A 57,671-nucleotide genomic window follows, 5' to 3' on the forward strand; every position below is an offset into this window, starting at 1 on the left:
CGACGGTATCAACCCAGACGACGATGGCAACGTTGGCCCTATCGCTCAAATTGAAGAATTACAAAAAGACGGTATCCCACTAGCGTACGTAGGTGACGTAGTTGGTACTGGCTCATCGCGTAAATCAGCGACTAACTCGGTGTTGTGGTTTATGGGTGATGACATCCCTTACGTACCTAACAAGCGCGGTGGCGGTGTGTGTTTAGGCGGTAAAATTGCGCCAATCTTCTACAACACGATGGAAGATTCAGGTGCGTTGCCAATTGAACTAGACGTACAAGCGATGAACATGGGTGACGTTATTGATATCTTCCCTTACGAAGGTGTTGTTAAGCGCTCAGGTACAGACGAAGTTATCTCTACGTTTAAGTTGAGCTCGGTACTTCTTGACGAAGTTCGCGCAGGTGGTCGTATTCCACTGATTATCGGTCGCGGCTTAACTACTCGTGCTCGTGAAGCACTAGGTTTGGGCGATACAGATCTGTTTGCTAAGCCGGTTGATGTGAGTGACTCTGGCAAGGGCTTTACCCTAGCGCAAAAAATGGTTGGTAAAGCGTGTGGCGTTGAAGGTGTTCGCGCAGGTCAGTACTGCGAACCTAAAATGACCACGGTTGGTTCACAAGATACCACCGGTCCAATGACGCGTGACGAGCTGAAAGATTTAGCCTGTTTAGGTTTCTCAGCCGATCTTACCATGCAGTCATTCTGTCATACTTCGGCCTATCCAAAGCCTGTTGATGTGCAAACTCATCACACATTACCTGATTTCATCATGAACCGCGGCGGTGTGTCACTGCGTCCAGGTGACGGTGTTATCCACTCGTGGTTAAACCGTATGTTGTTACCAGATACCGTAGGTACTGGTGGTGACTCGCACACTCGTTTCCCGCTAGGTATTTCATTCCCAGCTGGTTCTGGTTTGGTTGCATTTGCTGCCGCAACCGGTGTCATGCCTCTTGATATGCCTGAGTCAGTTTTGGTGCGCTTTAAAGGGGAAATGCAACCGGGTATTACGTTACGTGACCTAGTACATGCGATTCCTTACTACGGCATCAAGAACGGTCTATTAACTGTTGAAAAAGCCGGTAAGATCAATGAATTCTCAGGTCGTATTCTTGAGATCGAAGGTCTTAAAGGGTTAACGGTTGAGCAAGCGTTTGAGTTGTCAGATGCATCGGCAGAGCGTTCTGCGGCAGGTTGTACCATCAAGTTAGAAGAAGACTCAGTGAAAGAATACTTAGAGTCTAACATTGTGATGCTTAAGTGGATGATCAGCGAAGGATACGGTGATGTTCGCACCATCGAACGTCGTATTACGGCAATGCAAGAGTGGTTAGATAACCCATCGCTAATGGAAGCTGACCAAGACGCTGAATACGCACACGTACTAGAAATTGATCTGGCTGAAATCAAAGAGCCAATCGTTTGTTGTCCGAACGACCCTGATGATGCCAAACTGTTGTCAGAAGTTGCTGGCGATCACGTTGACGAAGTATTCATCGGTTCATGTATGACGAACATCGGTCATTTCCGCGCTGCGGGTAAGCTTCTTGACGGTTTCGGTGGCGTTTTATCGACGCGTATGTGGGTTGCTCCACCAACCAAGATGGACCGCGATCAGCTAACCGACGAAGGTTACTACTCAATTTACGGTAAAGCGGGTGTGCGCATTGAAACTCCTGGCTGTTCATTGTGTATGGGTAACCAAGCGCGCGTCGCTGATAAAGCAACAGTGCTGTCAACGTCTACGCGTAACTTCCCTAACCGTTTAGGTACAGGTGCTAATGTGTACTTAACCTCAGCTGAACTTGCCGCTGTTGGTGCTATTGTTGGTCACTTGCCAACGGTTGAAGAGTACATGGAGTACGCGAAGAAGATTGACGCGACAGCCGCGGATACCTATCGCTACTTAAACTTCCACCAAATGGAAAATTACACTAAAAAAGCAAAAGAAGTTGTTATTGCGCAAAACGTTGCATAACAGCAGTCTTTAATAGTGTTTACTAGGGTCGCTTAGCGGCCCTTTTTATTGGCTTAATATAAGTTACTGACGTATTTTTATAGTATGGATTATCAATTTACCTTAGATTTTATCACCGCTTCGCCACGCGCCGAATTTAGCTTGGAACATCAAATAATAGGGCCTTGGTTGGAATCGGAAATTGGCAACGATAGCAACAAACTGGCTGATGTTTTTCAGTTCATCACCGAACACGAGATGGACACCGCAAAGCAGTTGCTTACTGGCAAGGAATTTTCACTGGCAATTGAAGATGGCGAGATCACCATCTTTGCTAATGCAACGGACAGTGATGCGACTCTACCAGAGCAGCTATTAGCCGATGTCGATGACTTTGATATGGCGCAGATCGCCAGTTGTGGTATAGAAGACTTTGTTGAGATGTTACACGCGTGGCAGGCGTTTATCTAAGATGGCGAGTATTATTAGGCACCAGCCTTTTATTGTATGTGTCTCGTTGCGATAGCACTAAATTGCAACGCTCACTCAGTCGATAAAACTGCTATTGACCAGTGACTACAGGTGTTATTTATAGTTATTTTCGTTATTCTAAGGTATTGTTATAAAAGATTTTTAACCAATAATCTAAGCTTGAGTCTGTGTCGTTTAATAGTCTAACAGCGCTGTGGTCGGTAATTCAATCTACAGCGATGTTAAGTAACGCGCCTAAAGGGCTCAACGGCAACTGTGAAACTGTATTCAGGGATATGTAAATGACGTCAACAACCGAACCAAATAAATCGAGCAAATCACATCTTAAGCGCAATGTGTTTTTGGTTGTTATTATACTCGCCATCGGTTTTTTCGGCTTTCGCTTGTTAAAATCGATGGCGCCGATGCCTCCGAAAAAACCAATGGACAACAAAGCGCCGTTAGTTCAAGCGGTCGATATTGTGGTCGATGATGTGACGTTTTCTGTAGCTAGCCAAGGAACAGTCAAAGCTCGCACTCAAACCGTGTTGGTTTCTGAGGTGTCGGGCCAAGTGACATTTGTCTCAGATAAGTTTCGCGTCGGTGGCTTTTTCAGCAAAGACGAGCTGATGCTCGAGATAGACCCATCTATTTATCAAGTGCAATTGTTGCAAGCGCAATCGCGACTTGAATCAATGCAAGCGGCGTATATTGAAGAGCAAGCGCGCTCCGAGCAAGCCAAACAAGAATGGAAACTGACGGGTAAGCCTGTTGAAAAAGCACCTATTTTAGCACTGCGCACGCCACAGTTAAAAAAAGCGCAAGCCGATGTAAAAGCCGCAGAAGCTGATTTGCAAGAGGCACAGCGCAAGCTCAATCGCACCAAAATTTATGCGCCATACGATGCACTGGTTGTAGAAAAATATATTGATATTGGCCAGTATGTGGCCACGTCTAGCCAGTTGGCACAAACGGTTGCCATTGACTACGCTGAAGTGCGATTGCCAATCAAACAATCGGATTTGCGTTATTTAAACCTACCGAAATTGAATGAATCAGGCGGTAGCGAACGCGCCGTCACTCTGCTTTACGGCGACGGTGATAATCAACAGCAGTGGTCATCAGTTATCGCTCGCTATGAAGGGGTGGTAAGTAATCAATCACGGGTTCACTACATTGTTGCCCAGATTGATGATCCGTATAACCTGATTAATAACCAACGCAATTTTGAAGCCCGCATTGGTATGTTTGTCAACGCGGTTATCGAAGGGAAAACGGCAGATAACATAGCGATAATACCACGCGAAGCGGTGCATGGGATGAACACCGTCTATGTCGTGAGCAAAGACAATACCTTGCAAATTAAGCAAGTTGATATTGTTCGCTCAACGGCGGAACACTTGTTAGTAAAGAATCAGTTTAACCAAGGCGATAGACTGGTTATGACTCGCCTTAGAACACCAGTTCAAGGTATGACTGTTCGGGTTGAAGGTGATGACAGCGCTGATTCAAACAGTGATATAGAGGATAATGTAAACTCACAGCGCAGCAGTGCAGCCGAAACTCCGTCGTCAATTGCCACAAGCAATGACACACGCCAAACGACGAAAGAGGCTAATTAATCATGCAATCTGTTGATAGACCAACCGGTATCATTGCTTGGTTTGCGCGAAATAGCGTCGCTGCCAATTTGTTAATGGTATTTATTATCGTTATGGGTGTGTACCAATACATGTCGATAACGAAAAAAATGTTCCCCGAATTTAGCCCAAATACCATTATGGTTACGGTAACCCACCTCGGCGCGTCACCTGAAGACGTGGAACAGTCGGTATTGTTGCAAATTGAAGAAAAACTGGAAAACGTGCAAGGTCTTAAACGCGTTACCTCAGAGGCGACCGAGGGGTTAGGGCGAGTTATCATTGAAGTGAATTCAGGTTATTCACTTGAAGATAAGCTCAATGAAGTACAGATGCAGGTCGATACCATCACCACTTTTCCGGCGCAAATAGAGCGACCACTGGTAATGAAACAAGAGTTTCAAAGCGAGGTACTTTGGGTATCTGTTAACGGTGATATGGATAGGCGCACGCGCCAAGAGCTCGCGCAAGATATCAAAAACGAGATCATGGCGTTACCCGACGTCAACATCGCCGAAGTGGTCGGTTTGCGCGACTATGAAATTGCGATTGAGATCACCGAATTAGAGTTGCTTGAATACGGGTTAACCTTTGACGATATTTCGCGTGCAATTCAACGCTCGTCGCTCAATTTACCGGGTGGTACGATTAAAGCGAAAGGTGGCTATATTCAGTTGCGCACAGAAGGGCAGGCGTATACAGGGCAAGAGTTTGCCAAATTGGTATTGCGCACCGACCCTGATGGTACCCATTTGCGCTTAGGTGATATTGCCACGATCAAAGACACATTTGTTGAAGACGAGGGTTTTGCCCTATTTGATGGGCGTCCAACCACCAGTATTCGCGTTAAATCGGTTAGCGACCAGAACGATTTAGAAATCTCGCGCCAAGTAAGGCAATACGTTGCTAAAAAACAACAAACACTGCCAGATGGGGTCAGTCTTGATATCTTTGCTGATACCTCGTTTTATTTAAGCGAGCGATTGAGCATGATGTTTGAAAACTTGCTGCTTGGTGCAGCGCTGGTGTTTTTGGTACTGACCTTGTTTTTGCGTATTCGCGTTGCCTTTTGGGTAATGGTCGGTATACCTATCTGTTTCCTTGGCGCTTTTATGATGATGCCATTATTGGGTGATTACTCGGTAACGGTTAATCTGTTGAGCTTATTTGCTTTTATCATGGTACTGGGCATTGTGGTCGACGATGCGATTGTTATTGGTGAAAGCGTGTACAGCGAAGTGCAAAAGCATGGCCACAGCGTTGATAATGTCATTCGAGGGGCGCATCGCGTTGCTATGCCGGCGACCTTTGGTGTACTCACAACCATCGCCGCATTTGCCCCTTTGGTATTTATTGAAACCAACTTTTCCAGCTTCTTCCAATCCATCGCAATCGTGGTGATGTTGTGTCTGTTGTTTTCAATTATTGAATCGAAATGGATTTTACCGGCCCATTTAGCGCACATGAAATATCGCGAAATTGATCCCGATAACGCACACATTATTCATCGTATTCAATTGCGCTTTAAAGCCTGGCTAGATGGTTTTATTAAGCATCGCTATCAAAGTGTTTTGCGCATAGCGTTGCAATACCGCTATGTAACGATGGCGTTGTTTTTTGCGGTATTGATGATTTCGATGGGATTGGTTGCTGGCAGCTTAGTGAAAACCGAAGTGTTTCCCAATGTGCCAAGTGACTTTATCCGAGGCCAATTAGTCATGGAAGATGGCAGTGCACCAGAGCAGCGCAACCAAGCACTCACGCGTATTGTCGATGCCGGTTATCAAGTGGCGAGTGACAATCCACACCAAGGCGAAGAGTTTATTGATCACATGATGGTCTTTACCAATGGCAATTTGTCTGGTGGTGTGTTGATGGAACTGAAGAAGTCAGAGTATCGACAACTGACCGCTTTTGATATTGAAAAATTATGGCGTGAGCAAATAGGTGAAATACCCGGCGTGAAGGAACTGCGTTTGTTTGCCGGCACCAATGTTGGTGGTGGTGCCGCGCTAGAGTTTCAGCTTAACGGTATGGATGAGAATGAACTTGAGCAGGCGGCATTGGAGCTGCAAGCGAAACTCACAGAGTACGGTGGGGTTTATGATATTCGCAACTCGTTTAGTCGCGGTAGTGAAGAAATTAAATTGGCGATAAAACCTCAAGCGGAAGTACTTGGTTTGACGTTAGCCGACTTAGGCAAACAGGTTCGTCAAGCTTTCTACGGCGATGAAGCCCAGCGCATTCAGCGCGGCCGCAATGAAGTCAAAGTGATGGTGCGTTACCCTCAATCTCAGCGTCGCTCGATTAGTGATTTAGAGAATATGTGGGTGCGTACACCTAGTGGTGAAGAAGTCCCATTCTATCAAGTTGCCGACGTTGAGATACAGCAAGGGTTTTCAAAAATTACCCGCATCAATAATAAGCGTACCATTACCATTGCGGCTGAAATTGATAGTGAAAAAGTGGAGTCTCGCAAAATCTTGGCCGAATTTAACGGTGGTATCATCCCTGATATTTTAGCTAAATACCCATCAGTGAAATACGGCATGGAAGGGGCGAGCAAAGAACAGCAAGATTTTCTTAAACAGTTACTGTTTGCGGCCATTACCGCACTGTTTTTAATTTATGGTTTAATCGCCATCCCAACAAAGTCATATTCGCAACCCTTGGTTATTATGTCAGTGATTCCGTTTGGTATTATCGGGGCAATTTGGGGCCATTTCATCGTTGGTAAAACCATTAATATGATGTCGATGTACGGTTTTATCGCCCTCTCGGGGGTCGTGGTTAACGACTCCTTGATATTAGTCGATTTTATCAATCGGGCCAAGCAGTCGGGCAAGCGTATGCTCGATGTCGTGGTTGAAGCGGGTATGCAACGCTTTCGGGCGATTTTGTTGACCTCGCTGACGACGTTTTTTGGTATTTTACCGATTTATTTTGAAACCAGTTTGCAGGCTCAGTTTATCATTCCCATGGCGATCTCGTTGGGCTTTGGTATTATGTTTGCGACGGTAATTACCTTGTTTTTAATCCCCAGTTTATATTTGATAAGAGACGATGTTGGCCGCTTGGTTAAAGGTCGACGTAAACTTGGCTCAGAGATAAAGCAAGGCTAGATTTGATGTAGAGTGTGGGTGATTACTTACTTAATTGCCTTGGTTTTCGAATTAAAACGAGGCCAATTAGTGCGCCAACGGGGGCACTAATTGGAGATTGCCTCTCGTGCTGTTTTATTGCACACTAGCTTAAAAGCCGTTAAGGCAACGTATTAGCTTGTGTAACTTGTAATGAGGATGTCGATGAAAATAATCATATTACACGGATTGTTTATGAACAAAGTGATCATGGCTCCTCTCGCTCGGCGTTTAGAGCAACGAGGCTACAGCGTTGACAATATTTCTTACCCAAGCACTCGCGCGGATAAAAACGCGTTGTTCGACGATATCGACGCGCGCGTCGGTGAGGGGCCGACAGTGCTTCTGGGCCATTCTCTCGGCGGTTTAGTCGCCACCGAATACCTATTTGAACGCAAAGTGTCAGTTAACCGTATTCCGTTGGTGATCACCTTGGGCACACCGCATCAAGGAGCACAAATCGCCGAGGATATGAAAAAGGTTAACATTCAACGGTTATTGGGCTCGTCGGTGCAATTTGGCCTACTGCCTAAACACTTTGAAAAAGCCTGGCCATTGCCGCAAAAGTTGGTGTCTATAGCCGGTAGTCTCAATATTGGTGCTCGGCCTTTGCTCGATCGGGTATGGCGCGATGAAATCGAGCAATCAGATGGAACGGTGAGCATCAATGAAACCCGTATTCCCGGTATGACTGAGCACATTATTGTTAAGCAAACACATACTGCTATGGTGTATTCAAAAGACGTGGTTAATCTAATTGACGATATGTGTCAGAAATACGTGACGCAGCAAGAGCCATTATAACGTTCAACCACAAGTAACGGTGAGTTAATCGCTGTCGATATCGGCAGTAGAATTCAATACAGCGTAATAACCTTACTTGCTAATTCTCTTATATTGCAGGCTTACACTATTGCAGGCTTACACTCGCCATATTCACCACTTGGCAACCAGTGTATGTACCGTTAGACAGCTTGTTATTTTCCGATAATCTTAACTCACATCTCAGCTGCCCCTTAGCTAAGCCCTTATTCCAAGTTTGGATTAATTAAGTGGTTAATTGATCACAACGTATATCACCTTCGCATTAACTATTAAATTTTAATCATGATCATCGCCACTTAAATTGAGAATCTCAGGCAAGTTAATCTGAGACATTTCAGTGACTTTTCGACCAAATAAAAATTTTCTCTGCCAATTAACTTGAGATTTATTCATGATACTGCCTTCCAATTTGAGATTTATGTAATTTAAATTCGCCGATACGGAAAATATCAAATAGTTAGTATTTTTTAGGCTCGCAAAGGAAAATAAAAATTAATTATCTTAATTTATATAGTAGCGACCTAGGAAAACTGCATTCGGAATATAATGCATCCACATAGCTAATTCACAAATAAATTAAGCTGCGGTATGCTTGGTAAACAATAATGAAATAGGGTCGTTATTTTAAGACGAGAAAACTTTAGTATTATGAGCTACGGAAAGGACGATTATTACCTGTGTGATGGAGTGTATGGTGCTCCTTGGACTTGGCCTGACGATGACGAGTTCTCATTAGATGATGAGGAATTATCATCTAAGGAAAATACTGAAGTAGAAATTAATTTGAGAACTCAGTGGATGGAGTCACTTGATTCACCACGCTATTCATTGGATGATTATTTGAATGCTCTTTTCAAAGCGACTATTCACAAAGGACTTTACTTAGCAAGTTCGCGTTATTGTCGAGTAGAAAAAATACCTTCAGATTATGCCTTCGCAATATGTAAAAATTGTTCCATATCGGAATTGATAATATCAGACTTAAGCGGATATCGCTTGTTCCAGTCTATGGGAGATATTAAACGGCTAGATTTGTTTATTGAAGAATTAGTTAGGAAAAGGGATAAAATATCAGTTTATTTTAAAGTTTCCGAAATTCAGCTGTTTATTCATAGAGAGATGCAAATAAAGCATGGGGAAAGGTCACATTTATCAATGGATAGAGAAATTATGAGGGTTTTGCTTTCCATTATGCGGTTGTATTTCTTAGTAAATGAAACTAGGGAAATGAGCTTCGGAGGTTTTATCGAGTTGATGAAAAATTATAATGAAAAAATAGGACAGGTAAAGTCATATTGTCCTGATTACGTTATCGACTCCGGTAGACAATACAATACTAACTGGAGCGCGAGACATCAGCATTCCCTGTTATATTATCTTCCAGAAGTTATGAGAATTTTTGTTAAAAATTTGATGAGGCAACAGTTTTCGAGCTCTAAATCTGATGTAATTAAGGCGTTGCAAGACTCCGTAACGAAATACCATTTAACTTAATGAAAAGACTTGTTTGTTCCCGCTTCGACTCTAACATTCCAAACGCGGCTAAAATAAAAAAGCACAAAGTCAATTTTACCAATCCCCGAGTGATAAAAGAGTCTAACTACTACTGTTTAGCAACTGATGGAAATGAAGTTTTTAACGGTAAGAGAATGTCTCTTGATTCGTTTTTTCAGTGGTTCTCTGACAAAAATGAAACTTTACTTGTATTAACCGATAAAGAGGCTTCGCTTCTCGTACGGTGGGCAAATATTTTTGAAGTGAAATTAGTATCTTTTGAGAGTTCATTTCCAATATTTACAGATATTAGATTCAATCCCAATTTGGAAAAGAGTTTTGTTTTATTAGAAAAACATTTGTCATATATAAAACGGATTGGCTTAAATTCGAACAGAATAAATTCAGAACTGATAATGAAATCAGGGAAAACCATAAAGCGAAAGTTCGGTAATAAAACTAATTATGATGTGATGTTTGCACATGCTTATCTTCCACCATATCAAGAAGTTTTTAGATTTTGTGAATTTAGAAAAGATAGGATGATAATCGCGCTAGATTTTAATTCTATGTTTGCTAGTTGCATGGAGGGCCAATATTTAGACCCAGAAGAAGTGTATTATGAGCAAGTACATTCAAGTAGTGCTGAAAAATCATACCCCCCTGGGCTATATCATGTTGTGCTTAAAAGACCTCGCTCTGCATTCTTTGCCGAATATCACCCGTTTAAATATACGCAATTAGGGCTGTCTCTTCATTTTGATACAGAACAAAGTTGTGAAATTGAGACTCAACTTTTTCATTTCGAGCTAGAGGTTTTTAAAGAATATTTTGAAGAGGTTTATATCTTTTCAGTTTTGAGATCATCAAGACTAAAAGGACACCCGCTATATACAAAATCTCGACGACTTTATAGTCTTCGTATGAAGGCAAAAAGAAAGAATAAACTAGAATTGGAAAAGCTTTATAAACTTCAGTTGGCAATGTTACATAGCGTAACTAACAAAAAGTCGTATAAGAAAGTTGTGTGCGAATCTTATTCTGAATTACTGAATCTATTAAATGTTGAGTATTCACTGACGCTGCACAAAGAACAACCTCTCCTTATGAACTCATCTCCGTTATTGAAAAAGATCGGATTAAAAAATAACAATGATAAATTAGTAGGCTCATTCATTGACTTAAATAGTTCAGAGACCATATTTAGTTTCTCCAGTCAGGTGATAGCTAAATCTAGATTAAAGGTTTTTCAAACTTTAGTAGAACTTAAAAAGTTTAACGATCTGGATATATGTTATATCAACACAGACTCAATTCACATCTCTATACCTAGGGATTCATATCACTGCTTTATGGAACGTTATGCTGAAATGTTAGGGGATGATATTGGTAAGTTGAAAGTGCAGGCTATGGCGGGTCAGGCTATTTGGTTTGATATAGGGCATTATTTTCTTCTAGAAAATGCCAATATCGTAAAGTGGGCTAATTCGGGCTTAAATCATAAAGGGAATAAAAACCCTCATTTAGGGTTTAGAGAGAGATATCGAAAGCTGAAAGTTAATAATCGCTCAACGATATTGAAAGAAAAAGTAACTTTTTTATCGAGTCTATCGTATAAAAAAAACCTCCCGAAGAATATAGATATGAATCTGGATAAAATTGATTATCAAAGATTCAAAATAAGTGAGATTGCGAGCTTTGATCAAGCGTCTCTGCGTATAATGAAGGAGAGGCAAAAATCCTTTGCCGTAAAGAAGCAATATTTTGACTTTTTACGAGCTCATTACGTGTAGTCTGCTCTTTAGGTGCTAATTATTTTGCATTATAATGTTTTAAGCAGATGGGGGCAGGATGTTATTTATTCATCCTGTATTGCTGTAAGAGTGTTTCACTCGCCGCTATCGCGGATAAGTCCCTTAGAATGTTTTCATTCTTGCTCATTGAGCTACCCCCATCGGCTCACTTACTAACCTTTCTCTGCATCGTGATTAACTACGTTGTGATTCCTTTTCAAATAGTATCACTTAAATATTTAAGTCCAGTTGATAAATATTTGCACTTGCTTTAACTCGTTTATTACTTGGCGATGTGTGAACCACACTTTTTATGCTAGGGTTAATTATCGATAAGGGCTTATGTTTTAAGCCTAAACGCAAATCATTTGAAAGTTTTTTTAAATCTTTTGGATTGCAATAAACTGAAGATATGAGGTCTGATCCTGCCTGAAAGCCGATAATAAGTGTTTTGTCTTTGATGGCTAAAATGATATCGCTCAAGTCAATATTTCCACGATAAAGGACTTCAGTCATACCTGAGAGGCATTTCATTTTATTTGTCTTGTTGTATCCAGTTAGTAACTTAATTACAGGTGATACATCTACAGGCGTATTATGATGAAGGTTGGTTCCTCTCTTTGTTTTTACTAGCCCATGATCTAATAGCAATTGCATTTTATGTCTAGGGAGGGCTAATAACTCACAAGCTACTTCGTTATGTACATACAATGGAAGTATCTCGTTACTGAAGTTTATTCGAGCAATTTTATCGTGTTGCTGAATAACGCAGCTTGCAGGCCAAATGTTTTTTAGATTTTTAAATAAGATATTTAATGATGTTCCAGCAAAGTTTAGGGGATACAAATCAGAAAATTTATTGATAGATTTATAAACCAATTCCCTAGCAAAATTAAGATTGTTTAGAAGCTCATATCCATCTTTTACTCTTTCTTGGTAGTTAGGTATTGAAGCAAACCTATTTCGTTTTACAAACGGCTCATCTAGGTTATTTATAAAATAAGAAATCAAAAGGCAGTCAGCAACTTGGCTCTCACTTAAAGAGGTAAAACTATGCGAGCGTAATGGAGTCAACTCCAATCCACACAGTGGAGAAGAGCACCTGCCTTTCAGCAATGTTATATCCCAGGTTAGGGGGTGATTACAGCTACCACACTTGTCAATTAGCGGTTCACGATGCTCAGAGCATTGGTGAGTGAAAGGGCATTGAACTTCAGAATTTATATACCCCTTTTCATGAATACAGCGTAAACAAATTTTCGGCTCTATTTGTGTGGCTAGTTCAAAAAGAGGGGTTTTTATGTAGGCTCGCTTGAGCTTATGTGATTTTGCGTAAAATTGGATATCCGACGACAAGGAAACTTCATGCCCGCGCACTATTCTATTTATTAATGACTTAGGTATCATTCTATCTATATAAGTAAAGCCATTTCGCATCGCCAATCGGAGAGCATATCCAATGTTGCTTTCATCGGGGTACATCGTGGGAATAACTGCAAGTTGCATAAAAGGTGTCTAGTGGCCTGTTTGAAAAATACGATTAACAAGGGTATTGACTTCACTATCAGGAAGGTCGTCTGAACAAAATGGGTTTAATTTGGCTTTTCCGTACATGGAGTAGTTCTCTTTCAACTTTGACAGTAGCACCGATTTATCTTTTATATCCGACATGTCTTCAAGTAAAAACAAGCTCTCTAGCGTACTGAAACTGCGTTCCATATAGGCGAGATATAACCTATTGAGTAAAGGCCCATCTTTGTAATTTAAAAATGGAAAGCCTATTTTGTCGATAAACCAATTGATACATTCAAGCCAGTCGTCAGTTCGAGGCTCTATTTTTTCTAACTTTACAGAGCGCATCATTCTGCGGCTCAACTGCTCATTATCATCTACAGTTTTATCTGTTTTCCCAAAGGTTAGTAGTCTCATAGCCCGTTCACTACCAATAAACACGATTGAGGCTGGAAGCTCATCAAGCAAGCTACAAAAGTATTTGAGCGTATTGAGTGCTGTGACACCGTCGGTGTTGGGTAAAACTTGTTGTATTTCATCTAAAATAATAAGTTCAACACCCAGCTCTTTAACTAAGTGACGAAACTGTTCATCTAACTCTCCAGGCTCTGTCTTACCCTTTGGTGGCGTTGTTCCGAGTGCTTTGATTAAGAGCTTTAATATATCATCTATCTGCTTATTGGATTGTTTGAAGCGATATCTAAAAACAGGTCTAAACGTTTTTTCTCGAACTTTTCTTGGTGGAAATAGAGCCTCATATTGTTCAGCTAGAAATGATTTTCCCTCACCGGATTCCCCATATATGAGAACCCCTTTTTTATTTTTAGGCTGAGTATGCATTGCATGCACACGACATATTCTTTGCCAAGCCACTTCTAATGAATCATGTTTTACTAATGAGCTAGGAATTTTTATAAAAGGATAGTTTGAATTATTTTTTATTACCATCGTCGCGCTTTACCACTTGGTGTTTTAACTACTGAGTCTTTCGGTATCTTCGAACCTGACTCTTCTTGATGTTCAGTAATATCTAAGTTTGCATAAAATGCTTTTGAATCAGAAGGATTTGAGTTGTTTGAGTTGTTTATTCTTTCTGAAACAGTAAGCCCCTGACTGATGTTTTCCTCAAATGATGGAGCTTTAGGCCCGCTGGTTTTTTCACGGGTTTTCTGAGGGTAAAAACTTTCCACGTTTCCTTGGTAGTAGCCTGTAGGTGTATGTTTTTTGCCTTGGAAAATATCATAGCTCTTAGGCTTAAAACCTTTCAATTCATCAAAAGAAATGGGGCAAGGCATACTATCTAGATTGGCGTTAGCGGCTAATATTTCGCGAGCTTGATTCGTCAAAGGATCAATAAAGCTAACCGTCACATAGCGAGCGTCGAATGGATCAAAGAACACTTCGACATCTGGATTCTCCCCATTGTCAGAGTACGTAACCATCTCCTGATAGAGGGTTTTCAGCTCATCACTAAAAAAATTCTCGCCCAAAATATGAACACTTCCGCGAGCTTGTAACTTGTTACTTTGTTTATCTTTTAAAACATGAAATGCCTGAAGCATTTGATTATAAGGGGTGTGTGGTCTAGGAGTTCTTTTTATTGACTCATTCCACGCAACCACCGGAACTAACTTTGCTTCCTCATGAAATTTGTGCGTATACTCTGTTAAAAAAATGTTAAGCAAGCGAAGAAAGTCACTAACCTTCACATCAGCATATTTTTCCATTTTTTTCTCTAGCTTTTCATTGTTTATATCTGTTCTCTTGCCTTTGTAACTGTTAAAGCCCACTGTTTTAAGACCTTTATCATCCTCAAGAATCATTCCCTTGAAAAATGACTGCCGCAGGGTTTTGTTAAAAGATTCTACGAAGGGTTTTTTAACTGGCTGATTTGACGGCGTGTAAACGGGACTTATACCTAATCGTTGACAGGCTTTCCAGATGGCTGCGTTGTTAAAACCAGCGCCATTGTCCATGACCAAGGTAAATGGCTTTCCTTTCGCGATTAAATTTTCATCAGAAAAATAACACTGTCTCAGAAGGTTTAGGACATTTTCTTTGTTTTCTGCTTTTCCATAATCGACAACGACAGCAATTGGGTATCGAGTCATACAATCGATTGCGGTATAGAGAGAAATTGTCTTTGTTGGTTTCAGGGTCTCATCATCAATGAGACACATATTCACATGAAGCCTATCGAGCTCTACTCGTTGCATGGCAAAGTACGTTCTGATGCTTCTTCGTAAAGTCAGTAATAATTGATTCTTGGATGCTGATGAAAGCCTCGGGTTATTTAATTTGTCGCCGACCTCTTTTAATGATCCAAGTCTCCTATAAAAAGTTCTTTCACTCGCTAGCTTTATTTCGCTATCTATTTTTGCTTTTTCTTCAACTGCGCATTTGTAGGCTGCGTAATGAGCTCTCTTAATCTTTGAATCACTAGCAGACCAGACTGTCGATACGTGAGCCTGTATCTCGGCTTCGGTTTTTGCATTTAAACGAGATGCAGCAAATCTCCGTTTACTCGCTAGGCTATCTGGATCAAATCCAGATATTACCCATGTTCGCCAATAACGCGCTATTGTTGTTTGCGCAGGATGCTTCTTGATCAAGGTCTCAGGGTGTCGTTTTTCAACTTCCTTAATCAATTCCTTGTACGTGTTGAGCGTCGTGGCTGCTAAACCTTGGCTAGTTACTAAATCTCTTAACGTGAGAATATATTTTAAGCGATCATCTCTATCTGCCTTTTGATATTCCGTGAGAGGTACGTGAGGTTTCTCTTCGAGCTTATGTATGTATTTTTGTTCATCAAGATAGTTTTCGAAATCTTGAGATGACAGCATTGTTTTTTGAGATTTATCTTCATCTTTTTCAAGAACATAATTGTATGCATCTGCAAAAATCAGTGTTTGAATTTCACCTTTTTGATCATAAAATTTCGAACCGATACCAATACCCGTTACCATGTTTTTACCCTTGTAAGTAGGGTATCGCCCTCCAACAAGGACGATATGTCGAATTGGTAAAATCCACTTGATAACAAATAATATGCTTCTTCAACGCTTGAGTTAGAAATTTCACTTAGTGATTCAATTAAATCATTAAATGTGGTGAGTTCTGCAAAGTCACAATCATCGATTGAGAAGGATAATTCTAGAGACTTGCATGAAGCGATTAATTGATAATTAACTCTGACTATAGGTGACAAACCAACTTCAGTTACTATGCGTATTTCGGGTTCCCCGAGCGACTGTGAATAGTCAGAAAATTTCTGAATAGTAGCCTGATATTTATCATCAACTTTAGTCGAACTATGCACTTCAATATATTCAGAACTGCCATTAATATATTCAACGAGAAAATCAGGTGTTTTTGCTGAGATTTTTTCGAGTAATGGATTCTCAATGTGCATCGTCTCAACTTGGCTAGCGAATGAGGAAATTTGAGGGTCGCACTCAAAAATACATGCATAGCAGTATTCGAGAAAAGACTCTACCTTGATTGTTGTACCCGCCTTTTTTGAGTAAAAGCGAAATATATGTCGGCCACGATGCTTATTTGCATTGTACTTCACATTCATTGTGCCTACCTAGAACAGCGTTAAATTCAACTTTTAGAGTGCTCGATTTGAGCCACTCGAATTATGGCTGTATTAAAGACTGTCAGAGCAGAAAAAAACACAGAACCATTTGCGCTTTTTAAATTAAAGATTTTATATTGCTTTAATGGTGCTTTTTATCTAGCTTTAGGGCTGTTTCTTTAATTGTTTTTTTTAATGTCGATTGGGTTTTGGGGGTGTTTTGGTTAAGTACAAGTATTCATCTGAAAAGATTTTTGAGGTTTTAAGTGAACTCGAAGAAGCGGGGGGAGGAAATTCTGAGTTTTATAGAAAACACAACGTGAATAGCACTACGGTCTATGAATGGCGTAAAAAGTTTGCTCAGTTAAGTGTTGAAAGCATTAAACACTTGCGCCGTGTAGAAGCTGAAAATATTAAGCTGCTCAATGAGTGCGAAAAGTTGATCAGTCAAAGAAATGCTGCTGTAGAGTTTATTAAAAATCAATATCCATCGGACAAAGAACGCTGCGCTTTTGCTAGTGAGTTAGTTAAGAAGGGCATTATAGGGCCAACGGATGTCTGCGACTTATTTACCATAAAATTGAATGGTTTTCGTTATGAGCCTAAAAAGCGATAACACTGAGTTTTGACGTTGACTGTCTAAAGAAGGTTTATTCACATAGTTTTGCATCAAAACATCTTGTGAACATTTTTATTGGAATTACGATAACTATTTTGAGCATTAAAATGAATTGGACATTAAATTGATGGTATAGAGAAGACTTAATGCAACATAACGTGATATAGCCTAAATAACGCTTATATGTAGTAGCTCATATCTAATCTGACACTTGTCATTGACAGGGTTTAGGCTTAATCTGACAGACTGCAATGTCGATAAACGGACGGTCACAGTCATTTACTGCAATAGGCTCAAATCTGAATAGCTGACGTTGAGCGGGTACTGCTGAGCTAGGTCATTTATGCCCCAAAACGAGTTAGCGCTAATACTCCATTTTAGGCTGAAGACTATCAAAAACAATTAAACTGATCCTGTTGTTCAAAGTAAGATTTTTGAAGAAACAAGCTCAACGAGTGTATTGCAGAATAACTACTTTTTGAACTGTTATTTAACAGGATGGAATGAATTAATAATTAGTGTTGTGACATCAATGACATAGTGTTTTTTATTCGTTATATTTATCTCAATAAAAAATATATGACAAAAAAGATTATAAAGGGAATTTGTATGAAAACTATTTTACCATTAACCATAGGGATCAGCATTCTATTAATAGGTTGTAATTCCACACTAATTTATCGAAAAGTTTCTGAATCAGAAATACCTGAATATAAATCCAAATTATCCTTAAATGAATTAATACAATACAAATCGAATTGGAAGCAGCCTGAGAATAAGAGCGAGCCTTGTGAAATGTTGATGGAAAGGTATGCACCTGTATCAGTTGAGAGCCAGTCCTACTCAATCACTTGGGATGGTGAATGCGAGGGAGGCAAAGCATCAGGGCTTGGTAAAGTGGTCGCAAATCTAGGTGCTGTAGAGAGCTATGAAATAGGCTATGTAAAAGGTGGTATATCTGAACAATATTACTATAGCGGAGTAAAGGGAGCGAATATTGTCAAATATGGCCTCTACATAAGAGAAGGTAATAATTCTGTAAAAACACTAGATAATTATGCTGTTACTAAAAGTGATGGCGAGATAGATTATGTGTACCTATCAGTTGAAACTGATAAGACTACAGGGATAGCACTAGGCTCAAATTATAGAAAATATAATGATGGAACGGCAACGCAAATAGGATATTTTGGCAATGGTTATTTCTTCGGAAATAGACAAAATTTCGATACCAACTCGACTAACACGGCAAATCTATGGGGCTTCTTTAATACAAACACTGATAAGCCAGATAATTATGTTGTCCTTAAGAACAATCAAGGAACTTGGCATCAGCTTTTTGAATATGGCTCAGCGAAAGAAACTGTTCAGTTACCAGAGAAGTATTTAAATACTTTAATGAGAGTAACAGAGGAAGGTGCTCAAGCTACTAATAAAGTTAGACAAAGTGGTCAGTATGCTTTAGCAATGAAAAAGAAATATGATGCGCAAACAGTGGCACCTACTAAAAATATACCAGATGAGCCTCAACCTGAGACTTCTAAAGGAATTGCAACTGGCACAGGTTTCTTTATTTCTAATGATGGTTATGTGCTTACCAATAGTCACGTAATAGAAGGTTCATCAAACATTTCAATTATTCTAAATGGTAAATCTGTATCGGCTACTTTAGTTGATCATGACCCGAGCAATGATATCGCTTTGCTCAAAGTAGAGGAGGCGGTTGAAGGTTTGCCTATTGAGCTTAAGACGAAAACGAAGCAAGGGACTGAAATTGCTGTATTAGGCTATCCAAATATAGGGTTACAAGGTAACGAACAAAAAGCGACATTCGGCTATATTAATGCTAATTCAGGTATCCAAGGCGATACACGTTATTTTCAAATCAGTTCGCCTATCCAGCCCGGAAACTCTGGTAGCCCAATGGTAACTAATCAAGGCGTAGTCATTGGCATTGCTTCTGCATCGTTAAATCAATCAGCAGCTATTAGAGCTACGGGAACATTGGCACAAAATGTAAATTATGCCGTTAAAATAGCTTATGCACTGCCAATGCTGATAAATCATGGTGTGGACTTTATTGAACCAGCTAAGCAAAAATCCTTGGAAAAAACAGAGCTGATAGAAAGTATCTCTAATAGTGTCGTGCTTGTAATTGCTGAATAAATGCCAGAGGAAAGCTGAATAATGGATTTTTTTTCCGGTGTTAGTGTTATTGCTGCTGTGCTTTCCGCTGTCTCAGCTTTCTTTGCATGGAGAGTTACTAATAAAGCTTATAGATTTAATAAGAGTCTTGTTTTACATAAATCTGAACTAGAAATGATAGATAGCCTGATCGAAAGCTTGATAAAACTTAAATCTGTCAGACAATTGAATCCTTTGGAAATGCCTGATGATGATTTCTTAAATACTGAAAAGCTCTTAGATGATATTAAGGTGAAAATTGATTCTATTTGTAATTCAAATAAAGAGGTCGAAACAGCCGTTAAAAGCTGGTCAAATAAACCAGAGGGGAGGATACTGACTCTGATTAAGTCTAAAAATTCTTGGGAAGAAATTAAAGAGTCTGACCCTGATTTTTTAGATGGAATAATTGATTACTTTAAAATAATTAAAAAGGATTTGCTTAAGTAGAAATGTTGATTTCAGATAACTCTACCCATATGAATTAGTCCATACAAGTCAGGGTTAATTTCTATGTATATAACGTGCGTAGTTCTAACACTTTCAGACCTCAGTTGTGAGATGCCTCTAAATTGTTTTTATCCAAAAATGTCTAGGTTAGTCAGGTCGATTCACATCTAGCAATAAGTTACTAAGTTTGATACTAGCGTGTAAATTAAAAAAGTGAGTAATAGCGCTAGAAAAACGCGCTATTTTGCCCTATTAAATTGTTATGAAAAGTGGAGGGTTAAGTGTTAAATCGTAATAAATTACTCCAGTTGTCATTATCTGAAATACCTTCAGAAACAGAGTACCTTGATTATAAACAACAAATTGATATTACCTCTGAATCTGGGCGAGCTAAATTAATTCGCTTAATTTGTGCAATGAATAATAGTAATCCCAATGCCCATTCATTTATTTTTGTTGGTATTGGCGATGATAAAACCATCATAGGAGTCCCCTTTTTAGATGATGCTAAATTTCAAAACGCAGTTAAAGGATTCATAAGTAATTGCCCCAAATTGTCATATGAAAATATAAATTTCAATGACACTGCTCCAGAAAAATTTATTGGTATTATTACGATATATCCTAGCGAAAACATAAGCTATGTAGCTAAGAATATTTGGAAGCTAAAAGAAGGAGATAAATTCATCCGTCGGGGTAGTACAACAGAGAAGTATGATGGGGATAATGAGCATTTGCATAAGAATATTCGAGTTAAGCAAAATCAATTCGAATCAAATCAACTAACTCAAAAAGCAACAGTTTCATTAGGTTCAACTTTAGATGCAGTCATATCTTTCTATAATGACACCGATAAAGAGTACAACCCTCGGCATTACGTCTTTAATGATCAATGTGTTGTAGGTATTTCTACTTGGTATGAAGAAAACTCTGACTATCATTCAGAGGTGACAGTTTCCATTTTGAATGATCAAGTTACTTATTTTTGGTCAGCTTTGGATACTGTTAAAATCGAATGCTTAGAACAGCATATTTTAATTGAAGAGCAAGCTTTAGTATTCTGGCAAGGTGAACGAATATATTTTCCATTTAAATTAACTAAACTAGATTTTTCAAAATTAGGTAGTTACAGCGTTCAAAAAAAATTACTACTTTCCATGCCTCATTTAACTACCGAAGAAATAGCTGATTTTATTAATAGCATCCCTGGTAAGTTAAAGCGTGAAAAGGAGTACATTGAAATACTTCCATACGAACTATTATTAGCCGCTCTCAATGGTTCTCAAAAAGCAGTAAGTTTATTGCTTAATAAAAATAATGGTAATATAGATGGTGCATTAGCCGAATCATATAGCGAAGCAATACTCATATACAATGAGCTAAAGGATAGCGTACTGTTTTAATAATAAGTTGCTTAAACGGACAAAAAATAGCTGGCTTTTGCTCGTTCCTCGCTAATTTTAGACTACAATTATTTGTCGCTTGACGTGGCGTTAATACTCCAAAGCTACCGTATATTAGAAATAGCTAACGGGCCGAGTCTGGCACAACAGAGACGTTTAAAGTAAGAATTTTCCACCGAAGGAGTTGCCGCACAATGAAACTGATGGGATAACTCCTGATGCTCACACTATATAAAGTCTGAATAACCTTTATGCTCTTATCTCCGACTTGATCCGCTTGTTGATTTCAGAGCGATGCACGCTGACCGCTTCTGGTGCGTCGATTCCGATTTTCACCTGTTCCCCCTGGATTAAAATAATTTTGCAGGCTATGTTGTTGCCTATATGGATAGTTTGTCCAATTTTTCGGATGAGAATAAGCATGGTAAATCCTTTTAATTGAAATGATGGAAGAAAAGCAAGGTAACCGTGTCGAGAGCATGTCCTTGCCCATTCAATTAGAGTGTAGTTCAGTGTTTGACTTGTGACAAAGCCACATGACTTGCATATCGCTGACTTGGTTAATGCCTCATTAGCTAGCTTTGATGAGATGAACGCCAACGTCTAATGAACAATTCCAGTCTATTTGCAATTCACTTCGTAAATACCTTTTATGGCGCAGTAAACTTCAAGCGCTCAAGGCAAGGTTCGGGAGTTGATTTGGCCGTTTAAGGCTTGAAGATAAATGCGGGTTTCGTGGTCAATTTAGTGCGGAATGTACAATTATCTCTAATAGAGCCGCTATTTTAGAGAACGAAGAAGATCTAACTTAGTTTTCATTTATACGTGTACTTAATCTCAAAATCTCAGGTAGCCACGAATTCTCAACTTAAGTGGCGATGATCAATCAAAACAAGCACAACAATTGGTCAACGAGCCAGTTCTGATGCACTTATTTGGTGCGCGAGTTTCCTTTGAATATCACCAGCTCATATTAAGCTATTGTTTTTTATTGTTTTTGTTCTTGTGGTACGCAAATTGAAAGCAATAGGATAGCAACTACTTAGGGGGCGAGATGAAATTAATAAACGCAATAATTAAACCATTTAAATTGGACGACGTCAGAGAGGCAATTTCTGAAGTTGGTGTTGAAGGTCTAACCGTATCTGAAGTACGCGGTTTTGGTCGTCAAAAGGGACATACCGAACTTTATCGGGGGGCGGAGTACCAAGTCGATTTCTTACCGAAAGTGAAGCTGGAGATTGCGGTGAAATCCGAAGATGCAGAGCGCGTAGTGGAAGCTATCAGCAAATCAGCGCATACCGGCAAAATTGGTGACGGTAAAATATTTGTTTACGATCTTGATCAAGCCGTGCGAATTCGCACTGGCGAACTAGATTCTGCAGCACTTTAACAGGGGGAAATGATGGAAGAGTTAACGACTTTATCAGGTACGGTTGCAGAGCTTCGCTTTGCTCTTGATACCTTTTACTTTTTGCTTTCGGGCGTCTTAGTTATGTGGATGGCTGCGGGTTTTGCCATGCTTGAAGCAGGTATGGTGCGCTCAAAGAACACCACCGAAATTTTAACAAAGAATATATCACTATATTCAATAGCTTGCGTTATGTTCCTACTGGTTGGCTATAACATTATGTACGTTGATAATGCCGAAGGGGGAATGTTACCGTCTGTGGCGACGTTAATTGGTAGCCAGGCAGCAGATGCAGACCATTCACTCGAGTCTGACTTCTTCTTCCAAGTGGTATTCGTTGCAACGGCAATGTCTATCGTATCAGGGGCCGTTGCAGAGCGAATGAAACTGTGGGCGTTTTTAGTCTTTACCGTAATACTGACTGGTTTTATCTATCCCGTTGAAGGCTACTGGACATGGGGCGGTGGATTTTTATCTGAAGCGGGCTTTAGCGACTTTGCCGGCTCAGGTATTGTTCATATGGCCGGTGCAGCTGCAGCCTTAGCGGGGGTTATTTTACTCGGTGCTCGTAAAGGCAAATACGGTAAAAATGGCGAAATATTCCCAATCCCAGGTTCAAATATGCCGCTGGCAACGCTTGGTACGTTCATTTTATGGATGGGTTGGTTTGGCTTTAACGGCGGTTCACAATTACTTGTTTCGGATGCTGAAAATGCCACAGCGGTTGGTCAGATTTTTGTCAATACCAATGCTGCTGCCGCTGCGGGTGCTATTGCCGCTTTATTGTTGAACAAAGTGATTTGGGGCAAGGCCGACTTAACCATGATTTTAAATGGCGCATTAGCTGGTTTAGTAACCATAACTGCTGATCCTTTATCACCATCACCATTGTTTGCCAGCTTACTTGGCGCACTAGGTGGCATGTTAGTGGTTATCTCAATTACCTCATTAGACAAGCTGAAAATTGACGATCCAGTTGGTGCTATTTCGGTTCACGGTGTGGTTGGCTTCTTCGCTCTTATGGTCGTGCCGTTTAGTAACTCAGAGGCAACCTTTGGCGCGCAACTATACGGTGCATTCGTTATATTTGCTTGGGTATTTGCTGCCAGCTTCGCCGTTTGGTTTGTGTTGAAGAAAACCATGGGTATCCGAGTGAGTGACGAAGAAGAATACAACGGTGTCGATAAATCTGATTGTGGTATTGAAGCGTACCCTGAGTTTGTTTCACTGAAAAGTTAAGGCGCCAAAAACGCAATGTAATGGCGCACATATAACTGATAAGGGCTGGATTTATCTAGCCTTTTTTTTACCGATAGATTTGGTCAACTAAATTGCCTTGGCGTCTTGCGCCAAGGGCAAATAGCCGCTGTTATTTATTGCCACTTAGTTATGCCAATGCTATGTTAATTTTAATGTTAAGTGAGCAATCAATGCGCGTTATGTCATAACCGTGAGTGTTTGTGGATAAGTAGAGGTGGTAGAATGAAAACAGTTGTATCTCTTTGGGCTGTCGGAGTGACAGCGTGTGTTATGCTCGGTTGTGCGTCGTCAGACAATTACGGCTGTGAAGACATTGTTTTTAATGAAGAGCAACGTCAATATTGTGCTCATTTACAGCAACAAATCAAAGACGCTGACGGCCAACCAATAATTCGTACAGAGCTCGAACGCCGATATGAACAAGATTGTGTTGATATTCGTTACTTTCGCGACGATAAACGCGATGAGCGCTGTTTAACCGAGCAAGTAAAGCAAGAGTTAAAAACCAAACAAGAATAACGATGCGTGTATAAGGAGCTTATATGATGTACGCAAAAGCCTTGTTCATTTTTTTGTTGACCTATTCATCGCTGTTATTGCCGAGCAAGGTAAGCGCTAGCGAGTCGTCTAGTGGTGCGGCTCAGGTAGATAGTATCGCCGAATTTAAGGCGTTGCTTGCGGCCAATAAGGGCAGAGTTGTTTATGTCGATTTTTGGGCGTCTTGGTGCATTCCGTGTAAACAGTCGTTCGCTTGGATGAATGACATGCAAAAAAAGTATCAACAACAAGACTTGGTTATTGTCGCCGTTAATCTCGACGTAAAAAGGTCGATGGCCAACGAGTTTATCCAACAGCACCCTGTCGATTTTTCGATACTTTACGATCCTCAAGGGCGGTTAGCTAAACAATTTAAGCTCAAGGGGATGCCGAGTAGTTTTATTTTCGACAGAAGCGGTAAGCTAGTACAAGCTCATACCGGTTTTTTTACCGAGCAGCAGGACCAATACGAAGCTAATGTAGTGGCTGTACTCAACAACCAAAGTGACTAACGAGGCGCAATGAATAGCTAATTGGCTGACGCTGATTGGCAAGCTAGCTTGAGTAAGTAAAGCGACAAAAAAAAGCCGGCGCATGCGCCGGCTTTTTTTTATTGGTCTAGGCCTATTGATTGATAAAATCAATACCTTCTTGAATGTCTTTGTTCAGCGTTGCAAGCATGTCGTCTTTTGCTTTTTGCTCGTAAGCGCTTAACTCGCCGTACGGCAAGTACTCTTCAACACCGTTTTTGCCTAGGCGTACAGGTTGAGCGAAGTACTCAGCGTCACCAGTGTTGCCCTGAACGTATGCATAGTCAATAACATCGGCTTCACCTTGTAAACCACGTACTAGTGACATACAAAAACGAGCCGCAGCTGCGCCCATTGATAACGTTGCTGAGCCACCGCCAGCTTTGGCGTTAACAACTTCTGTACCAGCATTTTGGATGCGCGGTGTAAGAGCATCGATTTCTTCTTGGCTAAATTCAACGCCTTCAACTTGAGACAGTAGTGGTAAAATTGTGGTACCAGAGTGACCACCGATAACCGGCACTTTGATATCGTTGGTTGATTTGCCTTTTAACTCAGCAATAAAAGTTTCACTGCGGATAACGTCAAGGGTTGTTACACCAAATACGCGGTTTGCTTCATAAGTGCCAGCCTTTTTAAATACTTCGGCAACAATAGGCACGGTGCCATTTACCGGGTTGGTAATAACACCAACTAAGGCTTTAGGGCAGTTAGCAACAATACCCTCGGCTAGAGTTTTAATGATGCCCGCATTAACGGCAAATAGATCTGCGCGATCCATGCCCGGTTTGCGCGGCATACCTGCTGGAATGATTACAATGTCACAGCCTTGTAATGCAGGTGCTAGGTCATCAGCACCGTAGCCCTTAACGGTAACATCGGTAGGGATGTGAGATAAGTCAACAGCAACACCGGGAACAACAGGCGCTACGTCATACAAAGAAAGCTCAGAACCCGCAGGTAGTTGAGTTTTTAGTAAAAGAGATAATGCTTGACCGATACCACCGGCTGCACCTAATACAGCTACTTTCATTGAATTTCTCCAGAAGTGATTTGAGGGAGTAATTGTCAACTCAGCCTTGTGCACTGGGGTTGAGTAATTACTTCAATTTTTTTAGTGCACAAAAGATACAAAATTGAGCCTTAAAATACAAACACTTTTGTCAATAATAGACCGATAGTGCTATGATAGGCGTCTGGAAAAAATGGTCAAATGTCATGTAATTTGAACACCTCGCCTTAAAACTGGCTCAGCAATATCCGATTGCTGATAAAAGTGACGCCAAGGTATGCAGGAAGCGCCAACGCAACTGGAGTAAAAGACATATTTATGAGTATGCAGCAAAAACAAGAAGCCTTAGTAAACGCTTTTAAAGATTTACTTAAGCAAGAGCAATTTGGCTCACAAGGTGATATCGTCGACGCGCTAAAAGCGCAAGGCTTTGATAACGTTAGCCAATCTAAAGTTTCTCGTATGCTGAGTAAATTTGGCGCTGTACGAACTCGTAATGCGCGTCAGGAAATGGTTTACTGCTTACCCGCTGAATTAGGGGTGCCAACAGCAAAAAGCCCGTTAAAACAATTAGTTCTTGATATTGAGTCAAATGAAGTGATGTTAATTGTGCGCACCAGCCCAGGTGCGGCTCAATTGATTGCCCGACTATTGGACTCGCTCGGTAAGGCCGACGGCGTGTTGGGCACCATTGCCGGCGATGATACTATCTTCATTTCGCCTACGTCAGTTGATGAAATTGAACAAATTAAGAAAAACCTGTTTGAGCTATTTCAAAAGATGGAATAGCCGCTAGGGTCAACAAACCCTGGGCTCAGCTCGACAAACACAAAAGGCGCGATAGAAATCGCGCCTTTTGTGTTTTATCCGTGCGAACATAGTACTGTTTTTGCTAGCCCTGCGCAGCCGCTTCTAGTAGTTCGCTTGATGGGACAAAGAACGTCGCACCGGTTTCTGCTTGAGTATAGTCGAGCAGTTGATCGCAGTGGCCGAGTGCGTCACCGGTGTAGCGGCTTGCTAAATGCTCGGTTAGATACTCGGCATTGTGACAAAAGGCGACGTAAAACAGGCCTTGGTTTTTCATATGACCATAGGGCATACTCTGCTGTAGTATTTGCTTGGCGTTGCCATCATCGTCATATAAGGTGGTTCGCGCCCGATGTGACGTTGGTTCAGGTTCGGTCGCAAGGGTCTGTAAATCTTCGTATTTTGCTTGCCCGATTATTAACTCTTGTTGTTGTGTTGTCAGCTCCTGCCAGGCGCTCATATTGTGGCAAAATCGTTGGATCAGTAAATAACTGCCCTTGCTAAAAATACCATGGCTGTTATCGACAAGGGCGACTGTCTGTTTGTGTAACCCTCTGGGGTTATCTGGGGCGATGACAAAACCGGTGAGGTCTCGACCGTCTAAATAACGAAACCCCTTTACTTGTTCTACCAACTCGACTGCGTCGCCAAGCAAGGCGCACACTTTAGTTGATACCGCGTGGTTAACATCGGCCCGATCACTGCGAATTTGGATAAATAGATCGTAGTTATTGGCTGGTGCTATTCGGTTATGGGATTCAATGTGATTAAACGGCGCCAGTTTATGAGGACGCCCTAACGGGTAATAATTATCCCAGTATGCAGCGCCTATCGCGATCACTGTGTTGAGGTTGGCTTCAGAGTAACTGTCGTTATACGCATCAAACATGGCGGGCAACTTAGCGAGAATCTTGCGGATAAACGCGTGCTTGTTATCAAGCACGTTAAACAGTAAATAATAACTGTGCAGGTTGGGTTCCGCACAAACGCCAATTTGCTCTAGGGCCATTGTTTAATAACTCATTAACTTTTTGTTCAAGTATATGAATTTAATATTAATTATGGAAGTAGTTAAATAGTCTATTTTGTGCTGTTTACTTGAAATAGCTGCTTATCATCCCAGCGCAACGCGGTTAAACGTCCGCCCCACACACATCCTGTATCTAGGGCGTATATGTTATCGGCGTTAACGCGCCCCTCTAAAGAGGCCCAATGACCAAACACCCATTGTAGCTTGTCGAGCGTTTGATGTACCTCAAACCAAGGCTGTAAATGCTTGTTGGTATTCGCCTTGGGTGAATTCTTCGATTTAAATTCTAAACCACCGTCTTGATAGCAAAAGCGCATGCGCGTTAGCGCATTGACGGTAAAGCGAAACTTCTCAATATCACTGTGGCAGTGTTGCCAATGATTGGGTAAATTGCCGTACATAGCACGCAACCACTTTTTCGGTTTCTTGCTTTGTAGACGTTGACTGACAAATGCTGACATCTTTAGTGCTTTTTTGCTACTCCAGTTAGGCGGCAAGCCAGCATGACTTAAAAAGCCATTGCCATCGGGAAGGGCTAAGACCAGCGGTTGTTGGCGTAACCATTCCATCAGTTGCGCGCAGTCACTGGCGTGCAGTAAGTTGTCTAGTTTGTCTTTTTTGTTGGCCTTACTAACGCCGTAGTAGGTGGCCAGTAAGTGTAAATCGTGATTGCCAAGTACGGTTTTAGCGGCCTCGCCAAGTCCTGATACGTAGCGCAGTGTTGATAGCGAGTCTTCTCCGCGTGCAACGAGGTCACCACAAAACCACAATTGGTCTTGAACCGGGTCAAATGCTATTTTATCAACCAGCTTCTGTAACGATGCGTAGCAACCTTGGACATCGCCAATGAGATAAATGGCCATGTCTAATTAACGATATTGGGCACAGCTAATGAAAAACAGGGAATGTTGACGCGGTATTGGTTGCCGTCCAGGTCGCGCATGGTATAAAAGCCTTCCATTGCACCGATCGGCGTTTTTATCACTGAGCCACTGGTATAACGGTAACGCTGTCCGCTGTGTAAGATCGGTTGTTGACCAACCACGCCATCGCCTTCTACGCTTGCTTTTTGGCCGTCAGCATCGGTAATAAGCCAACTGCGGGAGATGAGCTGTAATGTTTTGTCACTGTTATTTTCAATGGTTATGGTATAGCTAAATACATAACGCTGTTGATAACTATCAGATTGATCCTCGATAAAATCTACCTGACTTGAGACACTAACCAGTTGGCCCGGATCGTTACTGCTCATCGTTTACCCCAAATTATTGTTGTGGCGGGTTGTCTGCTAAATAATTAGCAATTTTCACGTAATCTGGCAAGCTGATATTTTCAGGGCGCAGTGAAGCACTGATCCCTAATTGCTCTAGTTGCTCAGCGCTAATCAGTTTTTTCAAACTGTTGCGGATGGTCTTACGTCGTTGATTAAATGCTTCGGTACAGACGCGACCAAGCCACTTGATATCTTTCGCTGGGTACTCGATATGTTCCCGAGGGATCAAGCGAACAATAGCGCTATCTACTTTTGGCGGTGGCTGAAAGGCTTCTGGACCAATTTCCATCACTGGCATCACCTGACAGTAGTATTGGCACATGATTGAAAGTCGGCCATAGGCTTTGCTATCTGGACCTGCCGCCATGCGGTTAACCACTTCCTTTTGCAGCATAAAATGCATGTCTTTGATTTTATCGCCAAAACTGAGTAGGTGGAAAATCAACGGCGTGGAAATATTGTATGGCAAATTGCCAAACACGCGCAGCGGTTGGCTTTCGGCGAGCGTGCCAAAGTCAAACTTCAACGCATCTATTTCATAAATGGTTAGGTGCTTCGCCAAAAACGGGTGGTGGCGTAATCGATGAGCTAAATCGCGATCAAGCTCAACGACGCTGATATCACCTGCGCGTTCAATGACCGGTTCGGTCAGGGCGCCAAGGCCAGGGCCTATTTCAATTAAGTTTTCGCCCTCTGCCGGGTCGATGGCGTCAACGATCCTACTGATCACGGCGTCGTCGTGGAGAAAGTTTTGCCCAAATCGTTTTTTCGCCTGATGGCCTAAGTGTGATTTATTCATTGCTGATTTTGTACCAGGTTGATCGCGTTTAATAATGCGGCCTTAAAGCTGCCCACATCGGCTTGATTAGTTCCGGCAAGCTCAAGCGCCGTACCGTGGTCTACCGAGGTACGAATAAACGGTAAACCTAAGGTAATGTTAACCGAGTTACCAAACCCTTTATATTTTAGCACTGGTAAGCCCTGATCGTGATACATTGCCAGTACCGCATCGGCATCTTGTAAATATTTGTCTTGAAAAATGGTATCTGCAGGCAGGGGACCGATTAACGTCATCCCTTGCTCGCGCAGTTCATTTAAGGCTGGGGTAATGGTGGTAATTTCCTCATTGCCTAAGTGCCCATCTTCACCGGCATGTGGGTTTAACCCACAGACGTAAATTTTGGGTTTGTCGATACCGAACTTTGCTTGTAAATCGTCGTGTAAAATTCGAGTTATTTTTAAAATTCGCTCGCGAGTTACCGCTTTTGATACGTAAGCAAGTGGGATGTGCGTGGTCATTAAAGAAACGCGCAAGCCTTCGGTTGCCAGCATCATCACCACGTCATTACAATTCGCCTGTTGAGCAAAAAATTCGGTATGACCAGAAAATGCAATGCCGGCTTTGTTAATCAGTCCTTTGTGCACGGGACCCGTACAAACCGCTTTGAACTCACCACTCATGTTGCGTTCGCTGGCGATGCGCAGCGTTTCGACCACATAAGCACCGTTGTTGGGGTTTAATTGGCCAGCAACACACGGTTCGGCGAGTTTAACCGGCAATACGCACAGATGACCTGCTCGATGCGGTATTGGCGCTGCGTCGCTATCGTAAAGGCTTACAGTCAATGGTAAGCCTAGTGCATTTGCACGCTGGACTAACAACTCGGGGTCGGCAATTGCCACTAATTGTACTGGCCAAGGTTGCTGTATTAAGTTGATTAAAATGTCCGGGCCAACACCAGCTGGTTCACCTGGCGTTATTGCGATTTTTGCGGTCATTGCAGTTACTCTTCCATGATTTCAATATAGGCTGCGTCGCGAGTTTCTTTCATCCAACGTTGCGCTTCTGCGCCAAACTTGCGATTAAACAATAATTGATACGCTCTATTTTCGTTATTCTGTTGCGTTGCGTCTAGGGTTCTACGACCGGTAAGTTGCACTAAATGCCAACCAAATGACGAACGAAACGGCTTGGCGTATTGGTCTACCTCTAGATTCTCAATAACCTCTTTAAACGCCGGATCATAATTTGCTGGGTCAGCCCAACCTAGGTCGCCACCGCGACTTGCAGTGGGTCCTTCAGAGTGCTCTTTGGCCAAGGTGTCGAAGTCGGCTTCGCCATTTTCGATTTGCACCAGCATATCGGCAAGCATTTGCTCAGCTTTTTGTTCAGATAAAATAATTGATGGTTTGATTAAAATGTGGCGAGCGCGCAATTCAGTTTTCTCAACCACTTGCTTACCTCGGGTTTCAAGGATCTTGATGATATTAAAGCCCAAACCCGTGCGTACTGGACCGAATACTTCACCTGCGTTTTTACCGTCGACTAACTCGGCAAACAAGGTTGGCATTTCGTTGATACCACGCCAACCGAGGTCGCCACCGTCAAGGGCCGTGTCGGCACCAGATGACGCGATGGCAATCTTTTTAAAGTCTGAACCGTTGTTCAATAACTCGATAACTTTGTCGGCGCGCTGTTTGGCGTCTTCTAAATCTGCTTGTGTCGGCTCTTCTGGAAAGGCAATTAAAATGTGACCTAGGCGATACTCCACATTGGCATTAGTTTGCTCTTTCATTAATTCCACTAAGTTAGAGACTTCTTGTGGTGTGATACTGACCCGACGACGAACGTTGATGTTGCGCACGTCATTGACGATTAACTCGGTGCGAATGCTTTCTCGGTAACGTTCGTAGTCAACGCCTTGGTTGACTAACATTTGGCGAAATTGCTCGACTGTCATGCCGCGCTCTTGAGCGATTCGTCCGATAGCTTGTTCTAATTGACTGTCGCTTACTTGCACCCCCATGCGCTCGCCCATTTGCAAGAGTAAGCTGTCGTTAATGAGTTTCTCAATGGCTTGAGTGCGCAATACCGTGTCCGACGGTAGACTTTGATTTTCAGCTAGAGCCTGTTGCTTTACGGTATTGACCAAATCATTGATGTCTGATTCTAGCACAACACCCGAATTGACGATGGCAACAACGTGATCCAGTGGTTGTGGCGCGGCGACGGTGTGAACACTGCTGATTAGCGAAAATAGCAGACCTGATAATGCGATAGCGGTTTTAGTAATTTTTTTCATTTTACATCTTTAGTTATTTTAGGAGGCGCATTAGGCGCCTTTTAATTAGTCAAAAAGTAGGGGCGCTTGTAGCCGAATATGCCGGATTCGAGCATGTCATCAATAGGTAACGCTTGTTGGTTACTGCCAAGACCTTTAAGGACAAACTGTATCATAAAGCCACTGTCGTATTCATCGCGGCTTTGGTTGTTCAACTCATCCACATCAAAGTTGGTATTAATATCACGATGATAAGCAAAACGCACGGCCCAACAGCAACTTTCGTATTGAAATCCAGTATATGCTTCGAGTGAACGTTGCGCTACTAGGTCTTGTGTTACATGACCAACAAATGTCCAATTTTCATTAATCGGAAAACTGGTTAAGGCGCGCACTTGTTCAATTTTCTCACCAGAAAAGTTTTTGATGTAACGGTGACTGAGTTGTGCCAACTGACCATCGCTATGACGATAGTCTAAGCTGATTTGGCTTTTTTCTGTTGACGAACTTTCGGTATCGTATTGAATCTCAGTTTGTAATTGCCAGCGCTCTAACAGTTGTAGAAACAGATCAGCGGCGAGCGATGATTGGTCAATGCGTTGGCCTTCCTCATCAAATGAGTCATTGCTGTTCTTTAAGTAGAAAATTCGACCCAGACTCAAGCGGAAAAGTTCCGCATTATCTGCGCTTAAAATACGCGTGGTCGCACCGAGCGATATTTGATTGGCTTGAGCAATGCGATCTAAGCCACTAAAGCGACGGTCTCTAAACAAGCCGTTAAAGTCGTCTTGCAATGGCGATGTATCATAGATAAAGATATTGTTTTGATCTTCTTTGGGGATGTACAAATACTGAATCTGCGGTTCAAATGTTTGCGTTTTGTCTTGGAAAAAAAGATCGGCATCGCGGTCAAAATTTAAACCCGCATGCAAACGCACTTTAGGCAAGGTGCGATTCACTTTAGGCTCTAACTCTAGCTCACTATTGGCGATTACAAAATCCAAATTGTCTTGCTTAAAGTAGGTGTGCATTAAACGCGCATCGGTATCGATAAACCAGCCAGGACGAGATACAGGTAGCGATAGACCAGCTTCAACGTGAAATCGGTCGGCAGTTGGCAGCAGCGGATCGGCGATCTCAAAATGAGAGTATTCGCTGTACACATTAAAGGTCGCGTTTGACAGCCCTAACGGCAGATACATTTGCGCCTCGAGTTGTGGCAGGGTTCGATAGGTGTCGTTACTATCACCGAGCACTTTAAAATCTTGCAACTTTATTGATGAGTGCCAAAAGTCGGCGAAATACGCCAATTCACCTATTCGCCACAAATACGCATCGGATTTGTTAAACTGATCACTGCCGATATCAACTAAGTAGTTATCGTCACTGATATCGCTGTAGTCAAGGTGCAATCGATAGCGCTCTGAGAAGGTGCCAAAATGCTGAAAACGGTGTAAATAGCGGGCGCTGTCATCAACCAACTCCCGATCTCGATTGAGGTATTCAACATTTAACTGACCAAACTGACCACCGGTTAAATAGCGAAATTCACTGAGTAATTGGGTGCCGCGTTTGGACATGTAGTACGGGGTTATAGTGGCATCCATATTGGGTGCAATATTCCAATAAAACGGTTGGCCAAATTCAAAGCCGCGATTACCCGACGTCGATATCTTAGGGTATAAAAAGCCGGTTTTGCGATCATCGGTTAACGGAAAGTTGAAATAAGGCAAATAAAACACGGGTATGTCTTTGATGCGAAATACGGTGTTCCACGCCTCGCCTTGGTTATCTTCGGTAGACAGATTGATATCAGCGGCACTGAGTTGCCAGTCGGGCACTGGCTCAGAGCATGTGGTAAAAGTCGATTCGGTTAACCGCAGTCCTTGCTCATTGATGGTTAAACTGTCGGCATGACCTCGCGTTGAACCCTGAGTTAAGCGATAGTCAGAATTGATTAATTCAATCTCTTTCGCTGTGCTATTGGCGCTAAGTCGGTCGGCTGAGACGGTGATTTTGTTGTTTTGAAATTGCGTCTTACCACGAGTCTCTAATAAGCCTGTGTCTTTATCGATGAGCACTTGATCAGCACGTATTTTATTTTGTCCGCTCGATACGACAACATCACCAGATAAGGACAGTTTTTTGTTTTTCTCAATCACTGATTTTTTTGATTCAATGATGATGTGCTCGTCGTCGTAGTCCAGACCTAGATTACTCAACGAAATAGCTGGTGGCGGCGCGACTTGACATTGCGCTGCCAGATTTGGCGTTGGCTCAGGCTGAGTTTGCGCGCTGACCATCAATGGCGGGGCCATATATGCGATTAATATCAATTTGCTAAGATGCTGCATTCACTGTCCATTAAAAATGCTAATTGTGTTATTTTTTGCTTGAGATGTTGTATCAAGTATTATCAACAGTGATACTGAGTCTTGTTATTCGCGCTAGGGGAGAGAATAAGTCTCTGGTATCTTTAATCTTATTATTGCTTTATAGTTTAACATAGCTTCGTCATTTTTTGTCTAGTGATTACACAAATAATTGTTAGGGTTTTATCTTGTCTTTATCATGCCGTACTGAGGCTCTCTGCAATTGGTTAGAGCAACAGTTTTCAACCGATTTTATTCATTTAACTGCACTTAAAGGCGACGCTGGTTTTCGTCGTTACTTTCGCTTTGTTCATCAAAACCAGTCGTATATTGCCGTAGACTCACCAGCCGACAAGTGCAACAACGCCAGCTTTATCAGTATTGCCAAAACGCTAAAAGCACACGCAGTCAAAGTGCCAGAGATATACGCTTGTGATCAGCGCAATGGATTTTTTTGCATTGAAGATTTCGGCAATTGCTTACTCAGTGACAAGCTCAGTGAACACACCATGCTTGGTTACTATCAACAAGCATTGGTTGAACTCGACAAAATACAAACCGTACAGGCGGTTGACGGCTACTCATTAACATCCTACGACGGACCGTTTTTACAACAAGAAATGGCCATATTTAGTCAATGGCTAGTGGCTGAGTACCTCAATATATCGCTATCACAGCAGCAACAAAGACAATTACAACACTGCTTTGATATATTGGAAAGCAGTGCCTTGGCGCAACCTCAGTGTTTTGTGCATCGCGATTTTCACAGCCGTAATTTGATGCTGACTAACGATAATCAACTGGCTGTGATTGACTTTCAAGATGCGGTAATAGGGCCAGTCACCTATGATTTGGTATCCTTGCTACGAGATTGCTACGTTCGTTGGCCCGATGCCTTGGTCTGCCCGCTTTTCGCCCAATATTATCAAAAGTTTTGTAGAACAGCCGGTCAACAGTTTGCAGAGCAGATAAGCTACGATCAGTTTTATCAATGGTTTGAGTTAATGGGCTTACAGCGTCATATTAAGGCCAGTGGTATTTTTGCCAGACTGTATTTGCGTGATAACAAACCGGGCTACTTGGCCGATATACCGCTGACTTTATCTTACATCGTCGATGTTTGTGGGCGCTATCCACAATTACAATTTCTCGGTGACTTGGTTGCCAACATCGTGTTGCCGGCAATAAAAGACAAAGGGGCGGACGCATGAAGGTTATGATATTGGCTGCAGGGCGCGGTGAACGCATGCGCCCATTGACCGACCACACGCCCAAGCCTTTGTTAAAGGTGTGCGATAAGCCGTTAATTGAACATCACATCACCCGTCTTAAAGCCGCTGGGTTTGATCAGTTTGTCATAAACTTAGCGTATCTCGGTGAGCAGATTGAAGGGTATTTCGGCAATGGCCAAAACTGGGGCGTAGACATTGCGTACTCGTGGGAGTTAGAAGGGGCTTTAGAGACGGCTGGTGGTATTGCTAATGCGCTGAACCTGCTGGGGAACGAGCCATTTCTTGTGGTTAATGGCGACGTCTACTGTGATATTGATTACCGTCAATTGTGTTTGCCGAAACACAGCTTGGCGCATTTGATTATGGTCTCTAATCCAGACCACCATCCGGCAGGTGACTTTAGCCTAGTGCAAGGTAAATTGCGCAGTGAGGGCAACGAAAATCGCTTAACATACTCGGGCATCGGCATCTTCAGACCGGCATTGTTTACCGGCCTCGCCGAGAAAAAACAGGCACTTGGTCCGATATTGCGCCAAGCGATGCTGTCGCAGGCGATTAGCGCTGAACACTACCAAGGACTGTGGAGTGATGTTGGCACACCATATCGCTTACAACAACTTGAACAACAGTTGCAGCGCGATAATGCTATTGTCGATTGAACTACACTAGCAGCGACGGTTAATAACAGCCGATCATAGCTCAACATTGCCAATGTGGTGTTGGCGTCGGTGAACAGAATACATAGATTGGATAGGAAACAGGCAGGCAGTTATGCGTATTTGGGGCAAAGTCATCGGTTTTTTACTCGGCTTCATGGCGGGACGAGTTATAGGCGCACTGATAGGTTTGTGGTTAGGTCACAAAATCGATAAAGGCGTAAACTTCGATTTTGAGGCACTGAGTAATAAAAATGAGCAACAACGCCAGCATATTTTCTTTGACGCCACATATTCGATTATGGGCCACATCGCCAAAGCCAGTGGGCGAGTCAGTGAAGAGGAAATAGCCTTTGCCAATGCGTCAATGCAACGCTGGGGATTGAACGATGAGGCAAAGCGCCGAGCCCAGAGCGCGTTTGCTGAAGGTAAACAAGCCGACTTTGATGTGGAAGCCAAAGTAAGACAGTTAAGAGTGGCCTCGTTTGGTCGCCATGACCTACTGCAAATGTTCGTTGAAATTCAAATTCAAGCGGCCTTCGCCGATGGCGATTTACACCCTCAAGAGCGGGCAATATTGCACCGTGTAGCTAAGGGATTGGGTATCTCCAGTCGCGAACTCGACCAATTACTGGACCGCATTATCGCAGGTGAACAATTTCATCAGCAACAGTCTCCTGCGCAACAAAAACAACAGCTTAGTAATGCTTATCGATTGCTTGGGGTGAGCGAGCAAAGTGATATGCGCGAAGTAAAAAAAGCCTACCGAAAATTAATGTCGCAACACCATCCCGACAAACTCGTAGCCAAAGGTTTACCACCTGAGTTGATGCAGGATGCAAAACAAAAGGCGCAAGACATTCAAGCTGCGTATGAACTAATCGCTAAACGGCGGGCGGCTAATGGATAACGACGCGACGCATTGATAACTCTGTCGCCTGACACGGCACAACAATAAATAAGGGCTCAAAAACAGAGCCCTTATTTATTGTTGTAAGGTTTGCGTTAATCAAATGGGCACGGTGCAATAAACTCGATTCTTTGTCCCGTGCTCGGGTGAGATAGCGCATAAAACTGCGAGTGCAGTTGAAGGCGCTTACTCATCGCTAAGGCTTTAGGGTGGGCATATAATCTGTCGCCAAGAATCGGATGGCCAAGACTGAGCATATGCACCCTGAGTTGATGTGAGCGGCCGGTGATCGGTTTGAGTTCGAGTAAGCTGGTGCAGGCATCGCTCGACAGCAGCCGATAATGGGTGATTGCTTTTTTACCTCGCTGATGACAGACCATTTGCTTAGGGCGGTTGGGCCAGTCGCAAATCAGCGGTAAATCAATCTCGCCGTGTGTCTGCTGCAGATGACCAAACACACGTGCTATGTAGAGCTTTTCGGTTTGGCGCTGTTCAAACTGGCGCGAAATAGCCACGTGACTGGCTTTGTTTAACGCCATAATGATAATGCCAGAGGTTGCCATATCAAGCCGATGGACAATGGTCGCATTGGGTAATACTCGCTGCACGCGATGTTGCAAACAATCTTGATGTTCAGTTAATCGCCCAGGCACGGTTAGTAAACCACTGGGCTTATTTAATACGATGATATCGTCATCGCGATAAATCACCTCGAGATAAGGACTCATCGGTGGGGCGTAGACAAACTCTGGATTAGCACTCATGTTATCGATACAGCGTCAAAGGTTACGTCGATATGACTCGGATTTAACTGTGGTTGCCTATTGGCTAACCACAATCAAACGGATGGCTTCAAAATTCAACTGAGCGTGGTCAATAACGTGATCCAATTGCTGTTGCTGAAGTTCGATAAAATCTAACTCTGACTGGCGCACGTTAGGGTTGACCGCGGCTAGCGCCTGTAAGCGTTCTAGTTCATCGCGCAGCGAGTTGTGCATTTTAGCTTTAGCTTCTTCAATTAACGACCTTACCTTGATTTGAGTGTGTTGTTCGGCTTTGTCGACAAGCATCGGTATTTGCCCTTTGAGAGCCTTAACCAGTTGCAATCCAACTTGCTTTTTCACCGGTGATAATTGGCCGTCGAACGCCGATTCACTTACTTTGCTGGCCAGATCGTTGCCTTGCTTGTCAAGCAACACGCGCACCGGCGTGGTTGGTAAATAACGACCAACTTGTAGCTGTGCTGGCGCCATAGCCGACAGGGTGTAGATACATTCAACAAAAAATGTACCCACCGGTAATGCGGGATTTTTCAGTAAAGCAATGCTGGCATTACCAATATCATCACTGAGTATTAAATCCATAGCCCCGGTGACCATGGGGTGATCCCAAGTTAGCAAGTGGTAGTCTTCATTGCTCAACGCGGTATCGCGGTCAAACGTTACCGTGGTACCGTCTTCTGGTAGCATCGGGAAATTACTCGTTAACATATGCTCGCTGGGGGTTAATGCAATGGCGTTATCACTGCGATCATCTTGGTTTAGGCCAAACACGTCAAATAGTGAAAACATATAAGCGGGTAAATCGAAGCTTTGATCTTGTTCGGCGATTTTCGCCACTAACGCATTTGCCGCGCCTTGACCGGAGCTGTTGATTTCTAATAGCTTGTCACGACCTTGTTCCAGTTCGTGCTTTAATTTTAGATGAAGGTCTTTACTGCCTTTTAACACATTAACCAGAGCCTCATCTTGCCAGATGCCTTGCATCGCAAGCTGGTACACTTGATCACCGAACTCTTCGTAAACAGCGCGCGCGGTAACACAGGTGTGTTCAAACGCATCTAAGGCGTTGTGGTACCAATTTAACAACATCGATTGCGGAGATTGATCAAAATACGGCACGTGAATGGAGATGTCATGTTGCTGACCAATGCGATCGAGTCGACCGATGCGCTGCTCAAGTAGATCGGGATTAGTTGGTAAATCAAATAGCACCAGTTGATGAGCGAACTGGAAATTGCGACCTTCCGAGCCAATCTCCGAACACAACAACACTTGTGCGGCCTCCTCTGTTTGGGCAAAGTAAGCAGCTGCTCTGTCTCGTTCAAAAATGCTCATACCTTCGTGGAAAACCGCGCCTCGTATGCCCTCTCTTACCCGAAGAGCCTGCTCGAGATCTTTTGCTGTTTGCGCATGGGCACAAATCACCAGTACCTTTAGCTGTCGGTCACTGTTGAGTAATTCTATCAAGTACTCAACTCGCGGATCAAAGTCGCTCCAATTGTCTTGACGAGGTTCCAAATGGTAGAGAATTTCAGGGGTAAACAACGAATTTACCGCCGCTGATTCAGTGCGCTGAGAAATCCAATCCGTCATCACCTCATCGTAGGGCTCCGGTAGTTCGAGCGCTTTGGCGAGTAGCTGACGCTTGGGGAAGCCCTTGATCGTATTACGCGAGTTTCTAAACAAAATACGCCCCGTGCCGTGGCGGTCTAACAACATGGCGATTAATGCCTGTTTCGCCTCATTGCGTTGTTCATCGGAGCCGTTTAACTGAGCTAACAGAGTACTAATATCGGTAGGCGCAACGAGTTGTTGCAACACCTGTGTTTGTTGCTCGCTTAGATGCTGTTCAGCCAATATACTATTGGCAGCCTGAGCGACGTGCTGATACGATTTCTCTTCTTCAAGAAATGCCGGATAATCGTAAAAGCGGTTACTATCGAGTAAGCGTAAGCGGGCAAAGTGACTTTCGTGACCTAGCTGATCTGGAGTGGCGGTGAGCAGTAATACACCGGGAATGTTTTGCGCCAAAATATCAATACATTGATACTCTAGTGATGGCTCAGTTGCTGACCACTCTAAGTGATGGGCTTCATCAACCACCAACAGATCCCAGTCTTCGTTCGCGATATTTTCGAATTGCTCGGCGTTGTGAGAAAGAAAATTGAGATTGACTAGCACCAACTGCTCACTGCTGAACGGGTTGTCGCCGGCTTCGTATTGTTGACAGCGCTCTTCGTCAAAAATACTGAATTTAAGGTTGAAACGGCGCAGCATTTCCACCAACCACTGATGCATTAGCGATTCTGGTACGGCAATCAGTACCCGTTGTGCTCGGCCAGATACCAGTTGTTGATGAATAATTAAGCCCGCCTCGATGGTCTTGCCCAAGCCGACTTCATCGGCGAGTAATACCCTAGGTGCGTAACGCTTGCCAACCTCTTCGGCAATGTGCAGTTGGTGGGGAATGAGCGATACCCGGCCACCGAGCAAGCCAGTCAGCTCAGATTGCTGTTGCTGAAATTGATATTGCAATGATGATTTGCGCAGTTGGTACCAGTCGAGGCGATCAAATTGGCCGTTGAGCAGGCGATCATGTGGTTTGTTAAACTTAATGAAGTGATCGAGCATCATCTCTTTTAATGAGACTACGTCACCGGTGTCGGTACGCTCGCCAATATAGGTGTACAAGTCACCATCAATCTGTACTTGAGAAACCGTAATACTAAAGTTTTCATGCGATGGGATCACATCGCCAACGGCAAAGGTTACGCGAGTAAGTGGTGCATCTTTGATTGCATACTGTCGTGATTCGCCGGTGGCCGTGTAGAGGATGGTGACAAAGCGTCCAGATACATCGACAACGGTACCTAAACCTTGATCAGACTCGCTGTCGCTGATCCAACGCTGACCCAAAGAAAACGTCATAATAAAAAGACTCCAAAGTAAGAGCAATGCAAAAAGGGGCGCTATGGTAACGACTCAGAAACAAGTTTTCACCTGTTTATTCAGCATGAGTAGGGTGTTTGCCTAGTTACTAAGCAGGTATGAGGCAATCGTCGCTGCTGTCTACTCGTCATACCTTCTATATCGTTGCTATCGCTGGTTGTTGTATCGTTGAAGCAATATACCGTCACCGCGCAGTAAATATAAATAAGCATAGATTCAATTTAAAAATCTTCATCTATATTTGGCTTTTGCTACTTGTAACTTGGTTAAAAAACTGTCAAATTGAAGTTAAGGATGTCAACAAGGAGGAACAATACAAAGCACCCATTTTAGCGAATGCTGCTCTGCCAACAAACCGAGGCAACAACATTCAGTTAAGTCACTAAGCGCTGTAGGACACACTATGACAGAAAAACCAATCATCTACGTATTAGATACCAACATCCTCCTTCACGAACCATTCGCGTTTCTTTCCTTTGACGAGCACGACGTCGTTGTACCCATGACGGTACTCGAAGAACTCGATAGCATTAAAGATAGAGCCAAAGACGTTAGTCGCGATGCCAGAGTGGCAATTCGCGCGCTAGAAGACACCCTTAAAGACGCATCACCAGAGCAAGTGCTCGCCGGTGTGCCGCTGCCCAATACCAATGAAGAGCACACGCAACCAGGGCGCTTATCAATTTTTAACGATTTTGGTTTGAAGCAGAAAAAAGGGGCGTTATCTCATAACGACAACGACAATCGAATTATTAATACCGCACTGTACTTACAAGAGCACAATCCCGATAAACGCGTGGTATTGGTAACTAAAGACATTAATATGCGCCTTAAAGGCAAGGGCGCAGGCGTCGCGTATGTTGAGGATTACCGCAGTGATCAATTAGTTGATGATATCAAGTTTCTCACTAAGGGATACCACAAGTTTGAAGGGGATTTTTGGCAGAATATCAAAGAGTGTGAGAGCGAGACCACGGGTCGTTATACCCAACACTTATTGGACAAAGATATATTACCCAGTGCTTTTTTAAACGAATACTTAGTCGACGATGAGAAAACATTCGCCGGTAAAATCGTTGGCATTGAAGATGAAAAAATGCTGGTACAAGACCTCGGTTACGAGCGTTTAATGGGGCGCAGTGCGTGGGGCATACATCCGAAAAATATCTACCAAGGAATGGCGTTTGACGCGCTTTTAGATCCGGATATCGATTTGGTTATTCTAACTGGACCAGCCGGTTGTGGTAAGACTTTATTAGCGTTGGCTAGTGCGTTAGAAAACGTCGTTGAGCGCGGTCTCTATGAAAAAATCATTGTCACTCGTTCTACTCCAGACATTGCTGAATCAATCGGTTTTTTACCCGGTACAGAAGAAGAAAAGATGGCTCCTTGGTTAGCAGCCATTACCGATTCATTAGAAGTGTTACACAAACAAGATGAAAGTATGCACGGCAGTATGAATTACATTATGGAAAAGGCCAACATTCAGTTTAAATCGGTCAACTTTATGCGCGGACGAAGTTTACAAAACGCGGTTGTCATCCTCGATGAATGTCAAAACCTTACTGCGGCTCAGTTAAAGACGATCATCACCCGCTGTGGCGAGGGTACGAAAATGATTTGCTCGGGTAACTTGGCGCAAATTGATAGTAACTACCTCACCGCGTTAACCTCAGGTTTAACCTATATTGTTGAGCGCTTTAAAGATTATCCTGGTAGTGCAACGGTCAACTTAAACGGAGTGGTGAGAAGCTCATTAGCCTCATTTGCTGAAGAAAACCTGTAAGGTATTGATAAAACCTTAAGCCAAATAATAAAAAGCCAGCATTTGCTGGCTTTTTAGTCTTAATCCCCTCTGCTGCTAGCACGTATACTGGCAAAGCCGACTCATAAAAAAATGCAATTAATACTTTACCTTAAATAAAATTTATCGCAGTATTCAAACAGTTGTTTAAATTAATGGTTTTAATTGGTGGTTTGAATTTTGACTGTCTACACTGGTCTAAATCACCGTAGCAATCGTTTTTTATAATATAAACAAAGATTAAGTCGAAGCATATACAGTTAAGGAGAGCACCATGGCCGATTACAAAGCACCGTTAGACGATATGAATTTTCTGTTATACGACGTGTTTAATGCGGAGCAACTGTGGGCTGAGAGTGAAGCGTTAAGCGAGTACCTTGACCGCGATACCTCGGATGCTATTTTGCAAGAGTGTGCCAAGATCGCTGAGCAGGAAATTGCGCCAATTAGTCGCCAAGGCGATGAAATAGGTATTCAGTTTGATCATGGTAAAGTCACCACCCCGCCCGGTTTTAAGCAAGCATTTACAACCTATTCCGAAGGTGGCTGGATAGGCCTTGGCGGTGAGGTAGAACACGGCGGTATGGGCATGCCAAAGATGTTGACGGCGTTGCAAGAGGAAATTGTTTGTTCCGCTGACATGGCATTCTCTTTGTACCCAGGGTTAACCTCAGGAGCCTGTTTATTGTTGGCTAAGCACGGCAGTGATGAGCTTAAACAACGCTTTTTACCTAACATGTACAGCGGACAGTGGGCCGGTACTATGTGTTTGACCGAGGCCCATGCCGGTACCGATTTAGGGATGATGCGCACCAAGGCTGAGCCGTGTGCCGATGGCAGCTATCAACTGACTGGGTCGAAGATTTTTATTACTGGTGGAGAGCAAGACTTAACCGAAAATATCATCCACTTGGTGTTGGCGAAATTACCTGACGCACCGGCGGGTTCTAAAGGCATTTCACTGTTTTTAGTGCCCAAACTCAAAGTTAACGACGACGGCAGTTTAGGTGAGCACAATGGCGTAGTGTGCGGTAGCACGGAGCACAAAATGGGCATCCACGCGTCCGCCACGTGTGTTCTTAATTTTGACCAAGCGCAAGGCTATTTAGTTGGTGAAGTAAACCAGGGGTTAGCCTGTATGTTCACGATGATGAACTATGAGCGCATTGGCGTTGGTATTCAAGGGCTAGGTGCTGGCGTGCGGTCATACCAGAATGCGCTTGAATACGCCAAGGAGCGAATTCAAGGTCGTAGCCTTAGTGGTGCCAAAAGCCCCGAGCAAGCCGCTGACTCAATAATGGTACACGGTGATGTAAGACGCATGCTACTGTCGATGAAAGCGCTCAACGAAGGTAATCGAGCATTGGCTATGTATGTCTCTAAGCAACTCGACTTAAGTCAGTATGGCAGTGGTGTTGAGCAACAAAAAGGCGGTGCACTAACCGCGTTAATGACGCCTTTGGCGAAGGCGTTTTTCACTGACGTTGGTTTGGAAAATACCATAGCTGGACAACAAGTACTCGGTGGACATGGTTATATTCGAGAATGGGGACAGGAACAGTTAGTGCGCGACGCGCGTATTGCCCAAATCTACGAAGGTACCAATGGCGTACAAGCCATGGATTTGATTGGTCGTAAACTAGCTGCCAACAAGGGCCAATATATCGGCTTGTTCGTTGATGAAGTCAGACAGTTTATCGAAAGCCACCACAGTGATCGACAGTTGGCTGAATTTATTGAACCATTAGCCGCTGCGATTGACGATTTAGTTAACTTAACGCAATCCATTTTAACCAGCGCCGCCGACAACCCAGAGCAGCTTGGCAGTGCTGCCAATGACTACTTACACGTGTTTGGTTATACGGCATTAGCATATATGTGGGCGCTAATGGCGAAAGCGGCGCAAGGAAAACAAGGCGACTTTTATCGAGCCAAGTTGATCACCGCACGCTATTTCTTCGCGCGCATACTGCCTCGTCGTCAATCTCTGGCTCAAAGCGCGGCCAGTAGTGCGAGTTTATTATTTGAGTTAGAAGACGACTTATTTTAACCTCGTTAAATGCGCAGTGTCGCGGCTTGGCACTGCGCTATTAGTGACGATAAGAGCAGGCAGCAAGCGCATCTGTTCACGGGCAAGCAAATAGCCCTAAACGGTGACTGTGTTCACCTTAAACAGGCGCCTTAACAGGTAGGTAACCAAGGCCGAACGACGTTTGACGTGGTAGGTGTCACAAGTTTTTATCCATTGTTACAAATGTAAACAGCATTACTCACTGATATGGGCTAGCATACAAAGTAGGACATTGTTTTAATTGATTGTTAGTCGGCTTGGTTAACAGGGGCGAACGGCAAGGGGAAATCCGCCGCCGTCGCACAGTAACACCAACCACCTTTTGAGTTGCTCATCATGAACAAAGAATTCACATCAGCCAGTGAGTTTTCCACCATTATGATTGTCGAAGATGACAAAGTGTTGTCGTCTTTATTAAAGTCATATTTAGAAAAATCTGCGCACGTCGTTCATCAAGTGTTTCGCGGTGATCAAGCGGTTCGAAATCAATTAAAAATTCAACCTGACTTAATTATTTTAGATATCAACCTACCGGGCAAAGATGGCTTTAATGTGTGCCATGAATTGCGCTCCACCTACAGTGGTCCCGTATTATTCCTTACTTCAAGTGCCAGCGAAGCCGAACAATTGGCCGCGTTTAATGTTGGTGCAGATGCCTACATCACCAAGCCAGCCAGTCCACAACTCATCGTTGCCCATATCGAAGCCCTGTTGCGTCGCAGTAAAGGCAAAAATGCATTGGCGAACAGACAAAAGGTTATCGTTGGCGATATCAGTTTGAGTCCCGGTGAACAGCAGTGTGAGGTCAATGGCAAACCGGTATCGCTGAGCGTTTTCGAGTTTGAATTGTTGAGCTTATTGATGTTTAACGCCGACAAAGTGTTAACTCGAGACGATATATACAAATTATTACTGGGCCGTGAATACGATGGCTCGGAACGATCGGTTGATGTGCGTTTGTCTCGTTTGCGCGATAAATTGGAACGTCACGGCGTTACGCAAACGCAAATTAAAACGATTTGGGGCAAGGGGTACTTGTTGACCGCTCAGTCTCAGTCGTCAGCAGAGACCTAGTAGGCATACCGAACGCAAATCTACGTAGGTGCGTTTTAACGGTTGTGGTGGTTAAAGTTCATTAATATGTATTCCATTACAGATAAATCACTAGTGCGGTTTCTGGCTTAGTGATGTGGTTGAGTTTGTCGTCGATGCTGTTGCAATATCGCAATACCGGCAATGGTTATTGATAACGACACCATACCTGTGACCAAAAAGCTGTACGCAAATGGTATCCATTGAAGTAATTCGACGATATTCCAAACGCAGGTGGTAAAACCAAATGTTGCTAAGAATAATGCCAAAGCGTACACCGTTGGTGCTAAGGCGAAAATTTTGCTTTCCTGCTCAATAAACGTTTTTAAAAACACGATCCTTTCCGTAGATTAAAGAAAAGCGATGGCAAGGCCATCGCTTTTTGTTGTCTACTCGATTAAAACTTAACCGTAGCTCTTGCAAAGAACGTACGACCTTTCGTGTCGTATGTGTATGCATCGGTGTTAGCGTCGTTATTACCTGTGTAGTAAGGCGCCGCTTTATCAAATAAGTTATTAACACCCGCTGACAAGGTTACACTATCTGTTAGGTGATATGAACCGTTGATGTCGTGGTATACAACACTTGGTGTTGTCGGTGCATAACACGATGAAGCATCGGCTAAACACTTATAGCTATCCATACCTGAGATGTAACGCATTTGATAGCCTGCACTCCAATCTGCTGCTGACACGTCAACACTCAAGTTAGACTTAAGTTTGGCATAACCACCACTACCGCTGGTAATGATACCTACGTAGTCGATTGCATCTTCAGTCGCTTGGATTTCGTACTTGCTTAAGTACGTTGAATCAAGGCTCGCTTTCCAATCAAGATCAAATGCAACAAATGAGTAAGCAAGGTTTAAGTCAACGCCGGCAGTGCTCTCAGCACCAATGTTTTGCAATTGGTTGTTAAAGCTAATGCGCGTCGTGCTATCAATGCTGATATCTGCTGATTGACACAGTGCTGTCTCGCTATTTATAAGGCTACCATCAGTACCTAAACACTGGTCTGCAATGTACTGTGAGCTTACTTGCGTAATTGAGTTAGTGATATCAATATCATAGTAGTCAGCGGTGATCGATAAACCGTCAAACCACTCAGGCTCGTAAACCACACCAAAGGTTACTGTATCTGCTTCTTCAGGCGTTAGGTTCGGGTTACCACCAACCGTTACAATGGCTTGCGATTGCGTTGATGCATCGTGATCAACTTGGTTAAACGATGGAGACGCACCGCCGAATAGCTCATCAACTGATGGCGCACGGAAAGCGGTAGACGCTACTGAACGCAGCATTAATTCGTCATTTACTTTCCAAGTTAAACCAAGTTTCCAAGTAGCATCGCTACCAAACGTCGAGTAGTCAAATGCGCGAACAGCGGTACTGATTTCCACGTGTTCAGCTAGTGGCGCATCAGCAAGCACTGGAATCGCTAGCTCTAGGTACGCTTCGTTTACGTCGTACTCACCAGCAGTTGGCTCTTGTTTTGGATCGTTAGCCATGCCTTGTGCTGTTAGTGAATCAGGGGTAAACCACGCTTTTTCTGTGCGTGATTCGATACCCGCTGCAAAGCCCATGTAACCAGCAGGAAGCTCCATTAACTCACCCGCTAGTGATGCGCTAATGTTTAACATTTCGCTACCGCCACTGTTCAGCTCAGTGTATACATAGCCACTTGCATTTTCTGGCGCCCAAGAGTCTTGTGTTAGAGGGTTAAATTTACCCGCTTCAATATCTTGTTGGATCATGCCCATGTTGTGTAAGTTGGCAACGGTATCTACCGAGTCGTTGCGACCAAAAGTGATCGCCGCATCCCAAGTCCAACCATTGTCAAATTCACCTTCAAGACCTGCTACTACGCGCACCGTATCAACATTTTGACCAAATACACGAGGACCAGTATCGCTCATGCGACGACCGTAAGAGATGTCATCGCCGTACTCAATACCGTAATCAAGTAGCGAGTCACCCATCCAGTCTTGGTAAGTAAAGTCAAACCATACCGGTTGTGGTGCCATTTGCTGTTGTGACCAACGCTTAGAATAGGTTGTTTCTAAAAACATCATGGTGTAGTCAGCAACTTCATAGCTACCTAAACCAGTGACGTTTAATTTTTTCATTGGCGTGTAAAGGAAGCTTTCAGGGTTGTAGTTGTAGCGATCGCTGTTGGTAAAATCATGCCAACCGCCATCGGCTTCGCCTTGCAAGCTTTCATCGCCAGACCAAATGTGACCATATGGCGTGTAACTTGAACCACCGCACACTAGGCCTAAGTTGCCGTTCTCATCAGTTTCTTCGCGGTAGTCACACTTACTTGTATCGCGATCAGCCATGCCGATTGAACCGCGGTCCATGTATTGAACGCCAACAACCACATTACCTTTGTCGAATGAACCACCCATAGTAAAGTCGATGCTTACTTCTTCGCCATCGCCTTCACCGGTAATGCTACCAGCGGTGTTTAATTCAAAGCCTTCAAAATCTTTTTTCAAGATAATGTTAACAACACCGGCTACTGCATCAGAGCCGTATACGGCAGACGCGCCGTCTTTTAGTACTTCAACGCGTTTGATCATCGATACAGGGATGGTGTTTAAATCAACGGTAGAGGCCGCGCCGGTACCTGAATTGATCATACGACGACCGTTAACCAATACTAGCGTACGGTTTGAACCTAAGCCGCGTAGGTTGATGGTTGCATTACCACCAGAACCATTGTTGATACCTGGGTTGCTCATAGCACCGCCAGCTGCGGTTGTTTTTTGCAATACTTGGTCGATTGAAGTCGCACCTGATTGCAAGATAGCCTCAGCACCGATAACGGTTACTGGGCTTGCCGTTTCCATATCGGCACGTTTGATGCGAGAACCTGTTACTTCAATGCGTTCTACCGACGCCATTTCGTTCTCTTGAGCTTGGGCATGGCTAGCAACCATAGCGGTTGACGCTGCAGCACCCAAGGTTAGTACTCTTGTTATTACGTTTTTAGCAAACATATTTTACTCCTAGACAAATTTTGAGCAGCGTATATTTTTTTATCGACTGTCGCTCTGACCTTCATCTTATGGCAAACAGTTAGCCAAAGAGAACTCCCTGTAACACAAGGGCAAGGGCTGTTAATGTGTTGTTATTCCCTTATCTTTTTAGGGTTAATATTTGCGTTTTGGCTACCTCAAATTATCACTGTATTAACAATTGCGATGGGCTTGTTACGCGCTCTGAGGTCATTAACGCAAGGGAAATCACCAAAAAGCGCAACCGTGGCGATAAAGTTGTTGCACTTAAGCACCTGTCAAACGTGAATATAGGGCAAAAGTCAGGCGCGGTAGTTAATGGAAAAAGTGATAAATCGAACACTTTACCGGTGTGTAAGGCGTGGCGATAAAATCGAAATGAGGTATCGCTATGCGCATTATTTTTGCAACAAAAAGCCCACTACTGTGGGCTTGTTCGCGCGGTCTGTATACTAAAGGTGCCGACGGACAATACTAACCGCTTAATACGTTGGTTTTTGGTGGTGCTTACCAACTTTGTCTGCGATTTCTTTTGGCATGTACTCTTCGTCGTGTTTAGCTAATACTTCACTCGCCTCTAACACGGTGGGTGATACTAAGATACCCTGCGCGACAATGCCTTGTCCTTCGCGAAACAAGTCGGGTAATATACCGTCGTATTTTACCGTGATCATTGGACCGGTATCTATTAAATTAAAGCTGACATTCAAGCTTTCCTGATCGCGATCAACACTGCCTGCGACAACTAAACCACCAACTCGAATTCGCTGACCAACGACCGGTTTTTCACCGGTATCCTCCTTGCCGTGGACAATTTCCGATGGCGTATAGAACAAATCAATATTGGTGCTTAGCGCATATAAGGACAAGCCAATGACAACGGCTACACCAGTAACAATTGAAGTAACGACCGTTAAGCGTTTTTTACGACGAGGATTCATGTTATATACCTTGTTTACGACGCTCAGCCGCATGCTTTAGTTTGGCTTCGCGTTTTGCTCTTTGTTTAATTTTATTAAAAAGGGCTTTTTTCATATTGAGGCTGTCAAAGGTTAAAGCGATTAATGCCACCGCGGCAAATGCATACGACAACCAGACATAGAAGGCATACCCACCCATGTTGAAAAAATCCGATAAACTATCAAATGCCATTGGCCTACTCCTATTTCGCGCTCATGGCGAGTTCTTTTACCCAAGGGCGCATTGCATTACTGGCGATTATTTGGGCGCGAAAGCGAATACAAAACAGGGTTGCTGCTAAAAAGGCAAAGCCAAAAAAGCACACCACAAACGGAATATACATATCCATTGACATGGATGGCTTGGCAAACTTAGACACGGTAGCCCCCTGGTGTAAAGTATTCCACCATTCTACTGAGTAGTGAATGATTGGCAAGTTAACAACCCCAACTAACGCTAGAACGCTTGCTGCTTTGCCACCGAGTGATTTGTCATCAAAAGCGTTGTACAGGGCAATCACCCCAAAATACAAGAACAACAGGATGAGCTCTGACGTCAATCGAGCATCCCATACCCACCAAGTGCCCCACATAGGTTTACCCCAAGCAGCTCCGGTGAATAGGGCTATGGCGGTAAATACAGCGCCGATAGGGGCCAGTGCGGCTATCGAAGCTTGTGCTAGGCGATACTGCCAGACCAAACCACACAAAGCGGCGATAGCCATACCTAAATAAAGCCCCATTGATAATAGCGCCGCAGGTACGTGAACGTAAAAAATGCGAACGCTTTCGCCCTGTTGATAATCGGCAGGAGAAAAGACCAATCCCAAGGCCATGCCTATACCTAAGAGAATAAAGGTCAAGGCGCAAAACCAAGGAATGAGCTTACCACATAAATGGTAGCTGGTTTGTGGGTTAGCAAGGGGGTGTAACCATTTCCACATACTAATTTGTACTCACTTTTAGGGCTGCACTTACAGCAAAAGGTGCTAATGTTAACGAACCAAAAAACAGGGCGGCAATTATGGCTAATTGGCCATTATATGGCAAATTCATACTGGCCGCATCAATGGCGCTGGTCGCAAAAATCAGCACAGGAATGTACAACGGCAGTACCAACAAACTCAATAGCACGCCGCCTTTTTTTAAACCAACGGTTAATGCGACGCCAATTGCGCCTAATAAACTCAATACGGGCGTGCCTAATAAAAGGGTCAATATCAAGGCGTTATAACTGTGCTCGTGCAAATTCAGCAGCACCCCCAGCAAAGGCGAAATAACGATTAACGGCAACCCAGTAATCAGCCAGTGGGCAGTAATTTTTGCTAGCACTAAAATAAAGTTAGGGCATGGACTTAGCAACATTTGCTCCAACGCACCGTCTTGATAGTCGTGTTTAAATAACCTTTCTAGTGACAGCAGCGTTGCCAGTAATGCGGCCACCCAAATGATGCCAGGTGCAATTTTCATTAAGGTGTTGCTCGCCGGTCCAATGCCCAACGGAAACAACGAACAGACAATGACAAAAAACAGCAATGGATTGATGATGTCATCGCGATGACGAAGAGCGATGGTTAAATCGCGGCGTAAAATAAGCAAAAAACTAGTACGATAAGACATTGACATCACGAAACTCCGTAGTCGTTGTATTCGAGCGTTATTTTGCGAAACTTATCGCGACTGAAACTCAAGTCTTGGTGTGTCGTTAACACAATACAGCCACCATTTTGAGCGTGTTGTAGCATCAGCGCTTCGAGTTGTTTAACCCCCTCTTTATCAATGGCGGTAAACGGCTCGTCTAAGATCCAGATGCGCGCTTTAGTTTGCCACAGTCGAGCCAGTGCAATGCGCCGATGTTGGCCTGCACTTAAATGTCCGGCTTTGGCATCTTCAAAGCCATAGAGATTAACCTGCTCCAAGGTTGCTTCGGCGTTGTTGGCGTCAAGGCCGTGTAAGCTCAGGTAAAAACGCAAGTTTTCTTCACTGGTCAATTCGCCTTTGATGCCCGGTAAGTGACCCAAAAACAGTAAATCTTCGTTATATTCTTCATTGTAACGGTGAATGTTTTTGTCGTTGTAGAAGACACGGCCACTGTACGGCTGAGACAAGCCTGCAAGAATGCGCAAAAGGCTGGTTTTGCCGGTGCCATTGGCTCCTTCCACTTGCAGGATGTCGCCACTGTCGAGGCGAAAACTTAATTCGTCAAAGAGTATTCGATCTTCGCGAATGCAGGTAAGCTTATCGGCTCTCAGTTGTATCTTGTCGTTGCGCAATGGTCTGCTCGGCTATGTTGGCAATTAGGGCTGATTATTTTAACGACGATTCTACTTGTTTATCGACAGCAAAAGAAGAGGTAATCGCTAAAAAACTGTTGACTTAGCACAAAATACAAGCAGTTATATCGATGTAATTTAAAGTAAGTTATAAGTTATTAATAGATTTAGTATCGAGGTTAGTTTTTTTCTGATTACGGCTTGCTATAATGGTGCGATTTTGTCCGTATTTAGCCAGATTTTTGTAGGAAGTGTCAGTTACACTTTTGATTGGAGACGTTAATGATTCCTGAACTTGGCCTGTTGTCATTGATTATTGCGATGGCGTTTGCTGTTTGTTTGTCGGTTGTTCCTCTTGCTGGAGTATATGGACAAAACCAACGATTGATTAGCTATGCCAAGCCACTAACCAGTGCAATGTTCTTTTTTACCGCGCTTAGTCTGGTGGTTTTAGCCTACTGCTTTGTGGTTGATGATTTTTCTGTTGCCTATGTCGCTGGCCATTCAAATTCACAACTTCCTTATTATTTTAAAGTCAGTGCGGTATGGGGGGGACACGAAGGGTCATTGTTACTTTGGGTGTTCTGCCTAACTGCGTGGACTATGGCCGTGGCGGTATTCTCCAAAAACGTTGACCAAGCATTTGTATCGCGCGTGCTTGCCATCATGGGCATGGTTGCCGTTGGCTTTATGGCGTTTACCATATTGACGTCAAATCCATTTGAACGCTTACTTCCCAATGCGCCGATGGAAGGGCGTGATCTAAACCCATTACTTCAAGACGTTGGACTGATTATTCATCCACCGATGTTGTATATGGGCTACGTTGGCTTTTCGGTTGCTTTTGCCTTTGCTATCGCCGCATTAATGTGCGGTAAAATGGATGCCGCTTGGGCGCGCTGGTCTCGCCCGTGGACATTGGCTGCGTGGATGTTTTTAACGCTCGGCATCGCACTGGGCAGTTGGTGGGCGTACTACGAGCTTGGCTGGGGCGGTTGGTGGTTCTGGGACCCTGTTGAAAATGCCTCATTTATGCCGTGGTTAGTGGGCACGGCGTTAATCCACTCATTAGCCGTAACCGAAAAACGCGGTGCGTTTCGAAATTGGACCGTGCTGTTGGCGATATTTACCTTTAGCTTGAGCTTGCTCGGTACCTTCCTTGTCCGCTCAGGGGTGCTAACCTCAGTTCACTCATTTGCAGCAGATCCAACTCGCGGTAGTTTTATCTTGATGTTATTGGCGTTGGCGGTGGGGGGCTCACTGCTGCTGTATGCCATTCGCGGTACCAATGTCGGGAGCTTTTCGCGCTTTGAGCTGTTCTCTCGCGAAACGGCTATTTTGATCTGTAACGTATTTTTAGTGTCGGCTGCGGTAACCGTTTTGCTCGGTACTTTATATCCGTTGGTAATCGACGCATTAAACATGGGCAAGATATCGGTTGGACCTCCGTACTTTAATGCGGTGTTTATCCCGATTATGTCGATTATGTTTATCTTTATGGGCATCGGCCCGCTGATCCGCTGGAAAAAAGCGAAGAAAGGAGAGCTCAATCGCCAACTTAAGTGGGTGTCCATTATTGCGCTGATCTTTGGTTTGGCATTCCCTGTTTGGTACGGTGGCGAGTTTAATGCGCTCGTTGCTTTTGGCATGACCTTGGCAAGTTGGGTGATTTTGGTTGCAGGTAAAGACCTGAAAAACCAAGTCTACCTTGGTCAAGGACGCTGGCAATGGCGTCGCTTGAGTTTATCTCATCTGGGTATGGCTGTGGCGCACATTGGTATTGGTGTCACTGTTATTGGTGTAACCATCGTTTCCATTTACGAATCAGAGAGCAACATCAAAATGTCGCCAGGCAGTCGCTTTGCCGTTGCTGGATACGAGGTTGAATTTAACGGCGTTAAACTGGTGGAAGGGCCGAACTATTCTGCCGAGCAAGGCCAGCTGGCGTTGTATGATGGCGACAAGATGATCGATTTGCTACAACCTGAGCGTCGCACCTATCGCGTACAAACCATGGGGATGACCGAAGCTGCGATAGACCCAGGTCTATTTCGCGATATCTATGTTGCCCTAGGCGATCCGCTCGGCAATGGAGCGTGGGCGGTGCGCGTTCACTACAAACCATTTGTTCGATGGATTTGGTTGGGGGCGATCTTTATGGGCTTAGGCGCTATCTTTGCGATGCTCGACAAACGCTATCGCCGTCGCAAAGTTACAGACCGCAAATCGATACTCAACAAGGATTTAAACACTAATCAACCTATTGAAGTAGAGGGTTAATTAATGAATTTGGTAATACGCCTTATCCCATTGATTGTATTTCTGTTACTGGGCTTGCTTTTTTATCGCGGCTTAAGCTTAAACCCACAAGACATGCCGTCAGCGTTGGTGGGTAAGAGCTTTCCAACGTTTGCGTTGCAAAAGCTTAGTGATAGTGAGCAAGTACTCACTCAGGAGAGTTTCAAGCCGGGCATTAAACTGGTTAATGTATGGGGAACTTGGTGCCCGTCGTGTAAAATCGAACATCCATTTTTAGTAAAACTGTCAAAAGACAGCCGCTTTAACGTCTATGGCGTCAATTACAAAGACGAACGTCAAGCGGCACTTGAATGGCTCGATTATTACCAAAACCCGTATCAGTTTTCGATTTATGATGTCGATGGCAAATTGGGTCTAGACTTAGGTGTTTATGGTGCGCCAGAAACTTTTGTTGTTGACCACAAAAACATTATTCGCAAACGCTTTGCGGGAGTACTCGAAGCAAACGTCTGGCAACGGGAGTTTTTGCCGTTGATCAATCAAATTGAATCTGAAATGGCGCAAGAGGACCAATAAATGAAACAGCTAGTTTTGTCACTGTGTTCAGCGTACTTGTTATTGTTAGCATTTCACCTGCAAGCCAGTCCAATCGATACCTATTCATTTCCCGATAAGGTTATGGAAAAGCGTTTTGCCGAATTAACCTATGAGTTGCGCTGCCCTAAGTGTCAGAACCAAAATCTAGCCGACTCCAACTCGCCGATCGCCGAAGACCTGCGTGAACAAGTTTACAACCTATTACTCGATGGGCGCTCTGATACTGAGATCATGAATTTTATGGTTGAGCGCTACGGAGATTATGTGCTTTACCGGCCAAAGGTGAACGAACTCACCTATGCGCTGTGGTTTGGGCCTGCCGCCTTTGTGCTGGTTGGTTTAATTGTGGTGATATCACTGTTGCGCAAAAAGCAACGCAAACCTGTGGCGTTGTCAGCCGAGCAACAAAAACAATTAGAAGATATTCTTAAGGACTGATCATTGCCATGAGCACATTTTATATTTTTGCAGCGCTGTTATTGTTATTGGCAATATTATTTGTGTGGCGTCATTTCTTTAAGCGTCGCTTGTATCAGGGCGACCAGACAAACATGCGCGGGCAAACGAATAAACAGCTTTATTACGAGCACTTAAAAGAACTCGAGAAGGATTTGCGCGAAGGTGGTATTGACCAAGAAAACTTTGATTACTTAAAGCAAGAGTTGGATCGTTCGCTGGTGCTGGATATGAAAGCCAGTGAAAAAGAAGCGCAAGCTAAAGACAAGCAAACGAGTTTGCTATGGCCGAGCATTATGACCGCGTTTATCCTTGCTTTTAGCGTTGTTCTGTATCAGCAATACGGTGCATATGAACAAGTTGAAGTGGCGCAATCAATCCCTAGCGATCATCCGCAAGGCGGGCAATCGCAGGCACAAATGATCATTGCCCAATTGCAAGCGCTGCACCAAGAAGTACAAGAAAATCCAGAAAACTCCAATGCGTGGTTTCAGCTAGGGCAGATACTGACCAATGTTGGTGAGTTTGACAGTGCGGTTGTCGCGTATTCCAAAGTGAACGACATCGAGGGCGAACAAGCCGATATTATTGCGTTGCAAGCACAAGCTTTGTACTACAAAAACAATAACCAACGCAATGAAGAGATAGATACCTTGTTAGCCAGAGCATTAACAATTGATGCCAATGATGCGACCACATTAATGCTTATCGGTATGGACCACTTTCTCAATGAACGCTTTAACCAAGCGGCGCAAAGTTGGCAGCAAATATTAGACAGTGGCAATGCGGGTAGCAATGCGCCGGCGTTAATGGATGCAATCAAACAAGCAAAACAGCGTGCACAGGGGATGAGCGCAGGCAGTGACGCTGTGGTTAATGCCGACGACGTTACCGGCCAAGCTAACGAGCAACCGCTCAATACCACCGCCGCAGTTGATTTGACCGTATCGATGTCTGCTGAGATACGAGCGCTCATGGCAGAGCAAGACGATAAAGTGGTTTTCATTTACGCAGTTGCCTCACAAGGACCTCGAATGCCATTAGCGGCGGTGAAAGTGCGCGCTAGTGATTTACCGTACCAAGTGAGGTTGGATGATTCTAAGTCGATGAACGGACAAATGACTCTTTCGTCGGTTGATACCGTTAATGTATATGCGGTGATTTCGCAAAGTGGTACTCCAGGTATTAAACTTGGCGACTACAAAGGTGAGGCGCAGCAAATTTCGGTTAATTCGGGGCAACCATTGAACTTGATTATTGACAGCGTCGTTAAATAACTCAGTAATTCAATTTAGGCTTATCAACAAGGAAAGACTATGAAATTTAGCTATTTAACCGCGCCACTTATGATTGTTGGTTTGTCATTGAGTAGTAACAATGCCGTTGCTAACGATATGGCAACCAGTACCAATACAGCAGGCCAACAGATATCAGGCTGTCCGGCGTTTTTAGATCATCGTGTACAGCGTTTAAACTCGAGTAAAACTGTTGATATTTGTCAGCAGTTTGCTGGTAAAACCTTTCTCATTGTCAATACCGCGAGTAACTGCGGTTTTACGCCACAATTTAAAGGTTTAGAAGCCTTGTACCAACAATACAAGGATCGCGGATTAGTGATTCTCGGCTTTCCGTCGGATGATTTTTTCCAAGAAGAGGACGATGAAAAAGACACGGCAAAGGTATGCTATGTCAATTACGGCGTAACCTTCCCGATGTTTTCCACCGTGTCGGTAAGAGGCGATGACGCACACCCCATTTTTTCCTATTTAGCGGAACAAACGGCAGCACCGTACTGGAACTTCTATAAATATTTAGTCAGCGCAGATGGCAATACGGTAGAGCGATTTAATTCTAAGATGGCACCAGATGCCAAGGAGTTAACGAGCGCCATTGAAAAGCAACTTAATCGCAGTTAAGAACTTATCATGTCACGTTTTAAAGCAAATAATAAACAACTACACGCGCCCGATATCCAGGATGGGCCGGCAAATATTGGCAAAGCCAAAGTCGGTGTACTCTTGGTTAATCTTGGCACACCGTCAGCACCAACTGCGTCAGCGTTGCGCACCTACTTGCGACAGTTTTTAAGTGACCCTCGTGTTGTCGAAATACCTCGGTTGATTTGGATGATGATTTTACACGGCATTATCTTGCGAGTTAGACCGAGCAAGTCAGCAAAGCTGTACCAAAGCATTTGGACCGAGCAGGGTTCTCCGTTGATGGTTATTGCTAAGCAACAAGCCGCGA

50 protein-coding genes (2 of these 50 running past the window's edge) are annotated in these 57,671 nt (G+C 43.4%); 28 read left to right on the top strand and 22 right to left on the bottom strand.

Annotated features, from left to right (window positions below):
• From acnB to ACAY30_RS02385, 7 genes are all read left to right on the top strand, one after another.
• Positions 1 to 1,981 carry the 3' portion of a bifunctional aconitate hydratase 2/2-methylisocitrate dehydratase gene (gene acnB, locus ACAY30_RS02355; RefSeq protein ID WP_290252437.1) on the top strand. Its footprint begins 617 nt before the window's first position, so 1,981 of the gene's 2,598 nt are visible here — the last part of the coding sequence; its start codon lies beyond the left edge, outside the window; its stop codon occupies positions 1,979 to 1,981.
• Between the two features lie 84 nt (positions 1,982 to 2,065).
• Entirely contained in the window at positions 2,066 to 2,431 is a 366-nt protein-coding gene (locus ACAY30_RS02360; RefSeq protein ID WP_290252438.1) for a YacL family protein, read from the top strand.
• Positions 2,432 to 2,733: 302 nt separating this feature from the next.
• On the top strand, positions 2,734 to 4,053 hold the full coding sequence (locus ACAY30_RS02365; RefSeq protein ID WP_290252439.1) for an efflux RND transporter periplasmic adaptor subunit: 1,320 nt from the start codon (positions 2,734 to 2,736) through the stop codon (positions 4,051 to 4,053).
• Between the two features lie 2 nt (positions 4,054 to 4,055).
• Positions 4,056 to 7,193 carry an efflux RND transporter permease subunit gene (locus ACAY30_RS02370; RefSeq protein ID WP_290252440.1) on the top strand — a complete coding sequence of 1,046 codons (3,138 nt, stop codon included), beginning with the start codon at positions 4,056 to 4,058 and terminating at the stop codon, positions 7,191 to 7,193.
• A gap of 183 nt (positions 7,194 to 7,376) precedes the next feature.
• On the top strand, positions 7,377 to 8,015 hold the full coding sequence (locus ACAY30_RS02375; RefSeq protein WP_290252441.1) for an alpha/beta fold hydrolase: 639 nt from the start codon (positions 7,377 to 7,379) through the stop codon (positions 8,013 to 8,015).
• A gap of 669 nt (positions 8,016 to 8,684) precedes the next feature.
• Positions 8,685 to 9,530: a hypothetical protein gene (locus ACAY30_RS02380; RefSeq protein WP_290252442.1), complete on the top strand. Its 846-nt coding sequence runs from the start codon at positions 8,685 to 8,687 to the stop codon at positions 9,528 to 9,530.
• Complete coding sequence (locus ACAY30_RS02385; protein WP_290252443.1) at positions 9,530 to 11,323, top strand: hypothetical protein; 1,794 nt, start codon at positions 9,530 to 9,532, stop codon at positions 11,321 to 11,323. The genes ACAY30_RS02380 and ACAY30_RS02385 overlap by 1 nt, the downstream gene beginning before the upstream one ends.
• Positions 11,324 to 11,554: 231 nt before the next feature.
• Here the strand turns inward: ACAY30_RS02385 and ACAY30_RS02390 are convergent, their stop codons facing one another.
• The 4 genes from ACAY30_RS02390 to ACAY30_RS02405 are packed head-to-tail and all read right to left on the bottom strand — an operon-like array spanning position 11,555 to position 16,415.
• Complete coding sequence (locus tag ACAY30_RS02390) at positions 11,555 to 12,829, bottom strand: hypothetical protein (protein WP_290252444.1); 1,275 nt, start codon at positions 12,827 to 12,829, stop codon at positions 11,555 to 11,557.
• Between the two features lie 9 nt (positions 12,830 to 12,838).
• The gene (locus tag ACAY30_RS02395; protein WP_290252445.1) at positions 12,839 to 13,783 is read right to left on the bottom strand and encodes a TniB family NTP-binding protein; all 945 of its coding nucleotides are present in this window, start codon (positions 13,781 to 13,783) and stop codon (positions 12,839 to 12,841) included.
• The gene (locus ACAY30_RS02400) at positions 13,777 to 15,801 is read right to left on the bottom strand and encodes a transposase family protein (RefSeq protein ID WP_290252446.1); all 2,025 of its coding nucleotides are present in this window, start codon (positions 15,799 to 15,801) and stop codon (positions 13,777 to 13,779) included. The genes ACAY30_RS02395 and ACAY30_RS02400 overlap by 7 nt, the downstream gene beginning before the upstream one ends.
• Positions 15,795 to 16,415, bottom strand: a complete 621-nt coding sequence (locus ACAY30_RS02405; RefSeq protein ID WP_290252447.1) for a TnsA endonuclease N-terminal domain-containing protein — start codon at positions 16,413 to 16,415, stop codon at positions 15,795 to 15,797. The genes ACAY30_RS02400 and ACAY30_RS02405 overlap by 7 nt, the downstream gene beginning before the upstream one ends.
• A 220-nt stretch (positions 16,416 to 16,635) precedes the next feature.
• Here ACAY30_RS02405 and ACAY30_RS02410 point away from each other — a divergent pair, with 220 nt between their 5' ends.
• The 4 genes from ACAY30_RS02410 to ACAY30_RS02425 all read left to right on the top strand — a co-directional run bounded on the left by ACAY30_RS02410 (position 16,636) and on the right by ACAY30_RS02425 (position 21,071).
• Positions 16,636 to 17,031 carry a transposase gene (locus ACAY30_RS02410; RefSeq protein ID WP_290252448.1) on the top strand — a complete coding sequence of 132 codons (396 nt, stop codon included), beginning with the start codon at positions 16,636 to 16,638 and terminating at the stop codon, positions 17,029 to 17,031.
• Positions 17,032 to 17,643: 612 nt separating this feature from the next.
• Positions 17,644 to 19,200 (top strand): S1C family serine protease, encoded by a 1,557-nt coding sequence (locus tag ACAY30_RS02415; RefSeq protein WP_290252449.1) that lies wholly within the window; start codon positions 17,644 to 17,646, stop codon positions 19,198 to 19,200.
• Between the two features lie 21 nt (positions 19,201 to 19,221).
• On the top strand, positions 19,222 to 19,668 hold the full coding sequence (locus ACAY30_RS02420) for a hypothetical protein (protein WP_290252450.1): 447 nt from the start codon (positions 19,222 to 19,224) through the stop codon (positions 19,666 to 19,668).
• Between the two features lie 281 nt (positions 19,669 to 19,949).
• Positions 19,950 to 21,071: a helix-turn-helix domain-containing protein gene (locus ACAY30_RS02425; RefSeq protein WP_290252451.1), complete on the top strand. Its 1,122-nt coding sequence runs from the start codon at positions 19,950 to 19,952 to the stop codon at positions 21,069 to 21,071.
• A 249-nt stretch (positions 21,072 to 21,320) separates the two neighbouring features.
• On the opposite strand, the gene csrA is transcribed toward ACAY30_RS02425, so the two are convergent.
• Complete coding sequence (gene csrA, locus ACAY30_RS02430) at positions 21,321 to 21,494, bottom strand: carbon storage regulator CsrA (protein WP_290252452.1); 174 nt, start codon at positions 21,492 to 21,494, stop codon at positions 21,321 to 21,323.
• Between the two features lie 631 nt (positions 21,495 to 22,125).
• Between csrA and ACAY30_RS02435 the strand changes: the two genes are divergently transcribed.
• From ACAY30_RS02435 to ACAY30_RS02450, 4 genes are all read left to right on the top strand, one after another.
• Positions 22,126 to 22,464 carry a P-II family nitrogen regulator gene (locus ACAY30_RS02435; RefSeq protein ID WP_290252453.1) on the top strand — a complete coding sequence of 113 codons (339 nt, stop codon included), beginning with the start codon at positions 22,126 to 22,128 and terminating at the stop codon, positions 22,462 to 22,464.
• 12 nt (positions 22,465 to 22,476) lie between these two features.
• On the top strand, positions 22,477 to 23,721 hold the full coding sequence (locus tag ACAY30_RS02440) for an ammonium transporter (protein WP_290252454.1): 1,245 nt from the start codon (positions 22,477 to 22,479) through the stop codon (positions 23,719 to 23,721).
• Between the two features lie 243 nt (positions 23,722 to 23,964).
• Positions 23,965 to 24,261 (top strand): hypothetical protein, encoded by a 297-nt coding sequence (locus tag ACAY30_RS02445; protein WP_290252456.1) that lies wholly within the window; start codon positions 23,965 to 23,967, stop codon positions 24,259 to 24,261.
• Between the two features lie 23 nt (positions 24,262 to 24,284).
• Positions 24,285 to 24,791: a TlpA disulfide reductase family protein gene (locus ACAY30_RS02450; RefSeq protein ID WP_290252457.1), complete on the top strand. Its 507-nt coding sequence runs from the start codon at positions 24,285 to 24,287 to the stop codon at positions 24,789 to 24,791.
• A 112-nt stretch (positions 24,792 to 24,903) separates the two neighbouring features.
• Here ACAY30_RS02450 and mdh read toward each other — a convergent pair whose 3' ends face one another.
• Positions 24,904 to 25,842 carry a malate dehydrogenase gene (gene mdh, locus ACAY30_RS02455; protein ID WP_290252458.1) on the bottom strand — a complete coding sequence of 313 codons (939 nt, stop codon included), beginning with the start codon at positions 25,840 to 25,842 and terminating at the stop codon, positions 24,904 to 24,906.
• 297 nt (positions 25,843 to 26,139) lie between these two features.
• Between mdh and argR the strand changes: the two genes are divergently transcribed.
• On the top strand, positions 26,140 to 26,610 hold the full coding sequence (gene argR, locus ACAY30_RS02460) for a transcriptional regulator ArgR (protein WP_290252459.1): 471 nt from the start codon (positions 26,140 to 26,142) through the stop codon (positions 26,608 to 26,610).
• 103 nt (positions 26,611 to 26,713) lie between these two features.
• Here the strand turns inward: argR and ACAY30_RS02465 are convergent, their stop codons facing one another.
• The 7 genes from ACAY30_RS02465 to lptD form a co-directional block, all read right to left on the bottom strand.
• Positions 26,714 to 27,637 carry a Dyp-type peroxidase gene (locus ACAY30_RS02465; RefSeq protein WP_290252460.1) on the bottom strand — a complete coding sequence of 308 codons (924 nt, stop codon included), beginning with the start codon at positions 27,635 to 27,637 and terminating at the stop codon, positions 26,714 to 26,716.
• A gap of 71 nt (positions 27,638 to 27,708) precedes the next feature.
• Entirely contained in the window at positions 27,709 to 28,521 is an 813-nt protein-coding gene (locus ACAY30_RS02470; RefSeq protein WP_290252461.1) for a symmetrical bis(5'-nucleosyl)-tetraphosphatase, read from the bottom strand.
• 2 nt (positions 28,522 to 28,523) lie between these two features.
• Complete coding sequence (gene apaG, locus ACAY30_RS02475; protein ID WP_290252462.1) at positions 28,524 to 28,910, bottom strand: Co2+/Mg2+ efflux protein ApaG; 387 nt, start codon at positions 28,908 to 28,910, stop codon at positions 28,524 to 28,526.
• A 13-nt stretch (positions 28,911 to 28,923) separates the two neighbouring features.
• A complete protein-coding gene (rsmA, locus tag ACAY30_RS02480) occupies positions 28,924 to 29,730 on the bottom strand; it encodes a 16S rRNA (adenine(1518)-N(6)/adenine(1519)-N(6))-dimethyltransferase RsmA (protein WP_290252463.1) in 807 nt (268 codons plus the stop codon).
• A complete protein-coding gene (pdxA, locus tag ACAY30_RS02485) occupies positions 29,727 to 30,710 on the bottom strand; it encodes a 4-hydroxythreonine-4-phosphate dehydrogenase PdxA (RefSeq protein WP_290252464.1) in 984 nt (327 codons plus the stop codon). Before pdxA ends, rsmA begins: the two co-directional genes overlap by 4 nt.
• Before the next feature lie 5 nt (positions 30,711 to 30,715).
• Positions 30,716 to 32,014: a peptidylprolyl isomerase SurA gene (gene surA / locus ACAY30_RS02490; RefSeq protein WP_290252465.1), complete on the bottom strand. Its 1,299-nt coding sequence runs from the start codon at positions 32,012 to 32,014 to the stop codon at positions 30,716 to 30,718.
• Positions 32,015 to 32,055: 41 nt separating this feature from the next.
• Entirely contained in the window at positions 32,056 to 34,347 is a 2,292-nt protein-coding gene (gene lptD / locus ACAY30_RS02495) for an LPS assembly protein LptD (RefSeq protein WP_290252466.1), read from the bottom strand.
• A 206-nt stretch (positions 34,348 to 34,553) separates the two neighbouring features.
• Between lptD and ACAY30_RS02500 the strand changes: the two genes are divergently transcribed.
• The 3 genes from ACAY30_RS02500 to djlA all read left to right on the top strand — a co-directional run bounded on the left by ACAY30_RS02500 (position 34,554) and on the right by djlA (position 37,163).
• Positions 34,554 to 35,576, top strand: a complete 1,023-nt coding sequence (locus ACAY30_RS02500) for an aminoglycoside phosphotransferase family protein (protein ID WP_290252467.1) — start codon at positions 34,554 to 34,556, stop codon at positions 35,574 to 35,576.
• Positions 35,573 to 36,256 carry an N-acetylmuramate alpha-1-phosphate uridylyltransferase MurU gene (gene murU, locus ACAY30_RS02505; RefSeq protein WP_290252468.1) on the top strand — a complete coding sequence of 228 codons (684 nt, stop codon included), beginning with the start codon at positions 35,573 to 35,575 and terminating at the stop codon, positions 36,254 to 36,256. Before ACAY30_RS02500 ends, murU begins: the two co-directional genes overlap by 4 nt.
• A gap of 112 nt (positions 36,257 to 36,368) precedes the next feature.
• A complete protein-coding gene (gene djlA / locus ACAY30_RS02510) occupies positions 36,369 to 37,163 on the top strand; it encodes a co-chaperone DjlA (protein WP_290252469.1) in 795 nt (264 codons plus the stop codon).
• A gap of 95 nt (positions 37,164 to 37,258) precedes the next feature.
• Here the strand turns inward: djlA and rluA are convergent, their stop codons facing one another.
• Both rluA and rapA read right to left on the bottom strand, forming a co-directional pair.
• Positions 37,259 to 37,927 (bottom strand): bifunctional tRNA pseudouridine(32) synthase/23S rRNA pseudouridine(746) synthase RluA, encoded by a 669-nt coding sequence (rluA, locus tag ACAY30_RS02515; RefSeq protein ID WP_290252470.1) that lies wholly within the window; start codon positions 37,925 to 37,927, stop codon positions 37,259 to 37,261.
• A gap of 57 nt (positions 37,928 to 37,984) precedes the next feature.
• The gene (gene rapA, locus ACAY30_RS02520) at positions 37,985 to 40,873 is read right to left on the bottom strand and encodes an RNA polymerase-associated protein RapA (RefSeq protein ID WP_290252471.1); all 2,889 of its coding nucleotides are present in this window, start codon (positions 40,871 to 40,873) and stop codon (positions 37,985 to 37,987) included.
• A gap of 424 nt (positions 40,874 to 41,297) precedes the next feature.
• Here rapA and ACAY30_RS02525 point away from each other — a divergent pair, with 424 nt between their 5' ends.
• From ACAY30_RS02525 to ACAY30_RS02535, 3 genes are all read left to right on the top strand, one after another.
• Complete coding sequence (locus ACAY30_RS02525; RefSeq protein ID WP_290252472.1) at positions 41,298 to 42,680, top strand: PhoH family protein; 1,383 nt, start codon at positions 41,298 to 41,300, stop codon at positions 42,678 to 42,680.
• A 292-nt stretch (positions 42,681 to 42,972) separates the two neighbouring features.
• Complete coding sequence (locus ACAY30_RS02530; RefSeq protein WP_290252473.1) at positions 42,973 to 44,748, top strand: acyl-CoA dehydrogenase C-terminal domain-containing protein; 1,776 nt, start codon at positions 42,973 to 42,975, stop codon at positions 44,746 to 44,748.
• Between the two features lie 357 nt (positions 44,749 to 45,105).
• Positions 45,106 to 45,843: a response regulator transcription factor gene (locus tag ACAY30_RS02535; protein WP_290252474.1), complete on the top strand. Its 738-nt coding sequence runs from the start codon at positions 45,106 to 45,108 to the stop codon at positions 45,841 to 45,843.
• Between the two features lie 107 nt (positions 45,844 to 45,950).
• Here the strand turns inward: ACAY30_RS02535 and ACAY30_RS02540 are convergent, their stop codons facing one another.
• The 7 genes from ACAY30_RS02540 to ccmA form a co-directional block, all read right to left on the bottom strand.
• Entirely contained in the window at positions 45,951 to 46,196 is a 246-nt protein-coding gene (locus ACAY30_RS02540) for a hypothetical protein (protein ID WP_290252475.1), read from the bottom strand.
• Positions 46,197 to 46,258: 62 nt separating this feature from the next.
• The gene (locus tag ACAY30_RS02545; RefSeq protein WP_290252476.1) at positions 46,259 to 48,862 is read right to left on the bottom strand and encodes a TonB-dependent receptor; all 2,604 of its coding nucleotides are present in this window, start codon (positions 48,860 to 48,862) and stop codon (positions 46,259 to 46,261) included.
• Positions 48,863 to 49,362: 500 nt separating this feature from the next.
• Positions 49,363 to 49,821: a cytochrome c maturation protein CcmE gene (ccmE, locus tag ACAY30_RS02550; RefSeq protein WP_290252477.1), complete on the bottom strand. Its 459-nt coding sequence runs from the start codon at positions 49,819 to 49,821 to the stop codon at positions 49,363 to 49,365.
• Position 49,822: 1 nt separating this feature from the next.
• Positions 49,823 to 50,032: a heme exporter protein CcmD gene (gene ccmD, locus ACAY30_RS02555; protein ID WP_290252478.1), complete on the bottom strand. Its 210-nt coding sequence runs from the start codon at positions 50,030 to 50,032 to the stop codon at positions 49,823 to 49,825.
• Between the two features lie 10 nt (positions 50,033 to 50,042).
• The gene (locus ACAY30_RS02560; RefSeq protein WP_290252479.1) at positions 50,043 to 50,783 is read right to left on the bottom strand and encodes a heme ABC transporter permease; all 741 of its coding nucleotides are present in this window, start codon (positions 50,781 to 50,783) and stop codon (positions 50,043 to 50,045) included.
• Between the two features lies 1 nt (position 50,784).
• On the bottom strand, positions 50,785 to 51,459 hold the full coding sequence (gene ccmB, locus ACAY30_RS02565; RefSeq protein ID WP_371190045.1) for a heme exporter protein CcmB: 675 nt from the start codon (positions 51,457 to 51,459) through the stop codon (positions 50,785 to 50,787).
• A gap of 5 nt (positions 51,460 to 51,464) precedes the next feature.
• Positions 51,465 to 52,112 carry a cytochrome c biogenesis heme-transporting ATPase CcmA gene (ccmA, locus tag ACAY30_RS02570; RefSeq protein ID WP_290252481.1) on the bottom strand — a complete coding sequence of 216 codons (648 nt, stop codon included), beginning with the start codon at positions 52,110 to 52,112 and terminating at the stop codon, positions 51,465 to 51,467.
• Between the two features lie 282 nt (positions 52,113 to 52,394).
• On the opposite strand from ccmA, the gene ACAY30_RS02575 reads away from it, so the two are divergent.
• The 6 genes from ACAY30_RS02575 to hemH all read left to right on the top strand — a co-directional run.
• Entirely contained in the window at positions 52,395 to 54,392 is a 1,998-nt protein-coding gene (locus tag ACAY30_RS02575) for a heme lyase CcmF/NrfE family subunit (RefSeq protein WP_290252482.1), read from the top strand.
• Positions 54,393 to 54,395: 3 nt separating this feature from the next.
• Positions 54,396 to 54,947, top strand: coding sequence for a DsbE family thiol:disulfide interchange protein (locus tag ACAY30_RS02580; protein WP_290252483.1), 552 nt, complete (start codon positions 54,396 to 54,398; stop codon positions 54,945 to 54,947).
• Positions 54,948 to 55,406 (top strand): cytochrome c-type biogenesis protein, encoded by a 459-nt coding sequence (locus ACAY30_RS02585; RefSeq protein WP_290252484.1) that lies wholly within the window; start codon positions 54,948 to 54,950, stop codon positions 55,404 to 55,406.
• Positions 55,407 to 55,414: 8 nt separating this feature from the next.
• Complete coding sequence (ccmI, locus tag ACAY30_RS02590) at positions 55,415 to 56,701, top strand: c-type cytochrome biogenesis protein CcmI (RefSeq protein ID WP_290252485.1); 1,287 nt, start codon at positions 55,415 to 55,417, stop codon at positions 56,699 to 56,701.
• A 117-nt stretch (positions 56,702 to 56,818) separates the two neighbouring features.
• The gene (locus ACAY30_RS02595; protein ID WP_290252493.1) at positions 56,819 to 57,340 is read left to right on the top strand and encodes a glutathione peroxidase; all 522 of its coding nucleotides are present in this window, start codon (positions 56,819 to 56,821) and stop codon (positions 57,338 to 57,340) included.
• 9 nt (positions 57,341 to 57,349) lie between these two features.
• Positions 57,350 to 57,671: the beginning of a ferrochelatase gene (gene hemH / locus ACAY30_RS02600; protein WP_290252486.1), read on the top strand. It continues 722 nt past the right edge of the window; the window shows 322 of its 1,044 coding nt (coding positions 1-322); it begins with the start codon at positions 57,350 to 57,352; its stop codon lies off the right edge, out of view.

Origin of the sequence: Thalassotalea ponticola (genome assembly GCF_041379045.1) — a bacterium.
GTDB lineage: Bacteria > Pseudomonadota > Gammaproteobacteria > Enterobacterales > Alteromonadaceae > Thalassotalea_A > Thalassotalea_A ponticola.

Excerpts from the sequence above, each read along its gene's own strand:
- ACAY30_RS02360 (WP_290252438.1), top strand. The coding sequence starts at position 2,066 with ATGGATTATCAATTTACCTTAGATTTTATCACCGCTTCGCCACGCGCC.
- ACAY30_RS02365 (WP_290252439.1), top strand. The coding sequence starts at position 2,734 with ATGACGTCAACAACCGAACCAAATAAATCGAGCAAATCACATCTTAAG.
- ACAY30_RS02370 (WP_290252440.1), top strand. The coding sequence starts at position 4,056 with ATGCAATCTGTTGATAGACCAACCGGTATCATTGCTTGGTTTGCGCGA.
- ACAY30_RS02375 (WP_290252441.1), top strand. The coding sequence starts at position 7,377 with ATGAAAATAATCATATTACACGGATTGTTTATGAACAAAGTGATCATG.
- ACAY30_RS02380 (WP_290252442.1), top strand. The coding sequence starts at position 8,685 with ATGAGCTACGGAAAGGACGATTATTACCTGTGTGATGGAGTGTATGGT.
- ACAY30_RS02385 (WP_290252443.1), top strand. The coding sequence starts at position 9,530 with ATGAAAAGACTTGTTTGTTCCCGCTTCGACTCTAACATTCCAAACGCG.
- ACAY30_RS02390 (WP_290252444.1), bottom strand. The coding sequence starts at position 12,829 with ATGCAACTTGCAGTTATTCCCACGATGTACCCCGATGAAAGCAACATT.
- ACAY30_RS02395 (WP_290252445.1), bottom strand. The coding sequence starts at position 13,783 with ATGGTAATAAAAAATAATTCAAACTATCCTTTTATAAAAATTCCTAGC.
- ACAY30_RS02400 (WP_290252446.1), bottom strand. The coding sequence starts at position 15,801 with ATGGTAACGGGTATTGGTATCGGTTCGAAATTTTATGATCAAAAAGGT.
- ACAY30_RS02405 (WP_290252447.1), bottom strand. The coding sequence starts at position 16,415 with ATGAATGTGAAGTACAATGCAAATAAGCATCGTGGCCGACATATATTT.
- ACAY30_RS02415 (WP_290252449.1), top strand. The coding sequence starts at position 17,644 with ATGAAAACTATTTTACCATTAACCATAGGGATCAGCATTCTATTAATA.
- ACAY30_RS02420 (WP_290252450.1), top strand. The coding sequence starts at position 19,222 with ATGGATTTTTTTTCCGGTGTTAGTGTTATTGCTGCTGTGCTTTCCGCT.
- csrA (WP_290252452.1), bottom strand. The coding sequence starts at position 21,494 with ATGCTTATTCTCATCCGAAAAATTGGACAAACTATCCATATAGGCAAC.
- ACAY30_RS02435 (WP_290252453.1), top strand. The coding sequence starts at position 22,126 with ATGAAATTAATAAACGCAATAATTAAACCATTTAAATTGGACGACGTC.
- ACAY30_RS02440 (WP_290252454.1), top strand. The coding sequence starts at position 22,477 with ATGGAAGAGTTAACGACTTTATCAGGTACGGTTGCAGAGCTTCGCTTT.
- ACAY30_RS02445 (WP_290252456.1), top strand. The coding sequence starts at position 23,965 with ATGAAAACAGTTGTATCTCTTTGGGCTGTCGGAGTGACAGCGTGTGTT.
- ACAY30_RS02450 (WP_290252457.1), top strand. The coding sequence starts at position 24,285 with ATGATGTACGCAAAAGCCTTGTTCATTTTTTTGTTGACCTATTCATCG.
- mdh (WP_290252458.1), bottom strand. The coding sequence starts at position 25,842 with ATGAAAGTAGCTGTATTAGGTGCAGCCGGTGGTATCGGTCAAGCATTA.
- argR (WP_290252459.1), top strand. The coding sequence starts at position 26,140 with ATGAGTATGCAGCAAAAACAAGAAGCCTTAGTAAACGCTTTTAAAGAT.
- ACAY30_RS02465 (WP_290252460.1), bottom strand. The coding sequence starts at position 27,637 with ATGGCCCTAGAGCAAATTGGCGTTTGTGCGGAACCCAACCTGCACAGT.
- ACAY30_RS02470 (WP_290252461.1), bottom strand. The coding sequence starts at position 28,521 with ATGGCCATTTATCTCATTGGCGATGTCCAAGGTTGCTACGCATCGTTA.
- apaG (WP_290252462.1), bottom strand. The coding sequence starts at position 28,910 with ATGAGCAGTAACGATCCGGGCCAACTGGTTAGTGTCTCAAGTCAGGTA.
- rsmA (WP_290252463.1), bottom strand. The coding sequence starts at position 29,730 with ATGAATAAATCACACTTAGGCCATCAGGCGAAAAAACGATTTGGGCAA.
- pdxA (WP_290252464.1), bottom strand. The coding sequence starts at position 30,710 with ATGACCGCAAAAATCGCAATAACGCCAGGTGAACCAGCTGGTGTTGGC.
- surA (WP_290252465.1), bottom strand. The coding sequence starts at position 32,014 with ATGAAAAAAATTACTAAAACCGCTATCGCATTATCAGGTCTGCTATTT.
- lptD (WP_290252466.1), bottom strand. The coding sequence starts at position 34,347 with ATGCAGCATCTTAGCAAATTGATATTAATCGCATATATGGCCCCGCCA.
- murU (WP_290252468.1), top strand. The coding sequence starts at position 35,573 with ATGAAGGTTATGATATTGGCTGCAGGGCGCGGTGAACGCATGCGCCCA.
- djlA (WP_290252469.1), top strand. The coding sequence starts at position 36,369 with ATGCGTATTTGGGGCAAAGTCATCGGTTTTTTACTCGGCTTCATGGCG.
- rluA (WP_290252470.1), bottom strand. The coding sequence starts at position 37,927 with ATGAGTGCTAATCCAGAGTTTGTCTACGCCCCACCGATGAGTCCTTAT.
- rapA (WP_290252471.1), bottom strand. The coding sequence starts at position 40,873 with ATGACGTTTTCTTTGGGTCAGCGTTGGATCAGCGACAGCGAGTCTGAT.
- ACAY30_RS02525 (WP_290252472.1), top strand. The coding sequence starts at position 41,298 with ATGACAGAAAAACCAATCATCTACGTATTAGATACCAACATCCTCCTT.
- ACAY30_RS02530 (WP_290252473.1), top strand. The coding sequence starts at position 42,973 with ATGGCCGATTACAAAGCACCGTTAGACGATATGAATTTTCTGTTATAC.
- ACAY30_RS02535 (WP_290252474.1), top strand. The coding sequence starts at position 45,106 with ATGAACAAAGAATTCACATCAGCCAGTGAGTTTTCCACCATTATGATT.
- ACAY30_RS02545 (WP_290252476.1), bottom strand. The coding sequence starts at position 48,862 with ATGTTTGCTAAAAACGTAATAACAAGAGTACTAACCTTGGGTGCTGCA.
- ccmE (WP_290252477.1), bottom strand. The coding sequence starts at position 49,821 with ATGAATCCTCGTCGTAAAAAACGCTTAACGGTCGTTACTTCAATTGTT.
- ccmD (WP_290252478.1), bottom strand. The coding sequence starts at position 50,032 with ATGGCATTTGATAGTTTATCGGATTTTTTCAACATGGGTGGGTATGCC.
- ACAY30_RS02560 (WP_290252479.1), bottom strand. The coding sequence starts at position 50,783 with ATGTGGAAATGGTTACACCCCCTTGCTAACCCACAAACCAGCTACCAT.
- ccmB (WP_371190045.1), bottom strand. The coding sequence starts at position 51,459 with ATGTCTTATCGTACTAGTTTTTTGCTTATTTTACGCCGCGATTTAACC.
- ACAY30_RS02575 (WP_290252482.1), top strand. The coding sequence starts at position 52,395 with ATGATTCCTGAACTTGGCCTGTTGTCATTGATTATTGCGATGGCGTTT.
- ACAY30_RS02580 (WP_290252483.1), top strand. The coding sequence starts at position 54,396 with ATGAATTTGGTAATACGCCTTATCCCATTGATTGTATTTCTGTTACTG.
- ACAY30_RS02585 (WP_290252484.1), top strand. The coding sequence starts at position 54,948 with ATGAAACAGCTAGTTTTGTCACTGTGTTCAGCGTACTTGTTATTGTTA.
- ccmI (WP_290252485.1), top strand. The coding sequence starts at position 55,415 with ATGAGCACATTTTATATTTTTGCAGCGCTGTTATTGTTATTGGCAATA.
- ACAY30_RS02595 (WP_290252493.1), top strand. The coding sequence starts at position 56,819 with ATGGCAACCAGTACCAATACAGCAGGCCAACAGATATCAGGCTGTCCG.